We start from the raw sequence: 53230 nt of genomic DNA on the forward strand, positions 1-53230 counted from the left end.
CCCCCGGCGCCCCCGGCGCCCCCACCCCCGGTGCCACCACGACAACGCCGCTGCACCCCACCGACCCACCACGGGCCGGTCCGGTACAGCGGCGTCGTGGCATTTCCCGACCCGAAGAGGGACATTTCCCGGCCTGAAGAGGGGCATTCCCCGGTCCGAAGAGGGGTGGAGCGGGAAGTCGGACCCACCGACTTCCCGCTCCGCCGCCGCCCCGGTCCGGACGGCTCAGTCCCTGCAGACCACCACCGCCCGCAGTTCCGGATGTCCGGCCGACTCGTTCACGGCGCTCGCCAGCCACCCGTTGCCCCAGGGGCTGGACTGGTAGATCGACGTCCCGACCGCGAAGCCACCCCCACCGGTGACCGTGCCGGAAGGACAGGACTTCAGGCTGTCGGCCGTCCCGTGGAAGAGCGGGAGCGACGACGGGGGGTTCGCGAAGTCGTGGTGGTGGGACGTCGGCGAGCAGACCACGAAGGCCTCCACGTCGTGGGGCATCCCGGTCGGGTTGTTGATGTAGTAGGTCCAGCGGTCGTTCTGGGCGTTCCCGCCCGCGAAGGACTCCCAGACGCTGATGTCGCCGAGGTCGACGCGTCCGCCGCCGCCGGTCGCGTACTGACCGGCCGGGCAGTACGCCGTCGCGCCGCCCTCGCCCCGCGCCGCAACCGGCTTCGCCTCGTGAACACCCGGGTGTGCGGCTCCGTGGAGCAGATCGCCGTCGCCCAGAGGGTCCCGTCGTACGGGATTTCACCGACCGCGGTGACGATCCACGAGCTGCCGACGGCGTAGGAACCGATCATCGTCAGCGGGTTGTAGCTACGGGGAGACCTTGGGCCCTCCCCCCGTCGGGGTCTGGCCGGGTGGGCAGGTCGCCCTCGCCTCGTAGAACTCGATGACGTTGCTCGGGGGCACGGCCACCGGATCGCCGATGACCTGGGTCAGCACCTCCGCCGGGGCGGCGGCCGGGCCGGCCGCCGACGCGGCGTCGGGGTTCGCCGCGGGAGCGCCGCCTTCCCGGGCGACCGCCGGCGGCACGGTGAGGGAGAGGATCAGGGTGACCAGTACGACCAGGGCTCGCGTCCTTCTCAACGCTTCCTCCACGGGGACGGTGACGAGCAGGGATGCCTCCCGTACCCGCTCCGCTCGTGCCCCCAGTCGTCACACCCCGCGCACTCATTCCAACGAATCGAACAGATCGCTCCACCGCCCTCCACGGCCTCCGCGTCCGTGCCGCCGGCGTCATCGCGCCAGCGCCGGAGGGAAGCCGCCGGGTGGGCCGACGGCCTGCTCCCCGGACGCCCCGGCGAGGACCGGTCCGCCCCACACCTGCGGGCCGTCCGCTCCCGTCGGGCGCCGCACGGAAAACCCGTCGCGGGCGCGTTCCACGGTGTGACACGGTGCGGGCGGGTGCCGGTTCCGCTGTTCCGGCGGCCCGAAGCCGATCAGTGTCTACCGTGGGAGCGCCCGATGACGATGCCACAGCGCATGGTCCCCCTGCTGGAGCAGTACGACTTCGCCCGCAAGCGGCTCGCCGACCGCCTGGCCGGCCCGGTCGTGAACAGCGGGAACGGCACGGACGTCCCGGTCGGCCCGATGACGGACGACGAGTACCTGTGGGAGCCGGTCGCCGGGTGCTGGTCGGTCCGCCGCCACGCCGACGGACCCGGGTCCCGCGCGACCCTGCTCGTCGGCGCCGGCGACTGGGGCCGGGACACCGCCCCTGCGCCCCACCCGGTGCCCCCGCCGTTCACCACCCTCGCCTGGCGGCTCTGCCACCTCACCGAGATGCTCGCCCTCCGGGCCGACCACACCGGCGGCACCCGCTCGCTCACCCGGGACGACTTCGAAGTGGCCGGCGATGCGGCATCCGCGCTCGCGGCCTTCGAGGCGGCGGCCGACGCCTGGCGGAAGGTCCTGGTCGACACCGACGACGCGGCCCTCGACACCGTCGGCCACAGCGCCTACCCCTACGGCAGTGACCCGGAGAACCCGTTCATCGACATCGTCTGGTGGGTCAATCAGGAACTGCTCCACCACGGCGCCGAGATCGCCCTCCTGCGCGACCTCCACCACTACCGCGCGGGGTGGTCCTCGACGCCCTGACGGCGCGGACCGCCCCGGCCCCCACCGGCAGGTTTCAGGCCGGGCGGGGCGGGAGCGGCAGCGGAAGGGCGGGCAGACCGTCGATGCTGGTCCCGATGTACTGCTTGCCCTCGCAGTAGGTGTTGAACTCCTCGTCCGTCTTCCGGTCGAAGTACTGCTCGTGCAGGTCCCGGTCCGAGCGGTAGTCCATCAGCGGAACCGCGAACCCGCAGGAGTCGCTCACCCGCTCGGCCTTCACCAGGACGATCGCGCGCAGCGCCGATCCGTCCGCCTCCGCGTCGAAGTGACCCAGCAGGTCCCCGAACCGGGCGTCGTCCCGGAAGACGGGCTCGCCCTGTCCGTGCACCCGCACCACGGTCGGCGGTCCGTCGAAGGCGCACCACATCAGGGTGATCCGGCCGTTCTCCCGGAGGTGCGCGATGGTCTCGGCAGTCGATCCCCCGAAGTCCAGGTACGCGAGCGTGAGTTCGTCGATCACCGCGAGTGTGCCCGACCGCCCCTTGGGCGAGACGTTCACATGTCCGTCGGCGGCGAGCGGCGCGGTGGCGACGAAGTAGACGGGCTGGCGCTCGATGAACTCCCGCAGACGGCCGTCAATCTTTTCGTATGTCTTTCCCATGGTGGGATTCTCTCGCATCCCGGATAGCAAGAATATTTCTCTCGGATGTTGGGACACTCCTCTCGCGCAATGGGACGTCTTCGTCGGGCCCCGGACGGCCGCACCGCACCCACACCGGAGGGGGCACGGGCGCGGGCACCGGAACAGGCACGGGCGCGGGCACCGGAGCGGGCGCGGGCACCCGCACCGGCACGAGCCCCGGGTCAGAGCAGCCCGCGGGTGTGGGCGTAGAGGGCCGCCTGAGTGCGGTCGCGGAGGTTGAGACGGGTGAGGATCCGCGAGATGTGGTTCTTGACGGTGCCTTCGCTGACGTGGAGGTGAGCGGCGATCTCCCGGTTGGTGGAGCCGACCGCGATCAGGCGCAGGACTTCGGTCTCCCGGTCGGTCAGCGGCAGCGCCGGCGCGACCGCCGGCCCCGGCACCGGATCCGGTGCCGCAGGGACCGGAGCGGGCAGCGTACCGGCGAGGCGGGCCATGACCGTCACGTCGAGTTGGGCGACCCCGGCGTGGACGAGGTGGACGGCGCGGGCGAGCTCGGCGGACGGCAGGTTCTTCAGCAGGTAGCCGACGGCACCGGCACGGAGGGCCTGGGCGACGTACGCCTGGTCGTCGAAGGTGGTCAGCATGACGACCCGGCAGGCCGGAACCTGCGCGGCGAGCGTCTCCGCGGTCTCGATGCCGTCCATGACCGGCATCCGAACGTCGACCAGTGCGACGTCCGGCCGGTGGGCGACGGCCACCTCGACCGCCTGCCGGCCGTCGGAGGCGGTGCCGACCACCTCGATCCCGGGCTGGATGCCGAGCAGCGACGCGATGCCCTCCCTGACGAGGTCCTGGTCGTCCACGACGAGGACGCGGACGGGCTCCGCCGCGCTCACAGCGCCGCCACCGTCTCGGCCGGCACTCCGCACGGGAGCGTCACGGTGACGGTGACCCCGCCCTCGCGGCCGCCGCGAACGTCGACCTCGCCGCCGAGGAGCGCCACCCGCTCACGCATGCCCCGGATGCCGTGCCCGGGTATCCAACCGCCGCCGAGGCCCCGGCCGTTGTCCGAGACGGTGAGCCGGGCCGACGGCCCGGCCAGCGCCACCACGACCTCCACCCGGGTGGCGTGCCCGTGCCGCCGGGCGTTGGTGAGCGCCTCCTGGGCGGCGCGGTAGAGGGTGGTGAGCGTGGCGGCGTCGTGGGCGGCCTCGTCGCCGGTGACCGAGAGCGCCACGGTGAGCCGGTCGTCCCCCAGGTGGCGGACGAGGTCGGCGAGCGAGCGGGCGAGCGAGAACGGGCGGGTGTCGCGGAGCGCGCTGACCGACTCGCGGACCTCGGCGAGGGCGCGGCCGGCCGACCAGCGGGCGTCGGCGAGCGCCTGCGCGGAGGACGCCGGATCGAGGGTGCGGAAGGCCTCGGCCTTCTCCAACTGGACTCCGACGGCGGTGAGGTGGTGGCCGAGGCTGTCGTGGATCTCCCTGGCCACCCGGTTCCGCTCCTCGGCCGTGGACAGCTCCGCGACCCGGGCCGCGTAGTGGGCGAGCCGCTGGTGGGACTGCTCCAGCCGGGACCGCGCCTCCTGCTCGCCGACCGCGACGGCGGCCATGGAGAGGGCCAGTGCCAGCGCGAGGCCGAACATCAGCAGGTCGGAGACGTACGCCGGGTCGACCCACCAGTGCGGCACCCGGAGCGTGTACGCGGTGAGCAGCAGCCCGACGCAGCCGGCGGCGCAGCCGAGCGCGGCCCGCCGGCCGAAGGCGAAGAAGGCGGTGAACGGCACCAGGACGAACAGCGCCCGCGACACCCCCGACCCGTCCGCCGCGGCGACCAGCGTGAACAGCACCGCCCGCAGCGCGAGGAGGACGGCGGCGGAGGGCGGCCGCAGGCCGAGCCGCTCCGGGGCTTCGAGGGCGAGCAGCAGTGCGAGGCCCGCGACGAAGGCCGCCGTTCGGACGGGGTGGAACACCCCGGGCGCGACGGCGGAGTGGTAGATCCCGCCGGCCGCGACCACCGTGTACAGCACGGGCGGGATCCACGGCACCGGGCGGGCCGCCCGGCCCGCAACGACCACGGCGGATGGCACGGTCATCACTTCGGTCCTCCTTCCGACTCGCACGCTGCCAGGAACCATACGCCGTCCCACCGACAACTCCGCCACCTGGAAGAAAGGCAGGCCAAACGGCATAGGCCGGTCCTCCGGAAGACTGGCCGTTCGGCACTCCCGGAGGGCACCGGCCGCCGTCTAGCGTCGTCGACGTCCGCTCCGGGAACCCCACGGAGCTCACAAGAACCATGCCATGCATGGAACCTGAAGGAGCGTTTGCCCATGATCCGACGACGTTGGCACGCCAGGGCCCTCGCCGCTCTCGCGCCGGTCCTGGTCACCGCGGCCCTCGTGCCCGCCGCGGACACCGCGGCGGCCGCCGGCACGTCCTGCATGGCCCAGAAGCTGCGGGTGCCGGGTGCGGAGCGCCTGGTCTCCACCTGCCTCGACGACCTCACCACCAAGGGCCTGCCCGTCGGCCGGACCAGCCCGGCCGACTGGGCCGGGCTCCAGGCCTCCACCGCAACCGCTCCCCCCGCCGTGCCGGGCATCCAGCTCGACGGCTACTTCCCCGACACCTCCACCACCAACAGCAACAACGGGTGGAACCACGACAGCCAGTTCGTGATCCGGCTGCCCCGGAACTGGAACGGCGGACTGGTCGTCGCCGGGCCGCCCGGCATCCGCCGCCAGTACGCCAACGACCAGATCATCAGCGACCAGGTCCTCGCGAAGGGCTTCGCGTACGCCGCCACCGACAAGGGGAACACCGGCCCGCAGCTCTACCGGGACGGCACCGAGCCGGGCGACGCGATCCTGGAGTGGCACCAGCGGGTGGCCCAACTGACCGTCGCCGCCAAGGCCGTGGTCGCCCGGCAGTACGGGCGGGCGCCGTCGTCCACGTACGCCGCGGGGCTGTCGGCCGCCGGGTACCTGGTGCGGTGGCAGCTGGAGCACTACCCGCAGCTGTACACGGGCGGGATCGACTGGAACGGGCTGCTGCTCACGAAGGACGACCCCAACCTGCTGACCAACCTGCCGCCCGCGCTTCGCGCCTACCCCCGCGTCCGGGACGGGAAGCCCGGCGCCCTGGAGGAGATGTACGCGGCCGGCTACCCGGCGGGCTCCGAGAAGCTCTGGCCCGTCCACTACCAGACGCAGTGGGACTCCCTGCAGCGCGTCATCCGGGAGGAGTTGGATCCGGAGTACGACGGTGCCACGGAAGCCGGCACGCCCTTCTGCCCCGAGGGGACGGGCGCCGGCTGTGACACTGACTACGACTACGCGGCCCGGCCGTCCGCCGTCCACGAAGCGGTCGGGCGCGTCTCGCTCACCGGCCAGATCCGCCGGCCACTGATCACCGTCCAGGGCACGTTGGACGTGCTGCTGCCCATCAGCCGCAGCGGGGACGTCTACGACCGGATGATCGCGGACGCCGGCCGTGGCGGGATGCACCGCTACTACCGCATACCCGACGGCACCCACACCGACGGCCTCTACGACGCCGTGAAGGACGACACCGGGAAGCCCGTGGTCCGCCCGATGCACCCCTGCTTCATGTCGGCCTTCGACGCCCTGGTGGCCTGGACCCAGCACGGCACCGAACCGCCCGCGAGCGGCACCCCGGCCCAGACGAGCCCGACCGGCTGCACGATCTGAGGACGCGCGAGCCGGTCCGGCAACGGCGAGTGCCCTCGCGCCGTACGCGCGAGGGCACTCGCTGGCAGCCCGTGGATCACCGCATCATGTACACGCTGTCCATGAACTCGATGATCTGCTGGTCCGTCAGGCGCTGGCCGTTGCGGTGGCCCATGGCCAGGTCGGCCTCGCTGATCATGCCGACCAGCCGGTCGCCGTCGATGACCGGGATGCGGCGGATCTGGTGCTGCTCCATCTTCTTCAGCACCGTGTCCATGTTGTCCTCCGCACGGACGCAGTGCAGGTGGCCGGCCATTTCCATGGCCGTCATGTTCGCCGGGTCCCTGCCCTCGGCAAGACATCGGACGACGATGTCGCGGTCGGTGATGATGCCCTTCAGCTTCTGGTCGTCGCCACAGATCGGCAGAGCACCGACGTTCATGTCGCGCATCATCATGGCGGCTTCGGCGAGCGTCTGGTCGGCGCGGATGCACTGGGCGCCGGTGTGCATGATGTCTCGGGCAGTGGTCACTGGGACTCCTTGTCAGTTCTGCCCCCGAGTACCGGGTGTTCCGGTGCGATCACCATAAGCAACACTCCCGCCGACCGCGAGCCCACGCGAAGGCGGGGGCGCCGGGCCGCAGCCGCTCCCGGCGGCGGGATACTGGGGAGGTGACGCAGGAACTCGCCGACACGGTCGACGAAGCCGTCCGGAGCCGGCCCGCCACGGCCCTCCGGCCGTACGTCGCCTGGTACTCCGGCTACCGCCGGCGCGGCATCGCGCCCGCCGTGCACCGGGGGCTGCCCTCGCCGTACCTGACCTTCATCCTCACCCTGGACGAGCCGCTCACCGTCGCCGGGCACCCGGACCCGGACCAGCCGGCCGACAGCTACGCGACGCTGCTGGGCGGCCTGCACACCTCCCCCGCGCTGATCACCCACGACGGACGGCAGTCCGGCGTCCAGATCGCCGTGCACCCGCTGGCCGCCCGGGCCCTCTTCGGCCTGCCGGCCGGGGAGCTGGCCGGGGTGGACCTCCCGGCCGAGGCCGTCCTCGGACGGGCGAGCGCGCGGCTCCAGGAGGCGCTCCAGCTGGCCCGCGACTGGCCGGAACGGTTCGCCGCCCTCGACGGTGTGCTGCTGCGGGCCGCACGCCCCTCCGGGCGGGTGCCACCCGAGGTCGTCCGGGCCTGGCAGGCGCTGCCGGTGTCGGCGCTGGCCGCGGACACCGGGTGGAGCAGCCGGCACCTCCAGGACCGGTTCCGCCACGAGACCGGGCTGACCCCGAAGGCCGCCGCCCGGGTGATCCGGTTCGACCGGGCCCGGCGGCTGCTCTGCGCGCCCGGGCCGCCGCCCCGGCTGGCGGAGCTGGCCACACGCTGCGGCTACTTCGACCAGGCCCATCTGGCCCGGGAGTTCCGCACGCTGGCCGGCTGCCCACCGAGTGTGTGGCTGGCGGAGGAGGGGCCCGACGCGGCGAAGTTCCGAAACGTCCAAGGCGGGGCCGGGGCGGCGGCGCCAGAGTGGGAGCCGTGACAGCCCCCCGGTTGCCACTGTCCTTCCGAGGAGGAACACGCCATGGACACCCAGACTCCCGTCCCGCAGGTCTGGCCCAGCCTGCGCGCCCGTGACGCCCGGGCACTGATCCGGTTCCTGGTGGACGCCTTCGGCTTCCAGGAGGTGGTGGTGTACGGCGAGGGCGACCTCGTCGCGCACGCCGAACTGGCCTGGCCGGAGGGCGGGGGTGTGATGCTGGGCTCGGACCGGCCCGACCCCGAGGGCGCCGAGCCCTGGCCCGGCCGCCCGGGCGGCTTCACCGCGTACGTCGTCACGGCGGACCCGGATGCGGTCCACGCACGCGCCGTCGCCGCCGGGGCCCGGATCACCACGGAGCCGTTCGAGACCGACTACGGCTCCCGGGACTTCTCGGCCGCCGACCCGGAGGGCAACCGCTGGTACTTCGGCACCTACCCGGGCGCGCCCCGCCCTTCGGCCGGCTGAGTCCCGATGCCCCAGCACCCCCGCACCGCTCCGTCCACCACCGCAGGGCACCCGGCCGGAGGACCGTCGGCCTCGCCCCCACCCGTCCAGCCCTCACCTCGTAGGGCCCACGCGGCCCACGCGGCCCCCGGGACCGCCAACGCCCCCGGGGCCTCCGAGGCCGCCGTCGAGCGGCTTCGGGTGCTGCCTGGCGCTGCCGGAGGTCTCGGAGCGGGTCAGTCACGGGGAGCCGACCTGGTTCGCCGGGGCGGGGCACGCCCAGGTGTTCGTGATGCCGGTCGATGGGCCGCGCCGCTCACGCGGGCCGCGCTGTTCCTGCGGGCCGCGTGAGCGGCGCGGCCCACGCTGTTCCCGCAGGCGGCGCTGTTCCCGCACGGTGCCCCGGGCGCTGCTCACGCCGTGAGGAGCGCCCGGCGGGAAGGCCGGGCAGACTGGCTGCGCGGGCCCGGCGAACCGGCGCGGCGGCCCGGCGTAGCTCGGAGGCGGCCATGCCGCAGATGGTGGTGGACGGGCGCACGCTCGCCCTCTCGCACCTGGAGAAGGTGTACTACCCGGCCACGGGCACGCTCAAGGGCGAGGTGCTGCGCTACTACGCGGCCGTGCACACCGTGCTGCTGCCGCACCTGCGCGACCGTCCGGTCTCCTTCCTGCGCTGCCCGGACGGGGTGGACGGTGAGGTGTTCATCGCCAAGAACCCGCCCGCCGGGACGCCCCGCTGGGTGCGGACCGTGGAGGTGCCGAGCAGCAGCGGGGAGCTGCGGCAGGTGGTGCTGGACGACGGCGCGGCGCTGCTCTGGGCGGCCAACCTGGGCTGTCTGGAGCTGCACGTTCCGCAGTGGCACGCGGCCGCGGCCGCACTGGCGGACCGGCTGGTGCTGGATCTCGACCCGGGCGAGGGCGCATCCGTGCTGACCTGCCGGGCGGTGGCCCTCCTGCTGCGCGAGCGGCTGGCGGCGGACGGGCTCGACTGCTGGGTGAAGACCTCCGGTTCCAAGGGCCTGCATCTGCTGGTCCCGCTGGAGCCGACCCCGAGCGCCCGGGTCTCCGCGTACGCCAAGCAGCTCGCGGCCTCGCTGGAGACGGCGCACCCGGACCTCGTCGTGCACACCATGGCGAAGGCGCGGCGCACCGGGCGGGTGCTGGTGGACTGGTCGCAGAACAACGCCAAGAAGACCACCGCCGCGCCCTACACCCTGCGGGCGCGGGCCCGGCCCACGGTGTCCACGCCGCTCTCCTGGGCGGAGCTTGAGCGGGCCCGGTCGGAGGAGGAGCTGGTGTTCACGCTCGCCGAGCTCCCCGCGCGGCTCGCCGAGTTCGGCGACCTGTTCGCCCCGCTGCTGGCCGCGGACCGGGCCCGCCCGCTCCCGGCCGCACCGGCGCCACCCACGACCCCGGCGCCACCCACGAGCCCGACCACTGCCCCGGGTCCCGCCCCGACCCCCTCGCCGACCCCCACCCCCGCCCCAGCGCCCGCTCCCGCCTCCGCGCGCACGTCGTCGCGCTCTCCCCTGGTACTGGACCCGCCCGTCGAGGTGAGGTGCCCGGCCGCCGTCCCGGCCGTTCCCCCGCCGGACGGGCTGGGCGGCTCGGGCGTGCTGTACGAACTGAAGCTGGACGGCTTCCGCTGCGTGGCCTTCGCACGCGGCGAGCAGCCCCCGTACCTCCAGTCGCGGTCCGGGCGGGACCTCACCGCCGAGTTCCCGCCGGTGGCCGCGGCCGTCGCCCGGCTCCCGGCCGGGCTGGTGCTCGACGCCGAGCTGGTCGCCTGGCGCGGCGGCCGGTTCGCGTTCGAGGAGTTGCTGAGCACCCGGCAGGCACGGGCCGCCGACGACACCGCGCTCGGCCTGATCGCCTTCGACGTCCTGGCGCTTCCCGGGCGGGACGTCCGGCGGCTGCCGCTCGCGGACCGGCGCCGGCTGCTGCTCGCCGCCCTCGCCGACGTGCCCCCGCCGGTCCAGCCGGTGATGGCCACCACCGACCGGGCCGAGGCGTTGGCCTGGATGGAACAGCTGGCCGACACCGGGGTGGAGGGCCTGGTGTGCAAGGCGGCCGGCTCCTCCTACCGCCCGCGCGGCGCCGGCCGGGTCTGGGTGAAGTACCGGCGCTCCGACACCCTCGACGCAACCGTCCGCGCCGTCGTCGGTACGGCCGCCCGGCCACGGGCGCTGGTCCTGGAGCTGGCCGACGGCCGGGTGCTGCTCTCCACCCTGCAGCTCACACCGGTGCAGTCCCGGCAGGTCGCCGCAGGGGTACGGGGGCGGCTCGGCGATCCGGTCCGCGACCCGGACCACGGGACCCTGTCCCCGCTCACCGCCGTGCTCCGGGCCGAGGTGACGGTCACCGGCCGGCCCCCGACGGCGACCTTCGTCCGCCTGCGCGGGGACTGAAACCTCCGTCCAGCGCACTGCGTGACTCGGCGTCAGTTCACCCGCGCCCCAAGCCGGCCGTTCAGGCCCCCTCGGATCCCCTTCAGATCCCCATCAGGTCGCCGTCCGGTCCCCTCGGATCCCCGTCATCTGGTCCGCTTCACGTCCGCATCAGGTTCTGTACCAGCCCGGTCATCTTCGCCGAGGGTGCGACGTTGAGTTCCCGTTGCAGCAACGAGCGGTAGTGCTTGCCTCCCGGCCCCGCCACCCCCCATCGGCTACCGCTGACCCGGCGGCCTCATCCCCACCCCGTGCGCCCCCCGTGCGCCCGGCCCTGCCGGCACACGGGTTCGCGTGGTGCCGACGGCCCGCACCGACCGCGCCACCTCACCGGGACGGAGCCCCACACCGAGGAGCCCGGCGCGTCGCGTCACCACGTCGCGTCACCACGTCGTGTCACCGCGCGTGGCGGGAGGGTTCGGGTGCGTGGGCCGTGGGCCAGGGCGGGCTGGTCTCCGCGCGCGGCCCGCGGGCGAACTCGGTCACCAGCGTGTCGTTGAAGACCGGGAGGTCGGCCGGTTTGCGGCTGGAGACCAGGACGCCGGGGCCGTCCCGGCAGACGTGGACCTCCTCGTCCACCCAGAGGGCGCCCGCGTTGACCAGGTCGGTGCGGATGCTGGGCCAGGAGGTCAGGGTGCGCCCGCGCACCGCGTCCGCCTCCACCAGCGTCCACGGGCCGTGGCAGATCACGGCGACCGGTCGGCCGGAGGTGCAGAAGGCGCGGACGAAGGCCACGGCGTGCTGGTCCAGCCGCAGGTGGTCGGGGTTGGCGACGCCGCCCGGCAGGACGAGGGCGTCGTACCGGGCGGCGTCCGCCTCGGCGACGACGTCGTCCACGGCGAAGGTGTCGGCCCGGTCCAGGTGCCGGTAGGCCTGGACCCGACCGGGCCTGGTGGAGACCAGCCGCGGGGTGCCGCCCGCCTCGGCCACCGCCTGCCAGGACGAGGTCAGTTCAACCTGCTCGACCCCCTTCGGCGCGACCAGGAAGGCGACCGTCCGTCCGGTCAGGGTCACCAGCGGCACCGGCGATCACCCCGAGAAGTGCTGGTCCAGCACCGTCCGACCGTAGGCGGTCAGGTCGCCGGGGGTCAGCTCGACGGCGGCGGGCGGCGGGGCCGAGCGGACGCGGGCACGCGGGCAGTCCAGGTGGACCACCAGCTCCAGGTGGTCGATCCGGGCCACCAGGCCGACCGGGACCAGCAGCCGGGTGCCCTGGACCCAGGGCCCGGCGTCGACCAGCAGGTGGTCGCCGGCGTCCTGCTCGACCCGGCCGAGCGGGCCGTCCGTCGCCTCCACCTCGTAGCCGACCAGGTTCAGATCGGCGGCATGGTGGGAGCCCGGACGGTACTCCCACAGGTCGGTCGTCATGGCACTCACGCCTCCGGTTGGTCCCAGGGACGGCGCTCCCCGTGTTCACCGCGCTCGCGACGGTCACCCCGTTCTCCGCGGTCGCGGCCCTCGCCACCCAGGAGGTCCGTGCCGTCCGCGTCCGGCGGGCGGCCAGGTTGCCGACGGCGCAGCAGGGCCGCGACCCCGACCGCGACACCCACGCTGACCGCCCAGACCAGCGCGACCGCGACCAGGACCGGCACGGTCGGGGTGCGCGCGCCGATGCTGAGGCAGATCGCGCCCATCACCAGCGCGGTCATCAGGGCACCGGGCGGCACCTTCTGCGCCACGCGGCGCTGCAGCAGCCGGATCCGGCCCGGCTGTTTGGCCCCCATCGTGCTCAACCGCCGGTCCAGGCGCGTGTCCTGGCGCAGATCGGACTCGATCTCCTCCAGGAGCCGCCGTTCCCGGCCGCTCAACCCGGGTCCGTCCATCTCGGTCACCTCCGAGCCGTCCGGTGACGTCGTTCTCACGTCCGGGCGGTTGCCCGGTTCGACTGTGCCTCAACCGCTCCGGCCGGCCGGTACGGCGGGAGGGGTCGGACGGCAGGCTCCGAAGGCCCTGGGGCGGGCCAACAGGCTGTCGTCCAGCACGTGCAGCAGGGCGGCGGCGTCGCGGTGCACCTCGACCGCGCCCGCCGCCCGAAGTTCGGGACCGGTCGTGCCGCCGGTCTCCAGGGCGACGCAGGGCACGGCGGCCCGGCACGCCGCCAGTACCTCGGGCACGCTCCCGGCGACGAACACCGCGTGCGGCGGCGAGCCGTCCACGAGGTCGAGGGCGGTACGAACGGGGTCGCCGCCCGGGGTGTTCACGGTCAGCACCGGTGCACCGGCCGGGCCGGGCCCGGTGAGCACCACCGTCCAGCCGCGCGCGTCGCACTCGCGCAGCAGCTCGGCGTCGTCCGGCACGGGGGCGGGCCCGCTACCGGGCAGCGCGGCGCGCCAGTCGGTACCGAAGAGTGCCGCCGAGATGACCGTCATGGCCCACCGCTTCCCGTTCCGTGCCACGCACGGGCGCGCCCTTCCAGACTAGGCCCCCACCCCCGCCCCGCGCCTGGCCAGAGCACCTCCGCAGGCCCCGGCACGGGAAGTCGTCCGCCACCGGCCTCCCGTTCACGCTCCGCTCACGCCGGCGGGAAGCCCGGGGTGCGGTGGTGGGTGCCGTCCGGGGTGACGGCGAGGGCTTCGACGGCGGGGTGCCGGGTGGCCCAGGCGAGGGCGCGGGCAGGGCCCATGGCGAAGGCGGCGGTGGCCCAGGCGTCGGTGCGGGCGAGGCCACGGCCGACCAGGGTGAGGGAGGCGAGCCCGGTGGCCGGCAGGCCGGTGTGGGGGTCGATGATGTGCGGGCCGCGTTCGGCGGTGCCGGAGGTGGCGACGGCGAGGTCGTGTCCGGTCACCGTGGCGGCCAGGGCGCCGGGGTTCAGCGGGTCGGCGATGCCCACCCGCCAGGGACCGCCCGCCGTCTGGACGTCGCCGCCGCCGCTGACGACGTGATCGGCCGTTCCGGCGGCGCGCAGCAGCCGGGACGCCTCCTCCACCGCCCAGCCCTTGACCCAGCCACTGGGGTCGAGCCGCCCGGCGGGGCGGTCGGTGAACCAGCCGTCCGTCTCGGCGGCCACCTCGCGGCAGCGGACGAGCACCTCCGCGACGTCGGGGTGACAACCGTCCAGGGCGAGTTCGCCCCGGTCGAGGCGGCTGACGTCGCTGTCGGACCGGTACGGGGAGAAGACCGCGTCGATCTCGTGCAGCCGTCCGGCGATCCGGCGCAGGGCGGCCTCCGTCCCGGGTGCGGGGTCGCGGACGGCGAACGAGAACACCGTGCCCATGACGTGCTCGGTGTGCCGGAGCAGCGGCCGCGGCAGGGCGCTCACCGGCCGGCCTGGTCGAGGGCGCTCTGCAGCGAGCGGGTGTAGCCGTCGCTGGTGTAGGTGGCGCCGGAGACCACGTCGACGTCGGCGCTCTGGGCGGCGAGTGCCTCCTGGTTGAGCACGGGTATGGCGCTCGCGTTGATCTCCCGGTCGCGGCGGTCGCTGGTGGGGTACTTCACGACGTCGACCTTGGTGATCTTCGTTCCGTCGAGCGTGACCTTCACCTGGACCGGCCCGTACCGGGTGGGGACGGCGTCCCCGGTGACCGTCCGCACGGAGGATGACCCGGACGAGGACGCGGAGGAGGAGCCGGACGAGCCGGAGGAGGGCACGGAGGCACCCGAGGAGGCCTGCGCCGGCCCGGCGGCGGACAGCACCGTCGGGGTCGAGCCGCCCCCGCCGTCGTGGGGTTTGAGGGAGAGTAGCAGGATCACGCCGGCGGCGGTGGCGGTGCAGGTGACGACGGCTCTTCGCATCGGTCGCTCCTCTGGACAGCGGGAAGGCGGGAAGACGGAGAAGGGAATGGCGGGAAGGACAGCAGGGAGACGGAGAGACGGAGAGACGGGAGGCGGAGAGACGGGAGGCGGAGAGACGGGAGGCGGAGAGACGGGAGGCGGAGAGGCGCGAGGTGGCCCGGTCAGAGCTCGAAGGACTCGTGGTGGATGCGCCCGCGACGTACCCCGGCCGCCCGCAGCGCGCGGACCGCGTCCTCGCTGAACCGGGCCGGGCCGCACAGGTAGACCTCGTGCCGGGCGAGGTCGGGGACGAGACGGGCGAGCGCGGTACCGAGGTCCCCGGTCTGGGCGCGGCTGCCGAGCACTTCGTGCACGCGGGCGCCGCGCCGGGCAGCGACCTGGGCGAGTTCGGCACGGAACAGCACGTCGTCGGCGGTGCGGGCCCGTTGGACCAGCGTCACCTCGCCGGGCAGGGTCTCGAACAGCGCCCGCAGCGGCGTGATGCCGACACCCGCGCCGAGCAGCAGCACCTTGCGCGTCCGGTGCCGCCGGGCGGTGAACGCCCCGTACGGTCCTTCGGCGCGGACCTTCGTGCCGGGGCGCAACGCGGCCACGGCGGCGCTGTGCGCGCCGAGGTCCTTGACGGTGAAGCGGAGGAACTGCGGGTGTGCGGGCGCGGAGAGCGAGTAGGGGTTGGCGGCCCAGCGCAGTGCCCGGGTCTGGAACTGGAGGCGGAAGAACTGGCCCGGTTCGGCGCGCAGTTCGGGCAGCCGGCGGCCGGTGAGGAAGACCGAGACGACGCCCGGGCCCTCCGGCCGGACCTCGGCGACGGTGAGCCGGTGACGGCGGTCGCGCAGCCAGGGGACGGCCAGCCGGTACCAGCCGACGAGCAGCGCGGTGCCGAGGTAGAGCGCGGTCCAGGCGAGGCGGGCGGGGCCCGGGCCGAGATCGGCGCCGGTGGCGAGTTGGTGGCCGAACCCGAGGGCGACCGCGAGGTAGGTGCCGAGGTGCAGGTAGTACCAGGTCTCGTGGCTGAGGCGGCGGCGGGCGGCGCGGGCGGAGACCAGGCCCGTGCCGAGCATCAGCAGGGTGGCCAGCCCGGCCTTCAGCATCTCGGGCCAGTGCAGGACGATGTCCACGCCCTCGCCGATCGGGCCGCGGCCGTCGGTGAGCGCGTAGCCCCAGACCACGGTGAGCACGTGGACGGCGACCAGCCCGACCAGGTAGCGGCCGCCCCAGGCGTGCCAGCGGGCGAGGCGGTCGGCGCCGACTCCGCGTTCCAGGAACGGCAGCCGGGCCATCAGGAGCAGCAGGACGGGGGCCGCGTATCCGGCGAGCAGTCCGGTGATCCGGCCGGCGCCGGTGAGCCACTGCGCGGGACCCGCGATCCGCTCGGTGTCCTGCCACCAGAGCGCCAGCACGGCCACGGCGCCCGCCGCGATCACCGACCGGACGACCAGGGCCGTGGTGCCGGGGGGAAGCGGTCGGCGGGCCGGGCGGCGGGCCGGACCGGCCGGACGGGCTCGGTGTGTGAGCGGTACGGTCACGGTGCCCTCCTCGGCTGCCGGTTCTGCCTGGGAGGCCAACCATGCCAGCGGAGCCGACCGGGCGCGCGCCCCCAAGAGACCCCTCACGTTCCACCGGGGAGGATGTTTCCGCAGGTCAGAGAGGGTCCGCAGGACGGCGGCAGCCCCAGTGGATCTCACCGCTTTCTCACCTGCCGACGCCCGCCTGCGCCTTCCCACGCCCGCTGACGCCCGCCTGCGCCCGCGGACGGCTTCCGGCGCCTACTGGCCGCTGCGACCGGCGCTCACCACCGGGCGCCCGCCACCGGCTACGCGGGCTCGGGGTCGCCGGCGAGCCGGGCGTGCAGGTGCTCGTCGTGGTACTTGCCGTCACCGAAGAGGTACGAGGCGCGCAAGGTGCCCTCGTAGGGGAAGCCGCAGCGTTCGGCGACGCGGCAGGAGGCGTCGTTCCCGGCCGCGTGTGCGATCTCGATGCGGCGGGTCTCGGCCGTGGCGATGCCCCAGCTGGTGACCGCCCTGACCGCCCGGGTGGCGGCGCCGCGGCCGCGGGCGGCCGGTGCCAGCCAGTAGCCGATCATCGCGAGGCCGTCCTCCCGGTTCACCCAGCGCAGGGCGGTGTTTCCCAGCAGTGTCCGGTCGGCGCCGTCGAGGATGGCGAAGGCGGCGCTGTTGCCGCTCTCCCAACCGGCGTCGCAGCGGTCGAGGTACGCCCCGGCACTGGCCTCGTCGGTGGTGCGCAACGGGTTCCACAGGGCGATCGCCGGATCGGCCGCGGCGGCGATCAGGGCGGGCACGGCGCCGTCGCGGACATCGGTCTTCCGCCCCCAGGGGCACAGGACGACGTCTCCCAGGTCGAGCGTGACCGGGATGAACGAGCGCTGGTCGGCGGCGGTTTCGATGGTACTCATCCGCCCTTCCTACCCGGCTCCGGGTGAGCGCGCCAGCGAATTCCGCCAGGCCGGGAGGGGACCGGTGCGGCGCGCGGGACCGGCGGACGACGTCCGGCGCTCCGGGTGAGGCCGGTCCGGGCGGAGAGGGCCGGTGCGCCGGGGACGGCAGCCCCCGGCGCACCGGGCCCGCAGCAACCGGCCCGGGCGCATCAACCGGCCCGGGCGGGCGTCAGATCCGGGCGAGGTAGCCGTTGTCGACGAGCCAGAGCACGTTCAGCCGGGCCGGGCCGTTCGGCACGAGGGCGGCGTCGAGCTGGTACTGGAAGCCGTAGCCGGGCTGGCCGAACCAGGGCGCGATCGGGCCGGCGTGCACCTTGAACGGCTTCAGCACCTTGTAGTCGTGGTAGTTGCAGGGGGCCGCGGGGTTGCTGTCGAGGCTCTGCGGCGGGATCGAACGGCTGGCGTAGGGCAGGCCCTCGGGGGCGAGGAAGGAGCCGTACTCGCTGCCGTAACGGTCGATGTTCTGGTTCGGGTAGAGGGTGAGCTCGAACTCGATCGGGGTGCCGTCGGGCAGCGTGACGTAGCCGTTCGCCGGCGGGTAGATCCAGCCCGGGCTTCCGTTGTTGGCGGTGGGGCTGTAGTAGGTGGCCAGGAACTTGTCCTCGGAGAGGCCGCCGGTGCGCTTGTAGCCGATCAGTTCGCGGCCGACCGGGCCGGTGGTCGGCAGGTCCTCGGGGCCGAGGCGCGGGTCGCCGTGGTAGTCGGCGGCCGAGCACTCGTCGGAGGGGGTCGCGGTGGCCGCATCGGCGGTGGCCGTGTCCGCGGCGGAGGCCGGCAGGGCGGGGGCGAGCAGCGCTACGACCGCGGTGAGCGGTGCGACGAACAGGCGAAGGCGAAGGCGCACGGTGTCTCCGTCGTATCAAGGTCATAGGGACCGGAGGATGATCCGTCACCCTCCGTGTCCAGGTCGCCACCCAGGCAAGCGGATCACCTGACTCCACGTCAACAGGACGGGTCCGGAACGCCGGTGTTTTCTCCTGTTTCGACCAACCCGCCCACACCGAACCAAGGGCGTGCAGGATGGAGGGTCACGCCCCCGGGGAACGGTCGCGCCCCCGGCACGCCCGCCTGCATCGTCCGCGCCGCCTGCACCGCCTGCACCGTCCGCGCCGCCGCTCCGCCCCGCGTCCCCTGCCCGCCCGCACCGTCGGCCCGGACCCCACCCACCCCCTGGATCACACCCGGATCCACGCCCGGGGCCGCCCCCGCAGCCGCGCCCGGACCAACGTCGTAACGAAGCTGTTCCGGGCGCCATCAAATGCGTTGACACTCCGTCAAGCCGCCCCGACCATCTCGGATACGGCCCGGCCGTCAGGCCGTCGTCGCACCGACAATCGGGGGTGGACAGCGATGTCGTACCAGGCACAGCAGTGGGGGCCCGAGAAGATGCCGGGCTCGGTCCGGTGGGCGGTCGCAGGGGTGTGGGTGCATGCCGTCCTGAACGGCCTCGCCGGGCTCTTCCTGTTCGCACTGACGAGCGACGAGACCGGTGACGGCGTCGGGCTGGTCCGGCTCGTCGCCGTCCTGTCGCTCCTCATCTCCGTCATCCTCGGCACCTGCGCCGCACTGGCCCCGCGCCGGGCCGGCTGGACCAGGATCACCGTACTGGTGATCGAGTGGCTCTCGATCATCTCCGGCCTGCTCCAGCTCTTCTCCGGCGCCTTCATCGCGCTCGCCGGGCTCGCCATCGCCCTGCTGATCGTCACGGCCTTCATGTCGAACGACGGCAAGCGGTGGTTCAACGCCTGACGGAACGCGGCGCGCGGCGGCGAGGCGTCGCAACGAGGAGGTGTCGTCCGGCGGAGAGGTACCCTCCGGCGAGGACGCCCCGCGGCGACGGATCCTCGCCGCCACGCGGACGCCTCGCCCGATGTCGTTCCGCGTCAGGACCGGCTGCTCGGCGCCATCTTGCCGAGGACGTGGAGCAGCCGGTCGAGCGCGTCGCGGGAGTTCGGCTCGGTCAGGTTGACCATCAGCCGGAAGGCCACCTTCAGCAGGGCGGGGTGGCCGAGGCCGAGCGCGCCGGCCGTTCCGAGCAGCCGGGGGCGGCCCAGCACGTCGGCGACCAGCCGGCCGAGCGCGAAGTACCCGTCGTAGGCGGCGCGCAACGCCTGCGGGTAGGCGCGCAGGGCGAGTTCGCGACCGCGGTCGGTGCGCCGGGCCAGCGCCTGGACGATCGTCTCGGCGGCGTACCGGCCGGACTCCATCGCGTAGGCGATGCCCTCGCCGGTCGCCGGGCTGACCGTGCCGCCCGCGTCGCCGATCAGCAGCAGGCCGTCGGCGTAGTGCGGCTGGCGGTTGAGCCCCATCGGGAGGGCCGAGCCGCGGACGGGCTCGGTGATGCCCTCGGGCGTGAAGCCGTACTCGGGCGGCAGGAGGGCGCACCAGCGGCGGAGCAGGTCCCGCCAGTCCACCTCGCGGGCCACAGCGGCGGTGTCCAGCACGCCGAGACCGACGTTGGCGGTGCCGTCGCCCATCCCGAACACCCAGGCGTATCCGGGCAGCAGGCGCCTGGCCGGGTCCCGCGGGTCGCGCAGGTCGAGCCAGGCCTCCAGGTAGCGGTCGTCGTGCCGCGGGGTGGTGAAGTACGTCCGGTAGGCGACGCCCATCGCCCGGTCGGTGCGGCGGTAGCGCTGCATGGCGAGCGACAGCCGGGTGGAGTTCCCGTCCGCGGCGACGACCAGCGGCGCGTGGTAGCTGACCGGTTGCCGGTCCTCGCCGAGGCGGGCCGTCACCCCGGTGATCCGGCCGGTCCGCTCGTCGACCAACGGGCCTGCCACGTTGGCCCGTTCGACCAGTCTCGCGCCGGCGGAGGCGGCCCGGCGGGCGAGCAGTTCGTCGAAGTCGGCGCGCCGCCGGACCAGTCCGAACGAGGGGAAGGCCGAGAGCTGGGGCCAGTCGAACTCCAGCCGTCGTTCCCCGGCGACCACGCGCAACCCCCGGTTGTGCAGCCAGCCGGCCTCCTCGGAGACGTCGATGCCGAGGTCGACCAGCTGCTTGACGGCGCGCGGCGTCAGACCGTCGCCGCAGACCTTCTCGCGGGGGAAGGCCGACTTCTCCAGCAGCAGCACGTCGAGGCCGGTCCGGGCGAGGTGGTAGGCGGCGGTGGAGCCCGCCGGTCCCGCGCCCACCACGATCACGTCGGCGTGCTCCGGCCCGCGGCCGGGCGCGAGATCGGTGGACAACTGCTGCTCTGGGCCGGGCATCAGGCACTCCCACGGGTCGGATCGGCTGCGGACTCGCGGTCACCGACGATAGGGACAGCGACCGCCGTGCCGCGCCCCGACACGCGGACCCCGCCCCGATGACCGGTCGTTACCGGCCATCAGGGCGGGGCGTCGGCACCCGCGACGGCGTTCGGGGCACCCTCGGGCACGTGCGGCACGGATCGCCGGACGCGCCCCCGGCGGTCAGAGACCGCCGTTGACGACGGCGCTGGAGACCGCGCCACGGTGCAGGTTCCACTTGGCGAGGATCTTGTCGTACTCGCCGCTGTGGATCACCTCGTCGAGCGCCTTGGCGATGACGTCGCGCAGGGCGGTGTTGCCCTTGGCGACGGTGATGCCGTACGGACCGGCCTGCAGGAAGTTGGAACTGGCCAGCTCGAAGGTGCCGACGCGGCCCGGCTGGGTGGTGTTGTACTGGGCCACCGGGTAGTCGTTCAGGTCGGCGGCCGCCGCGCCGGCGGCGACCTCGGCGAGCGCCTGGTCGTCGCTCTCGAAGCGGTGGATCTGCAGCTGCTTGCCGGTCCGCAGGCAGGCCGCGGTCTGCCGGGTGGCCAGCTCGTCCTGGACGGTGCCGCGCTGGACGGCCACGGTCCGGCCGCAGAGGCTCTCCAGGGAGGAGAGGTTCAGCGGGTTGCCGGCCTTGACCACCATCGACGTCCCGGAGCCGAAGTAGTCGACGAAGTCCACGCCCGCGTCGGCCTGGTGGCCGTCGTCGGCGGCGCCCAGCTGGCGCTGCTTGGTGTCGATCACCGCCGACATCGCCAGGTCGATCTGCTTGGCCTGGACGGCCGGAATCAGCTTCTCGAACGGCATGTCGGTGAACTCGACCTTCAGCCCGATCGCGGAGCCGACCGCCTTGGCGAGCTCCGGGTCGAGCCCGGCGGGCGCACCGCCGGAGTCCTTGAATTCCACCGGCGGGTAGTTGAGGTAGGAGCCGATCTTGAGCACCCCTGCGGCCTTGACCGCCCTGGGGAGCCGGGCCTGGAGGTCGTCCTGGCTGTCGGGAGCCGGAGCGGGGCTGCCGCAGCCGGTGAGCAGCAGGCCGCCGGCGCCGAGGGCGGCGGCGGCACGCAGCGGTGCTCGGGAGCGCCCTGCGGCGGACAGGAGGGCGGGAGCGGGTCTGGGTGCGGGGGTGGATCCGGGTGTGGGGGTGGTGAGGGTTCGGTGCATCGCGATGCGTCTTCTTCGCAGGTGAGGGAGTGCGTTCAGGGAGACGCCGCGCCGGAGGGCTGCCGGGGTACGCAGGGCGGACCACATCGCCGTGTGCCCAGATGGGGCCGCCCCGGGGTGTGGGGGCGGCCGGTCGGCGGAGGTCCGCCTTCAGGGGCGGTCGGGGCCATCCTCGCACCCCTCGCCACGGGCGGAGGAGGCGGGGCGACCGAGGGCACGGTGCCGTCGGCGCAGAGGCGGCGGCTTCGGCGGGCCTCCTCGGCGTCCACGGCGACACGGAACGGGTCGCGGCGCCGCGCTGCGCGGGTCACGGCGCGGGCCAGGGCGCGGGCCAGGGCGCGGTGCCGCCACGGGTGGGAGGCGCGGCCCGGGCGCGGCGTCGTGCGCCACCCCTTCCGGCGTGGTGGCCCCCAGAAGCACGGCGCCCCGGGCGGTACACGTATCTCTCACAATCGGGTGATCGGATCGTTGCACGGGACTAAATCGGACAATTGGCCTGCCTGCATGGCAATCCGGCCAAATCTGCCTTGCATCGCCGCAGCGGCTGCGCGACGTTAGGGCCTCTCGTTCACCGTCACCCACCGTCACCGGTCGGGTTTCCGGCTGCCGAGGGCTCTCCCACCTGCCTCGCGGGCCTCACCCGGCCCGCCGATCCACCATGGACACCAGCATGCGCATCCGCTCCACTGCAGCGCGATCCCTCGTCGCCGTTCCCACCGCCGCCGCCCTGCTGCTGCTCGCACCGACCGCGCACGCGGTCGCCGGAGGCAAGCCCCCGAAGGGCAACAACGGGACCGTCAAGATCCACGACACGGCGACGGGGCAGGAGGACACCCGCAACGAGCCCAAGGTCTGCACCTTCTACCTGGACTCCTTCGGCTTCGACCCCGGCCAGGACGTCATCTGGCTGATCGCCGAGGTCCACGACAAGACCGAGAAGGCCGTCGCGTTCGGCGACCTGCCGGTGGACGGCAAGGGCCACGTCCGCACCGAGGACATCAACCTGCCGGACGGCCAGTACAAGCTGTACTGGGCCTCCGTCGAGCTGGTCGACGGGAAGCTGCCGGCCGAGCCGGAGCTCAACAACCCCAAGCACAAGGTCTTCAAGGTCGACTGCGGCGGCAAGACCCCGGCCCCGACCGGGAAGCCCTCGCCGAGCGCCACCCCGTCCAAGACCCCGTCCAAGACCCCGCCCGCCTCTCCGAGCACCTCGACGTCGCCCTCGCAGTCCCCCTCGGCGACGCCGTCGCAGACGCCCTCGCAGACGCCTTCGCAGACGCCGTCGCAGACGCCGTCGGCGACCAGCACGCCGACCACGACGCCGAGCACGCCGGCCTCGCCGACCGCGACCACCGCGCCGACGGCCAGCCCGTCGGCGACCACCCCGGAGAAGCCGTCCGCGACCCCGTCCGCGACGCCGTCGGCCACCACCCCGGCCACCACCGAGCCGAGCACCGAGGCCCCGGCCCCGACCACCGGCCCGACCACCGCCCCGACCGCGACCGTCCCGGTGCAGACCCCGCCGGCCAACACCGTGGTCAACCCGGACAAGCCGCTGATCATGCCCGCCGCGGTCAGCGTCCCGACCCCGATCCCGGGCGCCGCGCAGGCCGGCAAGAACCTCGCCTCCACCGGTAGCGACGGCACCCTGCTCTACGCCGGCGCCGGCACCGCGCTGCTGCTGGCCGGCGCGGGCGCCGTGGTCTACACCCGCCGCACCCGCAAGTCCTCCTGACCCCGGGAAGCAGAACGGGCGGGCCGGTGACCGAACGGTCGCCGGCCCGCCCGCCGGTTCCGGAACGCTCCGGCGAGGAACCGGGACCGGACCCGTCCGGGTGAAGAACGAGGCCGGCCCGGTGGAGGACCGGAACCGGCCCGGCCAGGGGGCGGGACCGGCCTCGCGACCGGCCCGGCCGGGGCACGGGCCCGCTCCGGTCAGGGGTTGATCGCGGGCACCACGAACGCCGCCATCACCGCCAGGTGCACCGCGCCCTGGAGCGGGGTGGCCCGCCGGGGAATGACCGTCAGCGTGCCGACCACGATGGTCAGCGAGAGCAGCACCAGGTACGACGGGCCGAGCCCGAGCACCAGCGGGCCGGGCAGCCAGACCGAGGCGACCCACCGCCGGGATGGTCAGCCCGATGCTCGCCAGCGCCGAGCCGAGTGCCAGGTTGAGGCTGGTCTGCACCCGGTTGCGCAGGGCCGCGCGCAGCGCCGCGATGGTCTCCGGCAGCAGCACCAGCAGCGCGATGACCACGCCGACCACCGAGGACGGCAGCCCGGCCGACTCGACCGCCGACTCGATGGTGGGCGAGACTCCCTTGGCCAGGCCCACCACCGAGACCAGCGAGACGCCGAGCAGCGACAGGCTGGCGAGCGCCGCCCGGTTGGTCGGCGGCTCGGCGTGGTCCTCCTCGGTGAGGACCTTGCCCTCCGGCGTGACCGGCAGGAAGTAATCCCGGTGCCGGATGGTCTGGGTGGCCACGAACAGCCCGTACAGCATGATCGAGGCGGCCGCCGCGAAGACCAGCTGGGTGGAGGAGAACTGCGGGCCCGGCGAGCTGGTGGTGAAGGTCGGCAGTACCAGGCTGAGCGTGGCGAGTGTGCCGATGCAGGCCAGCGCCGCGCCCGTGCCCTCGGCATTGAAGACCGCCACCCGGTACTTGAGCGCGCCGATCAGGATGGACAGTCCGAAGATGCCGTTGCAGGTGATCATCACGGCGGCGAACACGGTGTCCCGGGCCAGCGTGGAGGCCTTGTCCCCACCGTCGGCCATCAGCGTCACGATCAGTGCCACCTCGATGACGGTCACCGCCACGGCGAGCACCAGCGAACCCATCGGCTCGCCGACCCGGTGGGCGATCACCTCGGCGTGGTGCACGGCGGCGAGCACCGCGGCGCCCAGGAAGCAGGCGACCAGGGCCACCACCCAACCGGGCACGTCACGGTGCCAGGTCAGGACGAGAAGGACGAGGGACACCACCGGGACGACCACGGTCCACTGCGCGATGACCGCGTGGAGCTTTCTGATCATGCGGCCGAGCATCGCATCCGTCACCGCGTTGGCCGGGCAACGGCGCCGGCCCCCCTGCCGATGTGACCGGGCCCGGTGCCGCGAGCGCCGTCCGCGCTGGTCAGCCACCGTACTCGGCGAGGTAGCCGAGCACCTTGGCGACATGCGCACTCACCCGGTCGGGGACGCCGCCGGTGTCGGCGACGGTCTTGTCGCTGGTCCGGTAGCCGGCCGTGACGAGGGCCGGCAGACTGTCCGTCATCCCCCGGTGCTTGAACTGCTGGTCGAGCCAGCAGACGTAGTTGCCCATCGACGCGATCGCGTCGACCGGGTCGAAGTAGTCCTTCACCCCGTCGTGGTCGGCGTCCTGCGCCCAGGCGTTGAAGACGGCGGGCGTCCACATCGCGATGCCGTACTCGCCGGACTCGGGGTGCGCGGCCTTCGGGTCGAAGCCGCTCTCGGCCTTGAGCATCGCGGCCAGCAGCGCCGGGGTGATCTCCGGCTCGGGGCACCGGCGGGCCGCGTCCTCGATCGGGCCACGCAGTTCGACGGGCACATCGGCACCGGGCGGGAGTGCACCGGGCGGAACCGCCGCGGGCGGCCTCGCACCGGACGGAACCGCCGCGGGCGCCTTCGCACCGGGCGGGAGCAGGCCGGCCGGGGAGGACGGCGGTGACGCACCGAGCGCCGGCCCGGCCGCGGTGACGGTCTCCGGGGAACCGACGGGCTCCGGGGCGCCGGTGAGGGCGAGCACCACGGCGGCCGCCGCAACCGTCCCCGCCAGCCCCACCAGCCTGCCCGCGCCCGTGACCGCACCCGCGCCGCCCGCGGCCGCACTGCCCGGACCCGCACCCGGACTGCCCGGACCCGCTCCCGCACGGCCCGGCCCGGACCGCCGCCGGCGTCCGCGTTCCCGGCCCGCGGCGGCGCCCTGCCGCCCGCCCGCCGCGGCCGCGGTGAGCAGGGCGGTGAGGTCCACCCGCCCCCGCACCTCCCGGTCCACGGCCAGGCAGGCCGTCACCACCTCCCGCCAGCAGGCGGGCAGCGCATCGTCCAGCCGCAGCGGCGCCGCGCCGCGCGCATACGCCTGCGCGGCGAGCGAACGGGCGCGGGCGGTCGCACCCAGGAAGGGGTGCAGCCCGCCGGTGAGCAGCTGGTGGGCGAGGACGCCGAAGGCCCAGATGTCGGCGCTGGGGCGCAGGGCGACGCCGCGGGCACCGGTCCGCTCCGACCACCACTCGGGCGGGACGTGGTCGGGCGAACCGAGCGGCGGCGCATAGGCGTGGGTGCCCTCCAGCTCGGCGGTGAGGCCGAAGTCGGCGAGTTTGGCGGTGCCGTCGGCCATCAGCAGGATGTTGCCGGGCTTGAGGTCGCCGTGCACCCAGCCGGCGCCGTGCATGTGGGTGAGGCCGGCGCCGACCTCGGCGAGGATCCGTTCGGCGCCGGGGACGGGCGCATGCGGACGGGCGGCGGCCAGGACGTCCTGGAGGCTGCGGGCGGCGCGTTCCATCACCAGGGCCACCGCCCCGTCGAGCCCGGGGTGGGCGGGGTCGTCGACGGTGACGACGGCGAGGGTGCGGATCAGGTGCGGGTGGTCGGCGAGACGACTGAACCGCATCTCACTCCGGGCGACCTGCGCCATCGTCCGCCGCTGCCCTGGGCTGAGCCGCGCCGGGCTGAGGAACTTCACCGCCGCGTCCGGGAGTTCACCCGTCCCGTGGGCGGCGTGAACGGTGCCCCAGGCGCCGGCGCCGATCGGCTCGCCGGTGCGGTAGCCGGCCACGGGGTAACCGGGCGGCACCGCGACCGGCGGCTCCTCGGGCCGGTCCGGCCGCGGGGCGGCGGGCTGCGTGGGCGGCGGCACGGCGCCGTCAGCCGCCACGCCGGGGCGGGAGCAGCGCCAGGTGTTCCTCCCGGACGAGGTCGAACCTCAGTGCCAGGGCCACGAGTTCCTCCCGCTTGCCCCCGCTGCGGCCGGCCCCGTCCGCCGCCTCCTCGGGCGTGTCGCGCAGCCGCAGCTTGGTCGCCACCAGGTAGTCGATGTGGTAGTTGACGGCGGATCGGGTGAGGTCCCGGCAGGCGGGCAGGGCGCGTAGCCGGGCCACCACGTCGGTGGCGCCGGGGACGGAGGCGGCGGAGGGCGCGCGCAACCGGGGTTCGCAGAGGGCGAGCAGGACCAGGAAATACTTGGAGGTCGGGTCGAGGGCGAACGGGCTGACCGTCCGCTCGCCGTCACGGGCTTCGGACTCGCCCTCCAGGTAGGCGTGTTGGGGTGCGAAGACCTTGAACGCGGCCGGTTCGCCGAGGGCCGGCAGCAGGACCCGGGAGAACTCGAACGGGACCGGCGCGCCGAGTCGGCCGGGCGCGACCTTGACGTGCTCGCCGGCGCCCTCCAGGTTCTCCACCACGTAGGTGGCGGAGGCACTGAAGTTGGAGAGCCGCCAGTAGTCCTCGGCGGCGGTGATCTCGCCCGCCCGGCGCGAGACGCCCTGGTCGGCGAGCGGGATGGCGACGGGGCGGCCGGGCTCGCCACGCCCGAACTCGGCCGCCTCGCCCGGGCCCAGGTGCAGCAGCACCGGCCGGGCGGGGCCGGCGGGCCGGGCAGAGCCCGGATGCCTGCCGAGGCTCGCGGGCCGGATCGACGATCCGCCGGGCGCGAGCCCTCCGGGGGACTCGCTGCGGGCTTCCGGGCGGGGTTCGGGCAGTTGCACGATGACCGTGTCCATGCAGGCCACCTCCGTGGGTCGGGTCGATCGTAGCCGTCCGAACCGCCTCGCGCCGGTCCGCCACTCGAACGAGTGAACGCCGTGGCGTGGCGGCACCGGCCCCTCGCCACCGGGCGTCGATTCCGCCTGCCCATCACCGAGTTGGCGGCCGGTCGGACGGACCGGACGTCCTCCGGGAGGCGGAGGCCGCTCCTCCTCCCGGTCGGCGGGTCGGGCCGGTCGGCCGGGAGACACACCCGCCGCCGGCTGCCAGGGTTTCGGCCATGGACACCACCAACCCCCTTGCCCCCAGCACCGTTTCACCGGCCGCCACCCCCGCGCGACGGTCCCTGCTGGGCGCCTCCGCACTCGGGCTGGCCGCCGCGGCGGCCACGGCCGGCCCACTGGGCGCCGCCGGACGCGCCGAGGCCGCCCCGCAGGAGCGGCGCACACCACGCCGGTTCGAGGGCCGGACCGTGCTGATCACCGGCGCCACCTCGGGCATAGGGCGGGCGGCCGCGACCGCGTTCGCCGCAGAGGGTGCCCGGGTCGGGTTCTGCGGCCGCCGGGCCGAACTCGGCCGCCAGGTCGAGCAGGAGATCCGCCGCGGCGGCGGCGAGGCCTCCTACTTCCCGGCGGACGTGCGCGACCCGGCCCAGGTCGAGCGGTTCACCGAGCAGGTGGCGGCCCGGTACGGCGGTATCGACATCGCGGTCAACAACGCCGGGATCGGCAGCGGCCGGCTGCTCCACGAACTGACCGTCGCCGAGTGGGACGACGTCATGAACACCAACGCCCGCGGGGTCTTCCTCGCCGTCAAGTACCAGGTCCCGCACATGCTGAAGGCCGGGCGCGGGGTGATCGTCTGCACGGCGTCCTCGGCCGCCGAGCAGGCCCGGCCGAACGGCGGAGCCTACGCGGCGAGCAAGCGGGCGATCCAGGGCATCGTCAAGGCGGCGGCCCTGGCCTACGGGCCGCGGGGCATCCGGGTCAACGCGATCCTGCCGGGCACCACCGACACCGCGTTCGTCCGCCCGCCGGGCGTGCCGGACGCGGACTGGGCGCGGTTCAAGCAGGCGTTCGGCCCGCTGAACGTCGAGGGGCTGGAGCGGATGGCCGAGCCCGCGGAGATCGCCCGGGCGATCCTGGCGCTCGCCTCGGACGACTTCGCCTACCAGAGCGGCGCGTCCGTCCCGGTGGACGGCGGGGCGACGGCCGGACGGCGGCTGGTGATGCCGCCGGCCCGCTGAGTCGTCACCGACGCCCCCCCGGGGGGGCGGCCGGGACGCCCGGGGCGAATGGCCACCATGGTTGCAGCACGTAGTTGAACCGTCACCTTGAGTGTGATGCAGCGCACATGTGGCATGTCCACGAAATGTGCAAGACTCATCCCACCCAGTGAGATTCCCTTGATTTCCAAGGAGGTTCCTATCATGCACGCTCGGATCGCAGCTCTGATGGTCACCGTGGCAGGGATCACGGCCGCAACGGCCCTTCCGGCCTCGGCGGCAACGGTCGCCGACACGTCGGACAAGGTGGCGTGCGTCGCCGCGGTCAACCTGCCGTGCGCCTGGCAGGAGACGACCGACGGAGGCTTCGTCGGGGTGGCGCAGGTCTCGGCCGCCGACCCGGCTCAGCTGACGCTCGTCCGGGTCGAGGTCAAGACGCAGCGGGCCTGGGGCAGCCCGTGGGTCACCGTGGCGTCCGCGACCACCGTCACCCACGGGTCCGCCAAGGCCGTCACGCCCCGCGTGGTCACCGGCGACCTCCGGATGATCTGCGCCACCGGCGGCCCGGCACTGGATGCCGCGCAGCGGGTCACCACCTGTACCAACCCGTTCTGATCCCGGCAGGGTTGGTGAGGCCTCCGGGGACCGTGGGGGTTCCGTAGGCCGGAAACGGTTCGGGGGGCACGGCTGTGCCCTGCCCCCCGAACACCACCAACTCCACCGGCAGCCACTCAGGAAGCTCCCAGTCCGCACTCAGGCCAAGGGCGCGCCGACAATGCGCCAACCTCCCGCCGGAACCCGCCCGGCGCGTGCAACCCTCTTCGGAGCATGGGATTTTGCACTATCTTGGCAATGCGTGGAGCGGGGCGGGCCGCCCACCCGGAAGGCGTACCCCGAGCGACGAGGCCCGCCCGCGCACCGTGCTCCACCCCGCCACGGCGACACCTACGGGGACGGAGGGGGAGCGTGTCGATGCCCGAGGGGACCACGCGTTCGGCCGGGGCCGGCGTCGGCCCGAGCACCAGCACCAGCACCAGCACCAGCACCAGCACCAGCACCAGCACCAGCACCAGCACCAGCGAACCGGAAGCCGACACGGCCGGCCCGGACGGCCCTGGCGGCCCGGTCCGCACCGCGGCCGACGTCGCCCCGGTCGCCGCACCACCGCGCGGGCGGCTGGCCAGTCGGCGCAGCACCGTCGACGCCGTCCTGCGCCGCTCCCCCGCACAGCCGCTGTTCCGGCTCGCCGCCACCCGCCGGCTCGCCGTCCTCGCCTACCACGGCATCGACGACCCCCCGACGTTCGCGCTCCAGATGGACCGCCTCGTCCGGGTCGCCCGTCCGGTCTCGCTGGCCCGGGTGGAGCAGGCCGTCACCTCCGGACGGCCGCTGCCGCACCGCAGCGTGCTGGTCACCTTCGACGACGGCCACCGCACCGTGCTCACCCAGGGCCTGCCCGTCCTCGCCCGCCTCGGCGTCCCGGCGGCCGCCTTCGTGGTCACCGAACTCATCGACGGCGACCAGCCGTTCTGGTGGTCCGAGGCCGCCTTCCTGGCGGCCCACGGCGGCACCGCCCGCGCACTGGCCGGCACGGCACCCGGCGAGGTGGTGCGCAGCATGAAGCGGCTTCCCGACACCGACCGCCGGACCGCCCTCGCCGAACTGCGCGAGAGCGCCCGCGCCGGCGCCCCCCGCCAGGAACAGCTCACCCGGCACGACCTGTTGACGCTGCGCCGGTCCGGAATCGCGATCGGCAACCACACCGTCGGCCACCCCTGCCTCGACCACTGCGACGACGACACCGTCCGGGACGAGATCACCCGCGCCCACCGCGACCTGACCGGCTGGCTCGAAGGTGAGGAACCCACCGCCTTCGCCTACCCGAACGGCAACGTCGACCACCGCGCCGACCCCGTGCTGCGCCGTCTCGGCTACCGCACCGGCTTCCTGTTCGACCACCGGCACGACCGGCTGCTGCCGCGCCGGCCGCTGCGGATCAGCCGTCTTCGGGTGAACTCCACCACCGGCCGGGACAGGTTCGACACCATTCTCTCCGGGCTCCATCCGGCCGTGCACCGGCTGCGCGGCGGGGCCTGACGAGCGCTGGGGGTTCTGGATGGCACCTGCCGAAACCACGGAGACCGCGCCCGGGAGCGGGGCGGCGACCCGGGCCACCGCGCCCGTCCGGTACCGGACCGCCGCACTGCCGGCGGATGTGCTGGACGGCTGGCGGCAGTTGGCGGCCGCCGATCCCGGCGGCTCCTGGTTCACCACGCCCGAGTGGGCGCTCGCCTGGTGGGAGACGCTCGGCGCCGGGCAGGGCGCCGGTGAGATCACGGTCTGGCGCGAGCCGGACGGGCGGGTCTCGGCCGTCGTCCCGCTGCTGCGTACCCGGCGCCGCCTGCACCCGCGCGCACCGCTGGCCGTCCCCTGCCTGACCGTGCTCGGCTCCGGTCCCGGCGCCGCCGACCATTGCGGCTTCACCGCCGCGCCGGAGCGCCGCGCCGAGGTCGCCGGCTGGCTCGCACGGCGGGCACGCCGCACGACACTGCTGCTCGGCGACCTCGACCCCGCCCAGCACGGACTGCTGCCGCCCGGCGCGGTGGAGACCGGCCGCACCCCGTGCCCGCGCGCCGACCTCGCGGCGGGCCCGGACGCGCTCGGCTCCCGCCAGTTCCGCGCCGACCTGCGCCGCTACGGCCGCAAGCTCGCCGCCGAGGGGATCACCTTCCGCTGGGTGGCTCCGGCCGTCGGCGAGGGCGAACTCGCCGAGCGGACCGAGCTGTTGCACACCGTGATCCGGCTGCACGGCGAGCGGCGCGCCGCCCTCGGCCTGCCGACCACCTTCGACACGGCCCGCGCGCCGCTGCACCTGCGGCTGATCGAACGCGCCGCCGCCACCGGGCGCGGCGAGGGCCCGGCCTTCCTGGTCGCCGAGCGGGCCGACGCGGTGGCCGGCGTGCTCTACGGATTCCGGTGGCGGGACACCTTCGCCTACTACCAGATCGGCTGGGACCAGAGCTGGGCGCCGCTGCGGCTCGGCACCGCGGTGATCGCCGAGGCGATCCGGGCCGCCGCCGACCAGGGCCTGGCCACCTTCGACTTCCTGCGCGGCACCGAGCCGTACAAGTACCGGTTCGACGCCGTGGACCGCGAGGACGTCTCCTGGCTGGTGCCGCGCGGGCTGTCCGGCGCACTGCTCGGCCTCAAGTACCGGGCGAAGGCCGCGCGCCGGGGCTGAGCAGCGGGTGCGTCAGGAACCGGCCGTCCCGGCGACCAGGGCCACCGCCTCGTCGAGCCTGCCGACCTCGTCCGGACTGAGCGTCGGGTTGGCGGCCCGCCGCGTCCTGGCCTCCGCGAGGTGTTCCTCCCCGATGCCGTCGAGATGCCGCAGCAGCGAGGAGAGCACGGCCCGGGCCACCACGGAGACGGCGGGCACGGTGACGGCGGCCTGCGCCAGGATCAGCGCGGCCATCGCCGAGTCCAGGCCGGGCGGTCCCTCCTCGGCGGTGGCCCAGTCGATCACCATCGGTCCCGCCGGTGTCAGCACGACGTTCTCGGGATGGAAGTCCAGGTGCAGGACCCGGTGCCCGGGGTCTGCGGAGAGGCGTGCCGGGATCGCGTGCAGACGCCGCAGCAGCTCCGCCATCATCCCGCCCGCCCGTTCGGCCGTGATCGCGCCGCTGACCAGGGCCTCCACCATCGTCGTCCCGGAGAGCCGCTGCATCACCAGCTCACCGGCGGCCGGCCCCGGCCAGACCGCGGGAACCGGAAAGCCGCGCTCCGCCAGGTACGCCATCACGTCGGCCTCACCCGTGGCGTCCTCACCGCCCCGATAACGACGCAGCACCCGGCCGTCGTCCAGCGCGAACACGTCCGCCGTCCGGCCCGCTCCCACCAACTCGCCGATCCTCATGGCGGAGAACCTAGTTGGGGCGGGCCGGGTGGTGCCAGATCAGCGCCCTGTCGAGCAGCGCCCACGCACGTGCTCGGCTGCCGGGAAAGCCGCTAGCGACCCCATCCCCGGGAACCGGTCGGCCGGTGGTCTGCGGTCTCGGAGCCAGCCGTCTCGGAGCCGGCGGTCGCAGGGCCGGCGGTCGCAGGGCCGGCGGTCTCGGGGCCGGAGCTGGTGCGGATCGACTGCGTCGCCGCCGGCACGCCCGTCCCGCTGCCTGTCCCGCTGCCCGTCCTGCTACCCGTCGGCGCCCTCATCGGGGCTCGGGCGGGGACTCCCGGTGACGCCGGTACGCCGCCCGGGACGGCCCCCGCCACCACTGCACGTGCAGGGGCACCCTCGGCGGCGCCCGTCCTGGCGGCGCCCGCGCCGGCGGCGTCCGGCCTGGAGTCGGCAGCCTCCAGCGAGACCAGCCGCAGCACGAAGTTGGGGTGTTCCGGATGGCCGCCGGTCCAGTCGGCGTCCTTGCTGCGGATCACCCGGGTGCGGGCCCCGGAGCCGAGGCTCTGCACCGGGCCGGGCAGCACCCGGACGTTGGGCCACCAGCGCCCGTCCCAGCTGTGCTCCAGCTCCAGCTCCCACTCGTCGTCCTCGCGGACGTCCAGGGACTCCCCCACACGCCCCGCGAGGATGCTGGTGCCGTACGAGGCCCGGACCACCGCCCGCTGTTCGAAGGCGGCGTCCTTGCCGATGACCGTGATCCGCCACGGCCCGTCCATCCGCAGCACGGCCGCCCTCCCGAGGTCCTCCGGTGCGCGGGGCCACCCGGCCCCGTACCTCCCTCAACGGGCCGGTGGAGCCGTTCGGTTCACCCGGTGGGGACGGTCAGCGGCGGCCCTTCAGCCAGCCGGCGAAGGCGTCGAGCGCAGGCTCCGTGCCGAGGCGGCCGAGGCCGATCCGGAACCGGTCGGTGGGCGTGGGGGTGAGCTCGGACCGGTAGATGCTCGCGGGCAGCAGCAGGACGCCGGCCTCCTCGACCAGTCGGGTGCAGAACTCCTCCACCCCGTCCGGGCCGAGGTAGCGGGGGTAGGCGACGCAGCCGCCGTCCGGGGCCCGCCACTCGAAGAGGTCGGCGAACTCGGCGAAGAACGCGTCGAAGAGCGGCAGGTTGGCGGCGATGACCGCCCGGTTCCGGGCCAGGATCGACTCCCGGTTGCCGAGCGCGATCCGGGCCAGGATCTCGCTGGGCGCGGAGTTGCAGATCGTGGTGTAGTGCTTGGCGCGCTCCAGACGGCTGCGCAACTCCCGGTCGCGGCAGGCGATCCAGCCGATCCGCAGGCCCGGCAGGCCGAGCGACTTGGAGGTCGCGTCGAGGGAGAGGGCGCGCTCGGAGAGGTCGGCGGCCTGCGGCAGTGTGCGGGCCGGGTCGCGCTCCAGGCCGCGGTAGACCTCGTCACTGAAGAGGTGGATGCCGCGCTCGTCGCAGATTCGGGCGAGCCGGCGGAAGTCGGCGGCGTCGATCACCTTGCCGGTGGGATTGTTGGGAAAGTTGACGGAGACCACCCGGGTGTTGGGGCGCAGCGCGGCGGTCAGCTCGTCCAGGTCGAGCGCCCAGTCCCGGCCGGCGTCCAGGGCGACGCCGGTGACCTCGCAGAGGGAGAGCGGAACGGTCTCCGCGGACTGGTAGTTGGGGGTCACGACGACGGCGTGGTCGGCGGGGCCGAGCAGCACCTGCATGGCGAGGTTGAGCGCCTCCTGCGCGCCGCCGAAGCAGACCACGTCGTCGGCGTCGACGTGCTCGTACAGGCCGGCGACGGCCTGCCGCAGCGCCGGGTCGCCGAAGGTCTCGGTGTAGCCGAGGGTGAGTGTCTCCCAGGCGTGCCGGTCCTCGGGGCCCGCCAGGGCGAGCAGTTCGGACATCGCCATGGTCTGCGCGTCGGAGGCGGTGAGGTGGTGGCGGGCGGTGAACTCCCAGCGGGAGAAGTGGGTTTCCAGCCGGAAGTCGGGGAGCTGGGTCATCTTTCGTTCCTCTGTGGTGCGTCGGCCGCCGGCCCGGCCTCGGGTCCGGCGTGGCTCTCGGGTCCGGTGTCGGTGCCGATGTCGGTGCCGGTACCGGTTTCGAGGCCGGTTTCGGTGCCGGTGTCGGTCTCGGCCCTGAGGTCGGCGAGCAGGGCGTACACGGTGGAGCGCGACACCCTGAGCGCGGTGGCGACGGCCGGTACGGCGCGGCGCACGGCGAGCACCCCGGCCCGGTCGAGTTCGCGCAGTACGGCGAGCCGGTCCTCCCGGCCGAGGCGCTCCGGCGGCCGGCCGTGGGCACGGACGTAGCCGCCGATGACGTCGTTCATCCGCTCGGTCCAGTCGTGCTCGAAGAGCGGTTCGGGTCGTGGCGCGGTGGGGGCGGCGAAGCCGGCCAGCAGGGCGGCGGCGTGTTCGAGCGGTCCGCGGTCGAGGTTGACGCAGAGCACCGCCGAGGGCCGCCCGTCGGTGTCGCGCAGGATGGCACTGACCGAGGAGAGCCGCCGCCCGTCGGGGAGCAGCTTCTCGTAGGGCCCGTAGACGTCGGGCGCGGTCGGCGCCAGCCCGTCGAGCTCGCCGAGCAGGGACGGGTCTCCGGGGGCCCGGCTGCTCATCGGGTTCCAGAGCGCGAGCACCTCGTCCCGGGCGACGTCGTGCAGCACCACCTCGGCGTACGGGCCGAGCAGCAGCGCCACCGCCTGGCAGACGGGCGACCAGGTCCGGACGCGCGGGTCGGGGGTCTCGGCAGTCATATCTGGACTGTACGTCCAACCTGGACGTTCCGTCCAGCGATTCACGCGGTGCGCCCCCGCCGGACGGGGCGGGGGCACACGAGCTCAGCTGCAGCTGATCAGCAGCGCGAGGGTGGCGGAGCAGGTGCGGGACGCACGGTCATTGGCCGGCACCGGGTCGACGGGCGCACTCGCGGTGCGCGCGGCGGTGACGGTGAAGGTCCGGCCGAGGTTGAGCAGGCCGACCTGCAACGAGAGGTGGCGGGTCGTGGTGGCCCCGACGGCGAGCGGCGTGGCGAGGGTGCAGGTCAGCTTGCCGGCCACGACGGTGCAGTCGGTGGAGGAGGCGGTGAACCCGCCGGGCAGGTCGGCGCTGACGGTGGCCGAGTCCACCCTGCCGGGACCCTGGTTGGTGAGGGTGAGCGTGTAGTCGACCCGGCCGGAGAGCAGCCCGCCCACCGGGGTGGCGCCGAGCGAGACGGCGAGGTCCGCGGTGGGTGCGGTGTAGGTGAAGCGGTCGGCGGGGCTCGTCGCGCTGGTCCCGCCCGGGGTGGTGACCCGGACGTCGACGGCGCCGGCGGCGGAGGCCGCGGGCGCGGTGGCGGTGCAGCCGGTCGCGGTGCAGGAGAACGTGGTGGCGTTCCCGGCGGCGCCGAAGCTCACCGCGGTGGCACCGGCCAGGTCGGTCCCGGTGAGGGTGACGACCGTGCCGCCGGCCTGCGGCCCGGACGCCGGGCTGATCCCGGTGACCACCGGCACCGGCAGCGGGAAGCCGAGAACGGTCACGGTGTTGCCGGTGAAGTCTGCCAGGTACCCGCGCCGGCCGTCGGGCGTCAGCGCAAGGGTGTACGGGCTGGCGCCGACCGGCACCGTCGCGGTCACCGTCCGGTCGGCGGTGGCGATCACGCTCAGCGTGTCGTCGGCGTAGTTGGACGCGTACGCGTGGCGGCCGTCGGGTGAGAGGGCGACGGCGAACGGGTTGGCGCCCACCGTCGCGCTGCCGACGACGCTGCCGGCCGCCGTATCCAGCACGCTCACCGTGTTGTCGCCGCCGTTGGCGCTCCAGAGGCGGGAGCCGTCGGCGCTGAGCGCCAGGCCGAACACGCCGTGCCCGACCGGGACGGTGGCGCTCACGGTGTTGGTCGCGGTGTCGATGACGTCCACCGCCTGGGCGGCCGAGGCGGCGACGTAGACGTGCGCGCCGTCGGGGGCGACGGCCATCCCGTGCGGCTCTGCGCCGACCGGGACGGTGGCGGTGACGGTGTTGGCCGCCGTGTCCAACACGCTCACCGTGTTGTCGCCCGGGTTGCTGACGTAGGCGTGCGCGCCGTCGGGCGCGACCACGACCCCGAAGGCCCCCGCACCGACCTGGACGGTGGCGGCGACGGTGTTGGCCGCCGTGTCCAACACGCTCACCGTACCGTCGAGGTGGTGGGTCAGGTAGGCGTGCCGCCCGTCCGGCGCCCAGGCGACGGCGTACGAGCCGGTACCGGCCGTGAAGGTGCCGGTCACCGCGCCGGTGGCGGGGTCCAGCACGGTGACGACTCCGCTGCTCTGGCTGGTCACGTACGCCCGGCTCGCGTCCGGGGCCAGCGCGACGCCCGCCGGGTAGGCCGCGACCGGGACGGTGCCGGTGACGGCGGGCGGCGGCGCGACCGGCGCCGCCGCCACCGCGGTGGCGGGCTGGGACAACAGCGCGGCCGTGGCCGCACCGGTGGCAACCACGGCCGTCCAGGAGCGGCGCGGGGAACGTCGTATTCTCACGGAGGTCTTCTCCAGACTCGTCAGGCCATCGGGAACGCGCTTCGGGAACGCGGCGGCCCCGGCGCCTGCCGGGGCCGCACGAAGCGTAGGAGACCGGTTGACTGACCGACATGGCTTGATCGGGATTGTCGCCAAGTGTTCAGAACCGTTCGCCGGCCGGGCCGGCCCCCGAGGCCGTCACGGCGATGCGGAGACCGATACGGACACGGACGCCGACGCCGATGCAGACGCCGACGCGGAGACGGATCCGGACGCGGTGGCCGATCCGGACGCGGCCGGCGTGCCGCTCCCGGACGGCGAACCGGTCCCGGACGGCGTGCCGGTCCCCGATGCCGAACCGGTCCCGGACGAGGCCGGTGAGGGCGAGGGTGACGCCGGCTTCGGCGCGACCTGGAGGCCGATCACGTGCCCGTCGGCCGTGAGGAAGTACTGCAGACCCGCGTAGCCGGGCGTCACCAGGATCCCCTGGGTCATCTTCGGCAGCTGGCTCGACCGGGCCAGCTCGGCGCCGCTCCCGGCGTCGCGCCACACCACCTGCTCGGTGCTGTACGTCTTGAGCCCCTGGAAGAACTTCACCGGGATGTCCGTCCCGATCAGGACGCGCTGGTCCTTGGGCCCGAGCAGGGTCGTGAAGCTGAGCGTCGTCTGGTCCTGGGACCAGGCCACCGACAGGGCGCCGTTGGCCAGGTCGATCCCGGCGAGCTTGCCCGCCCCCGCGTCCATCGCGTAGACGCGGTTGTTCTCCGGGTCCACCGAGACCATCGACGGGATGAAGCTCTGCTTGGCGCCGCTGTTGGCGAACGGCTGGACCGTCGCCACCTTGGTCGAGTCGGCCTGGGACACCGCGACGACGCTCATCGGGGTCGGGGTCGGCTTCCCGCCGTTGGTCATGGCGACCACGTAGTCGTTGATGACGGCCATCGCGGACGCCGCCGTCTGGCCGTTCTGGAGGTAGGACACCGGCCCCCAGGTCGGGTCGGGGGCGAACGCGCCGTTCGGGTAGGAGTACCGGTAGAGCTTGGTGGCGCCCGGGAGGTAGATCTGCCCGGTGCCGTTGAAGACGGTCGTGGTGATCCGGCCACCCATCATCTCGGGCAGCGTCACCTGGGAGAGCACCCGGAGGCTCTTCGGGTCGATCGCCACCAGGATGGAGGGCGGCACGGCCGTCGGGTCGGGGCAGTCGAGGAAGGCGCTGAACCCCTGCTCGGTGCAGCCGGGCTGGCGGTTCACGGTCTTGGCCACGATCGTGCCGTCGGGCAGCGCGTCGTAGCCGTTGTAGGCGGTGTCGCGCGGCGCCGACTGCCCCGTGGGCAACGTGGTCTGCGCCAGGACGTTCCCGTTCGCGGGGTCGATCCTGGCGATGTGGTAGCCGTAGATCACCACCAGACTGCCGTCCGCGAGGGTGTTCAGGACGCCGGGGTAGTTCCACTCGTCGGTCGCGTTGGTGTTGATGAGCACCCGCCGCCAGACCTCGTTGAAGGTGCCGGGCTCCACCCGCGAAACGAACGAGCCGGACGCCGCCGGATTGTCGCCGTAGCCGCCGCCGTAGACGTAGAGCTCGTTCGGACCGCGGTCCACGATGTTGTACGGCGTGACGTAGACCTGGTCCGAACTGTGGGCGAACACCTGGTTGTTCGACTGTGCGCCCGGGAAGTGCGCGCATGCGTAGAGGTGCGTCCGGTTCGAGTCGTGCACCTCGAACGCGGCGATGGTCGGGAACCACGGGGCGTTTCCCTCGGCGGCGGCGCACGACTGCTCGCCCGCGACGAGGGACGGGGTCCCGACCAGCGGACCGTTGGCGGCCGTCTCGTCGGCGGGCGGCGAGGAGGTCGCCCGCGGGCCGTTCCCGCCCTTGCCGGAGTCCGAACCGGAGCACCCGGAGAGCCCGACGAGCACGGCCATCACCACGGCCGCCATCACGGCCGTCAAACGGAGAACGGACAACCGGGTCGTCATCGGCGGCTCCTCAGCACGCTCGCGGCGGCGGTGTGCGGGACCGGCCGCCACCTGATCGACGGTCAGACTGTCAGCGCCCCGGCGACCGGCCATGGCTGGCACGCCGAACACTGCGCCCAACACGCCGACGGTCACCCAGGTGGGCGGTCCGCGTGGCCCTCGCCGGGCCGCCCGCGGCCGGAGCGACCGTCACGGGGCCCGGCGAGGGAACGGCCGTCGCGGGGAGGCTCGTCGCCGGGAGGCCGGTCTCACGGAGGCCCGTCACCCGGAGACCCGTCGCAGGGCAGCCGTCGCGGGGTCACGGCTGCTGCGGCGGGCCGATCAGCGGGGCGCAGACCGGGGCGGCGAGGCCGACGAACACGACCAGTTCCCGGCCGCCCGGGTTGGTCTGCAGCGGGACGGTCTGCCAGTTGTTGGCGAGCCAGACGTTGCCCGAGGGGTCGATCTGCACGGCGGTGTTCCGGGACAGGCCGTCGAAGGTGTAGCCGGTGTCGGGCGGCGAGATCGGCTGCCCGGTCCGGTGCCCGGGCGGGCAGGCGGAGAGCCGGGTGCCGCAGAGCCTGGCGACCCGGTGGCCGCCGAAGTTGGCGACCCAGACGGTGTCGTCACCGTCAACGGCGATGCCCCACGGCAGGAAGAGCCCGTCGTTGACGAACGGCTGGTCGGGGGTGGTCCCGTCCGGGCCGACCACGGTCACCGAGGCACCCGGCACCCGCTGCGTCACGTCCCGGACGGCGTCGGCCAGGCCGGTCGGGGTGCCGTCCTCGCACGGGAGCGGGACGACACCGCTGTTGGCCACCCAGGCGTTGCCCCGGCTGTCGGTGGCGACGCCCAGCGGGTTCCTGATGCCGCCGCCGGTGACGGTGCGGACCGGCTCGCCCTCCGGTGACAGTTGCAGGACGCTGTCGCTGCCGTTGCCCGTCACCCACACCTGGCCGTTCCCGTCGACGACGAGGTCGAAGGGCTTGACCAGGGCGCCGTCCGGCGGCGCGATCCGGCGCGCGGCCTGCGGGTCGCCGTGCGGCAGGACGGTGACGCTCCGGCCGCCGCAGTCGGCGATCCAGATGCTGCCGTCCCGGTCCGAGACCGTGCCCTGCGGCTGGACGATGCCACCGGAACGCCAGCCCTCCGCGGGGGACTTGGCCGCGCCGTCGGGGCCGAACTGCGAGACGCTGCGGTACAGCCTGCTCGGATCGAGCGGGCACCCGGAGCCCTGGAAACCGAAGTTGCCGACCCAGACGTCCCCCTTCGGATCGAGCGTGATGCCGTAGCCCGCGCCGTAGAGGCCGCCGCCCCGGTAGGGCGCGCCCGGCACGTCCTCGCCGGTCGGCGAGAGCCGCAGCACGCTCCGGCTTCCGCAGACGGAGGTCCGGGGGTCCGCGGCGTACTGGTAGTTGTTGGTGACCCAGGCGTTGCCGTCCGCGTCGAAGGCGATGTTGCCCGGACCGTTGATCTCGTGGCCGTTGCCGGTGTACCGCAGCGCCAGCGTCCAGGCGTCGGGGGCGGCGGGCAGCGCCGGCCGGTAGAGCGACCGCACCGCGGCCAGGGCGAACAGCTCGCCGACGTGCTCGCCGGGCCCGTGGGCGATCGCGACGGCGGCCTCGAAGGTGTTGGCCGGCTCCGGCTGCCCGGGCTGCCCGGCCAACCGGAACAGCTCCGCGCAGGTCTGCCCGTCCACGCAGCCGGCCAGGATGTCGGCCAGCGTGTTGAAGGCGGGCAGCGTGGACGTCTCCGCCCCGTTGGGTGCGGTCGCGAGCACCCGGGCGACGCCCCCGTCGGCGACGTCGGCGAGGTTGTGCGAGATCGCGGCGGCGTTCTGCAACCCCGGGTAGCCGCCGGAGATGCCCCCCGGGCCGGCGAACCGGGCCAGCGCGTAGGCCGCCGCCACCGTCGTCCGCTCGTTGACCACCACCTCGTCGACCCGGGCGGCGTTGACCGCCGCCACGCCCGCGTGCTCGCGCGCGGAGCCGAGCACGGCGGCCAGTCCGACCGGACCACCACGGCCGCGTTCGGCGAACAGGTACAGCACCGCCCGGGGGTCGGCCGGCCGGTGGTAGCCGAGGTGGAAGCGGCCCGCACCGTCGGTCCGGCCCCGGGCGAGGGCCTCTGCCGGCGCGCCCGGACGGTCACCCGCCCGGTACAGCGTCACCTCGGCCGCCCCGATCGGGGTGTCCCCGCTGCGGACGACGCCCTGTTGGACGTCCGGGCCGGTGCCCGGCACGTGGTCGGCCGAGGCGGTCCAGGTCGTGGTGACCGTGAGGGCCAGGAGAGTGGCTGCGAGCGGTAGCAGGCTCCTGCGTCGGCGCATGGGACGGCTCCGGTGGGGACGGTGGCGGAGGAGGGCTCGGACTGCCGGCAGGTCGACGGACCCGGCCGGACAGCAGCGCCAAGGTGGCACGCGGACCCGCCCACGCGGTTCACGACGGGTGCCGGACCGTCCGAGTCGCACCCATCGGGTGAGGGCGTACCGCCTCCTGGGCCCGGGCCGCGCGGCCACCGCCCGCGCGCGCGTGCGCCCGTGCGCCCGGGCGCCCGGGGGGACTCCCGGTGCGGCGGCCCCTACCGGTGGCGGCCCCGAGAGGTGGCGGCCCCGAGCAGGTCGGGCGCAGCCTGGGAGGAGGCCGTCGCGCACGTCCGGGAAGCGGTCGGACACCGTCGAGGAGCAGCCATGGACGAGATCGACGTACTGGTCGTGGGCGCGGGCCCGGTGGGCCTGACCGCGGCCGCCGAGCTGCGCCGCCATGGGGTCGGCTGCCGGATCGTGGACAGGCTGGCCGCTCCGCAGCACTTCGCCAAGGCCGTCGGGGTGCAGCCGCGCACGATGGAGCTGTGGGACCTGATGGGCCTGGTGCGCGCGGCGCTCGACGAGGCCGTCCCGATGCGCGGCCAGCTCCTCTTCGCCGACGGGCGGCCCGGCCCGCGGATCGACCTGGTCCTGCCGACCGACATCCCCTACGGCTTCGCCGCGCTGCCGCAGTACACGACGGAACGCCTGCTCACCGACCACCTCGCCGGGTACGGCACCCGGGTCGAGCGCGGCACCGAACTGCTCTCCGTCCAGCAGGACGCGGACGGCGTCCGGGCGGTGCTCGGCACCGCGTCCGGACCACAGGAGGTGCGCGCACGGTACGTGATCGGCTGCGACGGCGCGCACAGCCTGGTCCGGAAGGCGGCCGGCCTGCGGTTCGAGGGCGACGCCTTCCCCGAGCAGTACATGCTCGGCGACGTCGAAGTCGACTGGGACCTCCCGGACGGGTACGGCGTCCGGGCGATGCACCACGACGCCGAAGGCCGGGTGGACGACGTGCTGGTCTGCATCCCGCTCCCGGGGCGAGGGCGGTACCGGATGTCGATGACGGTGCCGGACGAACTCTCCACCGACGGCGGCCCGGCGGGAGGCGCCTCCGAGGACGGCGTCGCGCACGGGTTGGAGGGCGGCCGGGCACCCGAGCTGCGGCACATCCAGGCCGTACTCGACCGGCTGTCGCCCCGGCAGCCGGTGCACGCCTCGGCGCTGCGCTGGTCGTCCACCTTCCGGATCAGCCACCGCCTGGTGAACAGCTACCGCGCGGGCCGGCTCTTCCTCGCCGGCGACGCCGCCCACATCCACCCGCCGACCGGGGCCCAGGGTATGAACACGGGTATCCAGGACGCCTTCAACCTGGCCTGGAAGCTGGCGCTCGCCGTGCGGGGCACCGGCACGGCCGGGCTGCTCGACAGTTACGACGCCGAGCGGCGTCCGGTCGGCGAGGAGGTCGTAGGCCGGACGGTGCGGCACGCGCGGGAAGGCGTCCCCACCGACACCGGGGACCTCGACGCCGTGCTGCGGCGCGAGGCCCAGCTGCTGGTCGGGTATCCGGACAGTCCGCTGGTCGAGCCGGCCGCCGGTGCGCCGGACGGGCCCGGGCCGCACGGGCCCGGGCCGGGCGAGCGGGCGCCGGACTGCCGGGGGCTGGAACGGGAGCTCGCGAACTACCCCGTCCGCCTCTTCGACCTGCTGCGCGGCCCGCGCCACACGCTCCTGTTCCACCTCGGTTCCGGAACCCCCGACGAGCACGTGACCACCTGCACGGTGGCCGCCCTGTCCGCCGCCCACGGACTGCTGGACGTGTACGCGGTGCTCGCCCCGGACGCGCCGTCGCCGCAGTGGCGCCTGCCGTCCGTGCGGGACGGCGCCGGCGGGTTCGCCGCGGCGTACGCGACCCGCCCCGGCGAGGCCTTCCTCGTCCGCCCCGACGGCTACCTCGCCGGCCGCTTCCACCCGCCCACTCCGGAGGGGGTGGTGGACGCCCTGCGCCGGACGTTCAGGGTGGGGTGAGGAGGCAGGGCCTGGCCACACCGCGCTGATACTGACCATCCGTCACATCACTGTTGTCGGAAGGCGGGAGACGGATTGCAGTTCTGTCTCCGTCCCTTCAAAGGTCTCGCCCGTTGGCGGATCCGCCGTCACTGTGGACGGCGAGCCGACATCTGGGGGGAACAATGAGCGACGGACTCGACCTGGCCGCAACGGCGGTCGGAATCATCTCGGCCGCGGCGGGCAGCGCCGCGGCCGGCATCGGAACCGCCGCCGGGCGGCTGGTCACCGACCTCGTACGCTCCAGACTCCAGTCCGTCCCGGACGGCCCGGACGCCGTGACCGCCGTCGAGGACAATCCCCAGGACCCGTCCGCCCAGGCACGTCTGACCGACGTCCTTGCCCAGGCACTGGCCGCCGACCCGGACTTCCGCGCCGCCCTCGCGCAGAACGTCTCCCTCTCCCGAACGGTGCCGCCACCACCGCCGCCCGGCAGCATCAACATCGGCGCGGGCGCCACGGTGAAGAACAGCAACTTCGCCTTGCGCGACGTCGTGGTCAACCACATCCGCCACACCAACAACAGCACCCTGGCCATCTACGCGATCGGCCTGGTCGTGCTGCTCGCGCTCGCGGCCTACGGTGGCGCGAACCTCCTCGCCGACACCGATTCCCCCTCTCCCGGCCGCGCGGCGGCGTCACAGGGCCAGGCGGCCTCACCGCCGACCGCGGCAGACCCGGGGCAACCAAGTGCGACGACTGCTCCGAGCCCCCCGCACGGCGCCGCCACGCTCGCCGATCCCGCACTGGGCCATCCTGCCGGACCAGGCCGCCATGCCACCGGGGTGGACGCTCGACGGCGCCGCGCACGTCGATCCCAGCTGCCCCGGGTGCGTGGCCGGGGTCAGGTACACCGGGCCGGCTTCGCTCTCGTTCGCGGTCAGCTCCTACAGCAGCACCGCCAAGGCGAAGGAGGACTTCGAGGCCCACGGGTTCGGAGCGGCCCCCAACATCCAGCTGGACATGCCCGGCGTCGGTGACCAGCGCGTCGGGACCAGGGGCTTCTCGCTCACTCAGGTCCCGGGCAGCGTCATCACGGTGGTGCGCGTGGGCTCCCTTGAGCTGACCGTGCAGGCGTTCAAGAGCTCCTCCCCCGCCGATGACGACGATGTCGCGACCGTCGAGGCCGTCACCCGGATGTTCGCCGAGCGGGCCCGGCAGGCGCAGAACGGCCAGACGCCGACCGCGCGGACCCAGCAGTAGGAACCGCCTGACGGCGTTTCAGTGTCAGTCCCTGCGAGCACAATGAAGTACGCCGCCGACGTGGGGACGTCCTGGCGCGGCTGATCCCGTATCTCGCGAACTCGTCGCGTGCGGCTCGCGGAGGCCGATCGGCCACACTTTACGGCGCACCTCGCGCGGCACGAAACGGGGGGAGCACTCGGATGAGCCTCAACAACTTCATCGGCTTCGTTGTCATCGTTGGAATCGTCGTGGTCGGCTTCAAAATCGTCGGTTGGATCGTGGGCGGGGACGACGCGAGCAGGCAGTCGCGCTACAAGAGCGGAAGCGGGGACAGCAGCGGAGGCGGGGACGGGGGCGCCGGCGGCGGAGGTTGTGGCGGCGGAGGCCACGGGGGCTGCGGAGGCGGGGGCGGATGTGGCGGAGGCTGCGGCGGGGGTTGCGGGGGCGGCAGCTGAGGAGGGACACAACGTGCTCGCACGACAATTCGCACGACGCATCGACCGCGTACAGGCGGCGGTCGACGCGCTCGAACTCCCCGACGCCGTCTACAAGACGTGCCCGTTCAAGCCGCGGGAGCTGGTCGCGACCGGGCTGCGGCAGTGGCTGCGGTGCTGCGGAGCGGCGATGCTGGACCGGCAGATCATCGGCATGCCCTCGTTCGCCGTGGACGAGGCGTGGCACGGGCTGATCCTGTGCACCGAGCGCTACGCGGCCTTCTGCGAGGCCGCCTACGGCCGGTTCCTGCATCACCACCCCCAGGGCGGCGAGCTGCCCGGGAGCGCGAAGCAGGCGGGGTCGATGCACGAACAGTTGCACCGGACCGAGGTGGCCTGGTCGTTCGTGGCCCGCCCCGGGGAGAAGTGCGTCCTGTGGGACCTGGACGTGCAGGTGGGCGTACCCGAGCCGTGGGGCGCCGGCGCGCACGGATAGCCACGCGAAGGGGCCCCCGACCACTCAAGATGGCGGTCGGGGGCCTCGCGATGACTGGCCGGTCAGAGCGAGCCGAACTCCCCGGCCCGGACCGCGGTGACGAATGACTGCCAGGCACCGGCGGGGAAGACCAGCGCCGGGCCCTCGGGATCCTTGGAGTCACGGACGGGGACAGCTCCACTGAATCCATCCGCAACCTCAATGCACCCGCCCCCTCCGTTGCTGTAGGAGCTCTTGCGCCACTTGGCGCCCAACAGGTCAACGTGCATGGCGTTCGAGTTCCTTCCGTACCGCACGGATCATGGCCAGGCTGTCCGCCCTGGAAAGCGCGTCCACCTGGAGCCGATCGTACTTTCCAGCCCATCCGGCGACCGTCTCGGCATCCTGCTCCAGGTAGCCTCGCTGGAGCGTCTCCGTGTATCCGACCATCGTCCGATTGGGCAGGGTGAGGAGCGTCACCGGATGTGACAACGGGCGATCCTCGGCAAGAGCGTACGGGGCTACCTGAATGACGATGTTCGGCCGACAGGACAAGAACTCAAGGTGAGAGAGCTGTTTAGCCATGACAGTTGAGCCGCCGATCGGACGCAGCAGCACTCCCTCATCCACGACGGCATGGATGGCCGGCGTCCGGTCAAGCAACCTCTGCCGCGCGGACAAGAGATTCAACCGCTCATCAGCTTGCACCCGGGTGGCTTCACCTCTCCGCACGATGGCGGCCTCGTAGGCAGCGGAGTAGTCATGGTCCTGCAGGATGCCGGGGACCATGCCAGTCTCGAACAGTCGCACAGCGATGGCTTCGCGCTCTTTGGCGGTGTACTCGGGGAAGCCTGGGATCAGAGCGCCGTTCTTCCAGCTCCACCAGAGCAGCTCAAGCGATCCGCCGGCAGCCAAGACCTCTTCGGCTCGCTGAACAAACTTTAAGCTCGGAGCCTGCTTTGCCGTCTCCACATTGGAGATGTAGACGCTGGAGTACCGGACCAGCGCGCCAAATTCGACTTGCGTCAACTCCTTGTCCTGCCGTGACCTGCGAAGCTGTACGGCAAAAGCCGCGAGCGGAGATGACGTTGGATCAAGTGTCCGACGATTCATGACCGTTCCAACTTAAAGTCGGGTGAACTAGAGAGTTGAAATGCTTCCGATGGTAGCCCCACCCACGCCACCATGAACACAGGTCGTAACGGCCTCACTCCACACCGCTACCCCCTGGAGCCACCATGTCCAGCTGCCCCCGCATGCCCATCTCCACGCCCAAGGTCGGCGAGATCGTCCGCGACCTCGCCCACCGGACCGCCGACGGGGAGCCCACCGAGGGCGCCTACATGGAAACCCTCGCCGGCCTCGCCTACCTCCGGCCCGCCGGCGGCGGCTGCGAGTGGACCACCAAGCCCGAACACGTCCAGCGGCTCGACCACCCCTGAGACCTCACCGCCCAGCACCCCGGCAGGCCCCACGCGCACGACGTCGTGTAAACCCAACTCCCGTCATCCTGGCGGGAATCACTGCCGCGACAGGCCCCTCGGCCCACGCCTCCTGAACTTCGGCCTGCACCTCACCACGTGCGTCATCGACGGCCTTCCCGTCCCCTTCACCCCCCCTGCCGGCAGCAACCACATCCGACTGATCAGCACCCCCGACCCCCGACCGGCTCGCGGCCCCGCGCGAGCCGGGCGGGCGACCACACCCAAACGCCCTCACTGGAGCCCGACTTGCTGCATTCGCTCCCCGACATCCTCACCAACCCGCCCCGCCGTCGGCTCACCCATCAGGCCCTCGTCCTCAACTCCGACGGCGCCGTCCTCCTCCTCGAAACCACCCACTGCAACGGCCACACCCTCCCCGGCGGCAGCGCCGAACGCAACGAACTCCCCCACCTCGCCGCCCGCCGCCACACCGAGACCCAGACCGGCCTCGTCCTCCCCCTGCGCACCCTCCTCGCCGCCGACCACACCGACGAACAACTCCTCCCCGAGGCTGTCCACTTCGTCTACTGGGGCGGCCGCCTCACCCGCGCCCAGGAGACCACCCTCACCCGCCACCGACCGCCCCACCACGTCCTCGGCCTGCACTGGGTCCCCGACACCCGCCTCGCCGACGTCATGACCACCGGCCACCACCGCCGCGTCACCCAGGCCCTCACCGCCCTCGCCCGCGGCGCCCACCTCCCCTTCCTCCTCCGCGGCATCCCCGCCGAATAGGGCCTGTTGTGAACGTGGATCGCGCCTCGTGGAAGCGGATCCTGGTCGCGGCGGTCAACGAGTGGTTGCGACTACGCTGTCCGGATGCAGCCACTGGTGCTGTTCGACCTCGACGGCACGCTTCTTGATCGCGATGCCGCGTTCGCTGTCTGAGTCCGGGAGTTCGTCAGCGACCGCATCGCCCTGGTCTGGGCGACGGCGGCTACACCGGCTGGCTGGTCGCCTTCGCCGCCGCCGTCCTCACACGAATCACCCCTGCTGGGCCCGTAGGATCAGGACTGTCAGGCGGGCAAGTGGGGGGACTGTGATGGACACGACCGAGCGGTGGATACCGCCGCTGAGTGCCGGCCGCCGTCCGGCTGGGCAAGCACTGATGGCCCTGCTGGAAGACCCTCGGGCGCCCCGGGTATGCCAGGTATCCGGCCCCTGCGGCATCGGTAAGACCCATCTGCTCACCTGGCTGGCCACCGCCTGCTCTGACCCTGCTACGCCGCACCGGCAACGGCCCGATATGGCGGTGTCGTTGGCCGGAACGACCGTCGACAGTGCAACGTGGACCATCGCCGCCGGACTGGGCCTTTCTGCACGCACGGCCAAGGAGCTCGTTGCCGAGTTGCGTGCAGCGGGCCGCCCTCGGCTCCTGTTCCTGTGGGATCTCAACCGGTCGGTCGAGCCGGAAGCGGTGGCAAGCCTCTTGCTGGGCCCGCTCTTGGACGTGCCCGGCATCCGGGCGGTCATCGAGTCGGCCTGTGATGTGCCTGTGGTTGGGCAGTCGGCGGTGCTGGCGTTGGATGAGCCCCGGTGGACGGAGGTCGGGCGCTTCGCGTCCTGGTACGACCGGCAACGCACAGGCTCTCCTTTCAACGCTGAACAGGTGTATCCGAATCCTGGTCTCGCGCTACTCGCGGCCAAGGTCCCGGCCGAGGCCGCCGTGTCGGCGGACGACCCGGACGTTCCCGCGACCTGGTGGGCCTCGGTGCCGGGCGAGGTACGTCCGGCCATGGGCGCGCTGGCGGCCGCGGTCCGGCCGCTCACCCTGCAAGAGTGGTCCGTCCTGGCCGATCCCGAAGTCGTCGAGCACGCCGCGGATCTGCTGCCTCCGGATTCCCCTGCCGGCGACACTTGGTGGCTGCCCCCGGGTCCGCTCCGGCAGATCGTGACAGCCGGCACCGATCCGGTCGACCTGACCAGTGTCGCCCGGGCCCTTGCTGCGACCGTCCCCCGCGCGGCCGACCGCACTCCGGATCTCCTGAACGCGGACTCCGATCGACTCGGCCTTCTCCTGGGCCAGTGCGTTCGGGCCGAGATGGCACAGCAACTCCTCGAAGATCCCCTCTTTACCGCCTGCGCAGACCCACTCGCCACCGCGGCGGCCTTCGACTCCCGCACCGAAAACCATCTTTACGCTGCGTGGCATGCGGCCGGCCCCGCCTTGCTGGGAGAGAGCGATACCGCCACGCGAGCCGAGATCCTGAGGGTCCGCCTGCTGGACGGCCGTACAGACCACGGCCTTCCGCCCGTGCCTGGTGCGCCCTGGCATGCCGAGTGGTCCTGCTGGCCGATGCAGGAGCACGCCCCGCTGGTCGCAGCCGCCCTCGGCCGAGGCTCGTTCGACGGGCGGATCCTGGCAGCGGATGCGACCGGCAACGTCCAACTGATCGACCTGGCCTCGGGGCGACTTCTCGATCGCAAGGTGCTTGTCGGGCCGGAAGGCATGACGGCGCTCACCTGTTACCCCGACGGGACGGTTACCGCGATCGGCCACGACGGCGAGATGCATCTACTCGCAGGTGATCTGCGGCTCCCGCCCCCCGCGATCGGCCGCCCGACGGCCCTGGCACACCTGCCGGCGATCGGCGACGACACCGGAACGGTGCACTGGTTCGGACCCGAGGGAACCAGCGCGGAGCGCCTCCATCAGGGGCCGGTCACCGCCCTCAGCGCCACGCTGCTGCCCAGGGCCGGCGACGCCGCCAGATCCCCGCTCCTCGTCAGCGGAAGCATCGACGGACGCGTACGCGCCTGGCGGCCAGGCTTGCCGGCCATGGAGCGCGTAGTAACAGAGCACGGTCACCGGGTGACTGCGGTAAGCGTGGCCATGGGTTCTGCAGGCCTTTTCCTGGCCACAGCGTGGGCCGACGGCTTGTTGCGCTTCGGCCCGGTCGACCCGGCCGGCCACGCGGTCGAGGTCGCTCTCGGGACAGCCGTCCACGCCCTCCTGATCGCCGACCCGAACCACGTCGTCTGCCTCTTCCCGGAGGGGCTCACCCGGCTCAGCCTCTCACCTGCCGATCCGATGTGAGAACCGGCCGTAGGCCAGGCGCAACAGTCTCGTTTCTGCGAGTGCTCCTGGACCGGCGACACCGGCGGCATCATGGCTCGATGCCGCCGGCATGTGGCTCGAATGCGTGACAAGTTCCTGTTGAAGTAGATCGCCTACCCGAAAGGTAACCCTCGACTGCAGGTCGATCTCAGCCCCCATACCGGTCCGCATACGCGTCGGCGTACAGCGAGGCGGGGAATTCGGGATGTGTCACCCATGCAGAGATGCTCTCGATGACGACGGCCCATGAGCGCGCTGCCTCATCGAATTCACCCTTCTTCAAGGCGATCGAGGTTCGTGCGAGTCTCCTGTCCACAAGTTGAGACCATGCCTCAAATGCCGTAGCAATGTCCGGATCGCATGATGCGAGCTTGGCGCGACTGCGCCGCTGGCGGGTGATGACGAACTCCCGCGCTGCGTCGTACTGCTCCTTGGTCGGAATGCCTTTGGGTGTAGTCATTTCCATCCCTCGTCGCTCGTTTCCGGACTTGCGGCAATCGCCTGATAGAGATCCTCGAACGGAATGGTTACGGTCACCCGACTTCCAGGGTTTATTCGCAGATCCACACCCCCCGGGATTTTTGCCAGGACACGCACCGGCATCGGTACGGCGCCGGGCCAGTCTTGCGGGAGATAGTCGGGCGAGGTGCAACCCTCCAGAACTCCTCGGTCGTTCTCTCCCGAAATCACGAAGGGCCTCTGCCGCTCCGGAGTGGAATATACGAGGATCTCCGCTCTCAGAAGCTCGTCCAGAAAAACCTGCTCACTGCAGTACCCGGTGGCTGTCAACTGGAGCTTGTTCTCCAGGTCGTTGACCGGAGGGGTCAGCCCGAGTGCCATGGGTGAGGGCTTGTAATTCGGGTTGTGCATGAACCGCACAACATTCCCTGTCTGATCGATCTGCCAGGCCCCCACCACGCCATGCGCGGGCACCTCTCCCTCAGGATCGAAACCCGGATCTATCGAATAGAGCCACTGGCCCGGCCGCTGCTTCGCTGCTGCACGCATGGAGTTGGTCAGTTCAGGCTCCCGGCGTCCAGCCGTCATCTTGATCCTGTCCTTTCGGGCTTTTGCTGTCTCGAATCTTCCACAATGCCCGGCCCTAGGGTGCGTGACTGCCCGAATTTCTTCCCAGCTCCGGCCTGTAGTACGGATTCTCAACATAGCGGACCGGCACGCCGTCCTTCATCTCCCAGGCGCCCTTGATGTTCTCGACACGCACTCCGCCCGGAAATACGACTTCACGCTCTTCTTCGTAAGGGGTGTGCTTCCCCAGGGTGGCGTTGACGTCGATACCACCCTCTGCATCGATATCATAGCGCCAGGGCTTTGAGCCACCAACCTCGGCCAGCGGATCTCGCGTCGTGCCGACGAATATCGAGTTCTCGTTCTTGTTCGCATAAGTGTAGAGATTGTTGAAATCTTCGACCCAGGGTTTAAATCCGGTATCTGGCTTGAAGATCTCGTCCGGCGCCCTGCGCTCGAAGCGGAAAAGGTCCTCGTCCGTGGTCCGCCACTTTGGAGCGTGCTCCATGCCGCTGAGATCGACATTCTTGTTGGCCGCCGACTTCAAAGGGTCGGTCGGCCATGCGCTGACGCTCTGGTCTTCAAGCTCCAAAAGCTTCCGAAGCTCTTCCGGAAGACCTGCTCTTTCGGCTTCCTTTGCCGCCTTCTCCGCAGCCTCCTTGGCAGCCTTGTCCGCCGCTTCCTGAGCTGCCTTGGCGGCGGCCTGCTCGGCGGCTTCATTCGCCGCCTTCTCCGCGGCCTTCTTGGCGGCGTTCTCGGCGACGGCGGCGGCTTCGCGTTCGGCGAGGGTGGCGGCGGTGCCACCGCCTCCGGTGCCGGCGCCGATGAGGAAGTTGCCGACGAGTTTGCCGCTCGCCTCGGACGGGTCGTTGCCCCAGCCGCTGCCGACCAGGCCCTTGAGGAGGTCGACGGGGTGGTCGCCGGCCTGGATCAGGCCGGCGGTGGTGGTGGACAGGCCGTCGAGGTACTGGGCCGGGTGGGACAGGTTGTACGGGTCCATCGGGTTCAGCGAGCGGCCGAGCTTGATCATGTCGGTACCGCTCTTGACCAGACCGCCGTAGAAATGCTCGTACGCCACCGGGACGCCCATCAGGCCGTCCTTGACGTCGGCCTTGAGGATCTGCATCTTGCTCGGCATGGCGGGCGCCGCCGCGACCGCGGCGCCGATCGCCCCGGCGGCGGTGCGTGCGGCGGAGTCCCGCTGGGCGCGGGCCGCGTCCAGCTTCTCCGCGGCGTGCTGGAAGTCCGCCTCGGCCGGGTTCTTGAAGTCGACCGGCCGGTCGTGGACCATCGCGTCCTCGATCGCGGCCTTCGCGGCCGCGTCGGCCTTCTTCTTCGCCGCCTTCCACAACCTGGCCGCCTCCGCGGCCTCGCCCTGTGCCCAGGTGACGGTGTGCGCGTACGCCTCCAGGGCGGCGGCGGCCTTGCCGCAGGCGTCCGCGGCGGTCAGCCACTGCCTGGGCTGCGGGTCGAACGCCTTCTGGAAGGCCTCCGCGGCGGCGCCGGTCCAGTGCTCGTGGTCCAGCCTGGCCAGGCCGGTGCCGGTCTTCTCGAACGCGTCGTGGAACCTCTTCAGGTGCCCGGCGGCCTCGTTGAGCTTCTTCGCGTCCCCGTGGACCAGTTCCTTCGGGTCATCGGTCTGGTCGAGCCCGCGCTCGCCGACCTTCAGCCCGGCCCCGTCGGCGACGTCGTCGCCCCACCCGTTGACCTTCTGGGCCGCGCCGTGCAGCCCGGCCTCGTCCAGGGCGCCGCCCACCAGGTGGGAGCCCTTCTGGACGACCTTCCCGCCGGCCTTCACACCCGAGTCGACGACGGCATCGGTCGCGTCGACGAGGTCGGTGAGGCTGAAGTGCAGGCCCATCAGTGGTCACCCGCCGCGGCCTCGGCGATCTGCTGGTAGATCCCGAACGGCCCCTCCAGCTTCTCCTTGCCGACGTCCTTCCACGTCTTCCCGATGTTGTCGAAGGCCTTGTCCGCGGACTCCTGCGAGAAGTCGGGGTTGGTGAGCTGGGTGTACGGGTTGTCGCCCAGGACCGCGTCCCAGGACTTGCCCTCGATCTGCTCCTCGCTCTGGTGCGGGTTGCCGATGCCCGCCGCGACGACGTCCTTCAGCAGGCCGCTGCCGTACTTCTCCTGCTCGTGGTAGAAACCCGCCGACAGGCCGAGCTTCACGGCGATGTCGGTGCCCTCCTGCACCAGCGACCGCACCCCCCACGACCAGCGCTCGCAGAAGTCGGTGAACACCGCCTGCAGGTCCGGGTGGCCGGCCTCCATGCCGGTCAGCTCCAGCCCCGAGAACCCCCGCCCGGACTCCGCCAGACCCGCGATCCCCAGCCCCTGCAACTCGGCGATCGCCCCGTTGATGCCCTCCTCCGCCAGCTTCAGCGCCTGCGGATCAACCCCGAACCCCGAACCCGCCATTGCCCCCACCCGTCGTCGTCAGTGGCCCGTCCAGGGCCACGTCGTCCGGCACGATCCCCCGCATCGGCGGGAACAGCATCG

Annotated in this window: 50 protein-coding genes and 2 pseudogenes; 19 read left to right on the forward strand and 33 right to left on the reverse strand. The window is 73.1% G+C overall.

Annotated features, from left to right (window positions below):
• Positions 1-225: 225 nt before the first annotated feature.
• The gene (locus C2142_RS02795; RefSeq protein WP_148640911.1) at positions 226-495 is read right to left on the reverse strand and encodes a hypothetical protein; all 270 of its coding nucleotides are present in this window, start codon (positions 493-495) and stop codon (positions 226-228) included.
• Positions 496-813: 318 nt separating this feature from the next.
• Positions 814-1086, reverse strand: coding sequence for a hypothetical protein (locus C2142_RS02800; protein WP_148640912.1), 273 nt, complete (start codon positions 1084-1086; stop codon positions 814-816).
• A gap of 378 nt (positions 1087-1464) precedes the next feature.
• On the opposite strand from C2142_RS02800, the gene C2142_RS02805 reads away from it, so the two are divergent.
• A complete protein-coding gene (locus C2142_RS02805; RefSeq protein WP_148640913.1) occupies positions 1465-2100 on the forward strand; it encodes a DinB family protein in 636 nt (211 codons plus the stop codon).
• Positions 2101-2134: 34 nt separating this feature from the next.
• Here C2142_RS02805 and C2142_RS02810 read toward each other — a convergent pair whose 3' ends face one another.
• The 3 genes from C2142_RS02810 to C2142_RS02820 all read right to left on the reverse strand — a co-directional run bounded on the left by C2142_RS02810 (position 2135) and on the right by C2142_RS02820 (position 4793).
• Positions 2135-2719, reverse strand: coding sequence for a pyridoxamine 5'-phosphate oxidase family protein (locus tag C2142_RS02810; RefSeq protein WP_148640914.1), 585 nt, complete (start codon positions 2717-2719; stop codon positions 2135-2137).
• 203 nt (positions 2720-2922) lie between these two features.
• Positions 2923-3597 (reverse strand): response regulator transcription factor, encoded by a 675-nt coding sequence (locus tag C2142_RS02815; RefSeq protein ID WP_148640915.1) that lies wholly within the window; start codon positions 3595-3597, stop codon positions 2923-2925.
• Complete coding sequence (locus tag C2142_RS02820; protein ID WP_148640916.1) at positions 3594-4793, reverse strand: sensor histidine kinase; 1200 nt, start codon at positions 4791-4793, stop codon at positions 3594-3596. Before C2142_RS02820 ends, C2142_RS02815 begins: the two co-directional genes overlap by 4 nt.
• 237 nt (positions 4794-5030) lie before the next feature.
• Here C2142_RS02820 and C2142_RS02825 point away from each other — a divergent pair, with 237 nt between their 5' ends.
• On the forward strand, positions 5031-6407 hold the full coding sequence (locus C2142_RS02825) for a tannase/feruloyl esterase family alpha/beta hydrolase (protein WP_148640917.1): 1377 nt from the start codon (positions 5031-5033) through the stop codon (positions 6405-6407).
• A gap of 76 nt (positions 6408-6483) precedes the next feature.
• On the opposite strand, the gene C2142_RS02830 is transcribed toward C2142_RS02825, so the two are convergent.
• Positions 6484-6918: a CBS domain-containing protein gene (locus C2142_RS02830; protein WP_148640918.1), complete on the reverse strand. Its 435-nt coding sequence runs from the start codon at positions 6916-6918 to the stop codon at positions 6484-6486.
• Between the two features lie 140 nt (positions 6919-7058).
• On the opposite strand from C2142_RS02830, the gene C2142_RS02835 reads away from it, so the two are divergent.
• From C2142_RS02835 to C2142_RS39175, 4 genes and pseudogenes are all read left to right on the forward strand, one after another.
• Positions 7059-7922, forward strand: coding sequence for a helix-turn-helix domain-containing protein (locus tag C2142_RS02835; RefSeq protein ID WP_148640919.1), 864 nt, complete (start codon positions 7059-7061; stop codon positions 7920-7922).
• A gap of 42 nt (positions 7923-7964) precedes the next feature.
• On the forward strand, positions 7965-8387 hold the full coding sequence (locus C2142_RS02840; RefSeq protein ID WP_148640920.1) for a VOC family protein: 423 nt from the start codon (positions 7965-7967) through the stop codon (positions 8385-8387).
• 488 nt (positions 8388-8875) lie between these two features.
• Positions 8876-9757: pseudogene (ligD, locus tag C2142_RS39170) on the forward strand (non-homologous end-joining DNA ligase); the annotation flags it as partial.
• Between the two features lie 222 nt (positions 9758-9979).
• Positions 9980-10774: a DNA ligase gene (locus C2142_RS39175; RefSeq protein ID WP_277347318.1), complete on the forward strand. Its 795-nt coding sequence runs from the start codon at positions 9980-9982 to the stop codon at positions 10772-10774.
• 435 nt (positions 10775-11209) lie between these two features.
• Here C2142_RS39175 and C2142_RS02850 read toward each other — a convergent pair whose 3' ends face one another.
• The 9 genes from C2142_RS02850 to C2142_RS02890 form a co-directional block, all read right to left on the reverse strand.
• The gene (locus C2142_RS02850; protein WP_241002338.1) at positions 11210-11836 is read right to left on the reverse strand and encodes a type 1 glutamine amidotransferase domain-containing protein; all 627 of its coding nucleotides are present in this window, start codon (positions 11834-11836) and stop codon (positions 11210-11212) included.
• Positions 11837-11842: 6 nt separating this feature from the next.
• Positions 11843-12181: a PRC-barrel domain containing protein gene (locus C2142_RS02855; protein WP_148640922.1), complete on the reverse strand. Its 339-nt coding sequence runs from the start codon at positions 12179-12181 to the stop codon at positions 11843-11845.
• A gap of 5 nt (positions 12182-12186) precedes the next feature.
• Entirely contained in the window at positions 12187-12636 is a 450-nt protein-coding gene (locus C2142_RS02860; RefSeq protein ID WP_148640923.1) for a DUF3040 domain-containing protein, read from the reverse strand.
• Positions 12637-12705: 69 nt separating this feature from the next.
• The gene (locus tag C2142_RS02865) at positions 12706-13182 is read right to left on the reverse strand and encodes a hypothetical protein (RefSeq protein ID WP_148640924.1); all 477 of its coding nucleotides are present in this window, start codon (positions 13180-13182) and stop codon (positions 12706-12708) included.
• Positions 13183-13325: 143 nt separating this feature from the next.
• Positions 13326-14027: an FAD:protein FMN transferase gene (locus C2142_RS02870; protein WP_148642144.1), complete on the reverse strand. Its 702-nt coding sequence runs from the start codon at positions 14025-14027 to the stop codon at positions 13326-13328.
• Positions 14028-14068: 41 nt separating this feature from the next.
• On the reverse strand, positions 14069-14545 hold the full coding sequence (locus C2142_RS02875) for an FMN-binding protein (protein WP_148640925.1): 477 nt from the start codon (positions 14543-14545) through the stop codon (positions 14069-14071).
• Positions 14546-14706: 161 nt separating this feature from the next.
• Complete coding sequence (locus C2142_RS02880; RefSeq protein ID WP_148640926.1) at positions 14707-16071, reverse strand: ferredoxin reductase family protein; 1365 nt, start codon at positions 16069-16071, stop codon at positions 14707-14709.
• 287 nt (positions 16072-16358) lie between these two features.
• Positions 16359-16958: a GNAT family protein gene (locus C2142_RS02885; protein WP_148640927.1), complete on the reverse strand. Its 600-nt coding sequence runs from the start codon at positions 16956-16958 to the stop codon at positions 16359-16361.
• 211 nt (positions 16959-17169) lie between these two features.
• Positions 17170-17844, reverse strand: coding sequence for a TNT domain-containing protein (locus C2142_RS02890; protein WP_241002339.1), 675 nt, complete (start codon positions 17842-17844; stop codon positions 17170-17172).
• Positions 17845-18350: 506 nt separating this feature from the next.
• On the opposite strand from C2142_RS02890, the gene C2142_RS02895 reads away from it, so the two are divergent.
• Positions 18351-18749 carry a hypothetical protein gene (locus tag C2142_RS02895; RefSeq protein ID WP_148640928.1) on the forward strand — a complete coding sequence of 133 codons (399 nt, stop codon included), beginning with the start codon at positions 18351-18353 and terminating at the stop codon, positions 18747-18749.
• A 134-nt stretch (positions 18750-18883) separates the two neighbouring features.
• On the opposite strand, the gene C2142_RS02900 is transcribed toward C2142_RS02895, so the two are convergent.
• Both C2142_RS02900 and C2142_RS02905 read right to left on the reverse strand, forming a co-directional pair.
• Positions 18884-20206 carry a geranylgeranyl reductase family protein gene (locus tag C2142_RS02900; protein ID WP_148640929.1) on the reverse strand — a complete coding sequence of 441 codons (1323 nt, stop codon included), beginning with the start codon at positions 20204-20206 and terminating at the stop codon, positions 18884-18886.
• A gap of 204 nt (positions 20207-20410) precedes the next feature.
• Positions 20411-21397 (reverse strand): ABC transporter substrate-binding protein, encoded by a 987-nt coding sequence (locus C2142_RS02905; RefSeq protein WP_148640930.1) that lies wholly within the window; start codon positions 21395-21397, stop codon positions 20411-20413.
• Positions 21398-22067: 670 nt separating this feature from the next.
• Here C2142_RS02905 and C2142_RS02910 point away from each other — a divergent pair.
• Positions 22068-23132, forward strand: coding sequence for an LPXTG cell wall anchor domain-containing protein (locus C2142_RS02910; protein ID WP_148640931.1), 1065 nt, complete (start codon positions 22068-22070; stop codon positions 23130-23132).
• Positions 23133-23332: 200 nt separating this feature from the next.
• Here the strand turns inward: C2142_RS02910 and C2142_RS02915 are convergent.
• The 3 genes and pseudogenes from C2142_RS02915 to C2142_RS02925 form a co-directional block, all read right to left on the reverse strand.
• Positions 23333-24431, reverse strand: a pseudogene (locus tag C2142_RS02915) (ionic transporter y4hA).
• 100 nt (positions 24432-24531) lie between these two features.
• Entirely contained in the window at positions 24532-26292 is a 1761-nt protein-coding gene (locus C2142_RS02920; RefSeq protein WP_241002340.1) for a serine/threonine-protein kinase, read from the reverse strand.
• Positions 26282-27136 (reverse strand): serine/threonine protein kinase, encoded by an 855-nt coding sequence (locus tag C2142_RS02925; RefSeq protein WP_241002341.1) that lies wholly within the window; start codon positions 27134-27136, stop codon positions 26282-26284. Before C2142_RS02925 ends, C2142_RS02920 begins: the two co-directional genes overlap by 11 nt.
• Before the next feature lie 263 nt (positions 27137-27399).
• Between C2142_RS02925 and C2142_RS02930 the strand changes: the two genes are divergently transcribed.
• From C2142_RS02930 to C2142_RS02945, 4 genes are all read left to right on the forward strand, one after another.
• Positions 27400-28365 carry an SDR family NAD(P)-dependent oxidoreductase gene (locus C2142_RS02930; RefSeq protein WP_148640932.1) on the forward strand — a complete coding sequence of 322 codons (966 nt, stop codon included), beginning with the start codon at positions 27400-27402 and terminating at the stop codon, positions 28363-28365.
• A 183-nt stretch (positions 28366-28548) separates the two neighbouring features.
• The gene (locus tag C2142_RS02935; protein WP_148640933.1) at positions 28549-28959 is read left to right on the forward strand and encodes a hypothetical protein; all 411 of its coding nucleotides are present in this window, start codon (positions 28549-28551) and stop codon (positions 28957-28959) included.
• 357 nt (positions 28960-29316) lie between these two features.
• A complete protein-coding gene (locus tag C2142_RS02940) occupies positions 29317-30441 on the forward strand; it encodes a polysaccharide deacetylase family protein (RefSeq protein WP_148640934.1) in 1125 nt (374 codons plus the stop codon).
• Between the two features lie 19 nt (positions 30442-30460).
• Positions 30461-31585, forward strand: coding sequence for a GNAT family N-acetyltransferase (locus C2142_RS02945; RefSeq protein WP_148640935.1), 1125 nt, complete (start codon positions 30461-30463; stop codon positions 31583-31585).
• Between the two features lie 12 nt (positions 31586-31597).
• Here C2142_RS02945 and C2142_RS02950 read toward each other — a convergent pair whose 3' ends face one another.
• The 7 genes from C2142_RS02950 to C2142_RS02980 form a co-directional block, all read right to left on the reverse strand.
• Entirely contained in the window at positions 31598-32260 is a 663-nt protein-coding gene (locus C2142_RS02950) for an aminoglycoside phosphotransferase family protein (protein WP_148640936.1), read from the reverse strand.
• 92 nt (positions 32261-32352) lie between these two features.
• The gene (locus C2142_RS02955) at positions 32353-33027 is read right to left on the reverse strand and encodes a hypothetical protein (RefSeq protein WP_148640937.1); all 675 of its coding nucleotides are present in this window, start codon (positions 33025-33027) and stop codon (positions 32353-32355) included.
• A gap of 97 nt (positions 33028-33124) precedes the next feature.
• Positions 33125-34258 (reverse strand): aminotransferase class I/II-fold pyridoxal phosphate-dependent enzyme, encoded by a 1134-nt coding sequence (locus C2142_RS02960; RefSeq protein ID WP_148640938.1) that lies wholly within the window; start codon positions 34256-34258, stop codon positions 33125-33127.
• Complete coding sequence (locus C2142_RS02965) at positions 34255-35010, reverse strand: PAS domain-containing protein (RefSeq protein ID WP_148640939.1); 756 nt, start codon at positions 35008-35010, stop codon at positions 34255-34257. The genes C2142_RS02960 and C2142_RS02965 overlap by 4 nt, the downstream gene beginning before the upstream one ends.
• Positions 35011-35094: 84 nt before the next feature.
• Positions 35095-36753, reverse strand: a complete 1659-nt coding sequence (locus C2142_RS02970; RefSeq protein ID WP_162002392.1) for a beta-propeller fold lactonase family protein — start codon at positions 36751-36753, stop codon at positions 35095-35097.
• Between the two features lie 177 nt (positions 36754-36930).
• The gene (locus C2142_RS02975) at positions 36931-38709 is read right to left on the reverse strand and encodes a hypothetical protein (RefSeq protein WP_148640941.1); all 1779 of its coding nucleotides are present in this window, start codon (positions 38707-38709) and stop codon (positions 36931-36933) included.
• 298 nt (positions 38710-39007) lie between these two features.
• Positions 39008-41017, reverse strand: a complete 2010-nt coding sequence (locus tag C2142_RS02980; protein ID WP_148640942.1) for a hypothetical protein — start codon at positions 41015-41017, stop codon at positions 39008-39010.
• A 360-nt stretch (positions 41018-41377) separates the two neighbouring features.
• Between C2142_RS02980 and C2142_RS02985 the strand changes: the two genes are divergently transcribed.
• The 4 genes from C2142_RS02985 (at position 41378) to C2142_RS03000 (ending at position 45181) form a co-directional block, all read left to right on the forward strand.
• Entirely contained in the window at positions 41378-43027 is a 1650-nt protein-coding gene (locus tag C2142_RS02985) for an FAD-dependent monooxygenase (protein ID WP_148640943.1), read from the forward strand.
• Between the two features lie 164 nt (positions 43028-43191).
• Positions 43192-44046, forward strand: coding sequence for a hypothetical protein (locus C2142_RS02990; RefSeq protein ID WP_148640944.1), 855 nt, complete (start codon positions 43192-43194; stop codon positions 44044-44046).
• Complete coding sequence (locus tag C2142_RS02995; RefSeq protein WP_148640945.1) at positions 44030-44269, forward strand: hypothetical protein; 240 nt, start codon at positions 44030-44032, stop codon at positions 44267-44269. Before C2142_RS02990 ends, C2142_RS02995 begins: the two co-directional genes overlap by 17 nt.
• 450 nt (positions 44270-44719) lie before the next feature.
• Positions 44720-45181, forward strand: coding sequence for a hypothetical protein (locus C2142_RS03000; RefSeq protein WP_148640946.1), 462 nt, complete (start codon positions 44720-44722; stop codon positions 45179-45181).
• 62 nt (positions 45182-45243) lie between these two features.
• Here the strand turns inward: C2142_RS03000 and C2142_RS03005 are convergent, their stop codons facing one another.
• Positions 45244-45450 (reverse strand): DUF397 domain-containing protein, encoded by a 207-nt coding sequence (locus C2142_RS03005; protein WP_148640947.1) that lies wholly within the window; start codon positions 45448-45450, stop codon positions 45244-45246.
• The gene (locus C2142_RS03010; protein ID WP_148640948.1) at positions 45440-46273 is read right to left on the reverse strand and encodes a helix-turn-helix transcriptional regulator; all 834 of its coding nucleotides are present in this window, start codon (positions 46271-46273) and stop codon (positions 45440-45442) included. Before C2142_RS03010 ends, C2142_RS03005 begins: the two co-directional genes overlap by 11 nt.
• A 125-nt stretch (positions 46274-46398) precedes the next feature.
• Here C2142_RS03010 and C2142_RS03015 point away from each other — a divergent pair, with 125 nt between their 5' ends.
• From C2142_RS03015 to C2142_RS03025, 3 genes are all read left to right on the forward strand, one after another.
• Complete coding sequence (locus C2142_RS03015; protein WP_148640949.1) at positions 46399-46602, forward strand: hypothetical protein; 204 nt, start codon at positions 46399-46401, stop codon at positions 46600-46602.
• Between the two features lie 288 nt (positions 46603-46890).
• Entirely contained in the window at positions 46891-47379 is a 489-nt protein-coding gene (locus tag C2142_RS03020; protein ID WP_162002393.1) for an NUDIX domain-containing protein, read from the forward strand.
• A 307-nt stretch (positions 47380-47686) separates the two neighbouring features.
• Positions 47687-49681, forward strand: coding sequence for a hypothetical protein (locus C2142_RS03025; protein WP_148640951.1), 1995 nt, complete (start codon positions 47687-47689; stop codon positions 49679-49681).
• 169 nt (positions 49682-49850) lie between these two features.
• Here C2142_RS03025 and C2142_RS03030 read toward each other — a convergent pair whose 3' ends face one another.
• The 4 genes from C2142_RS03030 to C2142_RS03045 are packed head-to-tail and all read right to left on the reverse strand — an operon-like array spanning position 49851 to position 53149.
• Complete coding sequence (locus C2142_RS03030) at positions 49851-50162, reverse strand: hypothetical protein (protein WP_148640952.1); 312 nt, start codon at positions 50160-50162, stop codon at positions 49851-49853.
• A complete protein-coding gene (locus tag C2142_RS03035; RefSeq protein WP_162002394.1) occupies positions 50159-50749 on the reverse strand; it encodes a type VII secretion system-associated protein in 591 nt (196 codons plus the stop codon). The genes C2142_RS03030 and C2142_RS03035 overlap by 4 nt, the downstream gene beginning before the upstream one ends.
• A gap of 55 nt (positions 50750-50804) precedes the next feature.
• On the reverse strand, positions 50805-52589 hold the full coding sequence (locus C2142_RS03040) for a putative T7SS-secreted protein (protein ID WP_148640954.1): 1785 nt from the start codon (positions 52587-52589) through the stop codon (positions 50805-50807).
• A complete protein-coding gene (locus C2142_RS03045; protein WP_148640955.1) occupies positions 52589-53149 on the reverse strand; it encodes a hypothetical protein in 561 nt (186 codons plus the stop codon). Before C2142_RS03045 ends, C2142_RS03040 begins: the two co-directional genes overlap by 1 nt.
• Positions 53150-53230 lie beyond the last annotated feature (81 nt).

This window comes from Streptomyces sp. CB01881 (genome assembly GCF_002953255.1).
Lineage (GTDB): Bacteria > Actinomycetota > Actinomycetes > Streptomycetales > Streptomycetaceae > Kitasatospora.

Excerpts from the sequence above, each read along its gene's own strand:
- C2142_RS02795 (WP_148640911.1), bottom strand. The coding sequence starts at position 495 with ATGCCCCACGACGTGGAGGCCTTCGTGGTCTGCTCGCCGACGTCCCAC.
- C2142_RS02805 (WP_148640913.1), top strand. The coding sequence starts at position 1,465 with ATGACGATGCCACAGCGCATGGTCCCCCTGCTGGAGCAGTACGACTTC.
- C2142_RS02810 (WP_148640914.1), bottom strand. The coding sequence starts at position 2,719 with ATGGGAAAGACATACGAAAAGATTGACGGCCGTCTGCGGGAGTTCATC.
- C2142_RS02820 (WP_148640916.1), bottom strand. The coding sequence starts at position 4,793 with ATGACCGTGCCATCCGCCGTGGTCGTTGCGGGCCGGGCGGCCCGCCCG.
- C2142_RS02825 (WP_148640917.1), top strand. The coding sequence starts at position 5,031 with ATGATCCGACGACGTTGGCACGCCAGGGCCCTCGCCGCTCTCGCGCCG.
- C2142_RS02840 (WP_148640920.1), top strand. The coding sequence starts at position 7,965 with ATGGACACCCAGACTCCCGTCCCGCAGGTCTGGCCCAGCCTGCGCGCC.
- C2142_RS02855 (WP_148640922.1), bottom strand. The coding sequence starts at position 12,181 with ATGACGACCGACCTGTGGGAGTACCGTCCGGGCTCCCACCATGCCGCC.
- C2142_RS02860 (WP_148640923.1), bottom strand. The coding sequence starts at position 12,636 with ATGGACGGACCCGGGTTGAGCGGCCGGGAACGGCGGCTCCTGGAGGAG.
- C2142_RS02865 (WP_148640924.1), bottom strand. The coding sequence starts at position 13,182 with ATGACGGTCATCTCGGCGGCACTCTTCGGTACCGACTGGCGCGCCGCG.
- C2142_RS02870 (WP_148642144.1), bottom strand. The coding sequence starts at position 14,027 with ATGGGCACGGTGTTCTCGTTCGCCGTCCGCGACCCCGCACCCGGGACG.
- C2142_RS02875 (WP_148640925.1), bottom strand. The coding sequence starts at position 14,545 with ATGCGAAGAGCCGTCGTCACCTGCACCGCCACCGCCGCCGGCGTGATC.
- C2142_RS02885 (WP_148640927.1), bottom strand. The coding sequence starts at position 16,958 with ATGAGTACCATCGAAACCGCCGCCGACCAGCGCTCGTTCATCCCGGTC.
- C2142_RS02895 (WP_148640928.1), top strand. The coding sequence starts at position 18,351 with ATGTCGTACCAGGCACAGCAGTGGGGGCCCGAGAAGATGCCGGGCTCG.
- C2142_RS02900 (WP_148640929.1), bottom strand. The coding sequence starts at position 20,206 with ATGCCCGGCCCAGAGCAGCAGTTGTCCACCGATCTCGCGCCCGGCCGC.
- C2142_RS02905 (WP_148640930.1), bottom strand. The coding sequence starts at position 21,397 with ATGCACCGAACCCTCACCACCCCCACACCCGGATCCACCCCCGCACCC.
- C2142_RS02910 (WP_148640931.1), top strand. The coding sequence starts at position 22,068 with ATGCGCATCCGCTCCACTGCAGCGCGATCCCTCGTCGCCGTTCCCACC.
- C2142_RS02925 (WP_241002341.1), bottom strand. The coding sequence starts at position 27,136 with ATGGACACGGTCATCGTGCAACTGCCCGAACCCCGCCCGGAAGCCCGC.
- C2142_RS02930 (WP_148640932.1), top strand. The coding sequence starts at position 27,400 with ATGGACACCACCAACCCCCTTGCCCCCAGCACCGTTTCACCGGCCGCC.
- C2142_RS02935 (WP_148640933.1), top strand. The coding sequence starts at position 28,549 with ATGCACGCTCGGATCGCAGCTCTGATGGTCACCGTGGCAGGGATCACG.
- C2142_RS02940 (WP_148640934.1), top strand. The coding sequence starts at position 29,317 with ATGCCCGAGGGGACCACGCGTTCGGCCGGGGCCGGCGTCGGCCCGAGC.
- C2142_RS02945 (WP_148640935.1), top strand. The coding sequence starts at position 30,461 with ATGGCACCTGCCGAAACCACGGAGACCGCGCCCGGGAGCGGGGCGGCG.
- C2142_RS02950 (WP_148640936.1), bottom strand. The coding sequence starts at position 32,260 with ATGAGGATCGGCGAGTTGGTGGGAGCGGGCCGGACGGCGGACGTGTTC.
- C2142_RS02960 (WP_148640938.1), bottom strand. The coding sequence starts at position 34,258 with ATGACCCAGCTCCCCGACTTCCGGCTGGAAACCCACTTCTCCCGCTGG.
- C2142_RS02965 (WP_148640939.1), bottom strand. The coding sequence starts at position 35,010 with ATGACTGCCGAGACCCCCGACCCGCGCGTCCGGACCTGGTCGCCCGTC.
- C2142_RS02975 (WP_148640941.1), bottom strand. The coding sequence starts at position 38,709 with ATGACGACCCGGTTGTCCGTTCTCCGTTTGACGGCCGTGATGGCGGCC.
- C2142_RS02980 (WP_148640942.1), bottom strand. The coding sequence starts at position 41,017 with ATGCGCCGACGCAGGAGCCTGCTACCGCTCGCAGCCACTCTCCTGGCC.
- C2142_RS02985 (WP_148640943.1), top strand. The coding sequence starts at position 41,378 with ATGGACGAGATCGACGTACTGGTCGTGGGCGCGGGCCCGGTGGGCCTG.
- C2142_RS02990 (WP_148640944.1), top strand. The coding sequence starts at position 43,192 with ATGAGCGACGGACTCGACCTGGCCGCAACGGCGGTCGGAATCATCTCG.
- C2142_RS02995 (WP_148640945.1), top strand. The coding sequence starts at position 44,030 with ATGCCCGGCGTCGGTGACCAGCGCGTCGGGACCAGGGGCTTCTCGCTC.
- C2142_RS03005 (WP_148640947.1), bottom strand. The coding sequence starts at position 45,450 with ATGCACGTTGACCTGTTGGGCGCCAAGTGGCGCAAGAGCTCCTACAGC.
- C2142_RS03010 (WP_148640948.1), bottom strand. The coding sequence starts at position 46,273 with ATGAATCGTCGGACACTTGATCCAACGTCATCTCCGCTCGCGGCTTTT.
- C2142_RS03015 (WP_148640949.1), top strand. The coding sequence starts at position 46,399 with ATGTCCAGCTGCCCCCGCATGCCCATCTCCACGCCCAAGGTCGGCGAG.
- C2142_RS03025 (WP_148640951.1), top strand. The coding sequence starts at position 47,687 with ATGGACACGACCGAGCGGTGGATACCGCCGCTGAGTGCCGGCCGCCGT.
- C2142_RS03030 (WP_148640952.1), bottom strand. The coding sequence starts at position 50,162 with ATGACTACACCCAAAGGCATTCCGACCAAGGAGCAGTACGACGCAGCG.
- C2142_RS03035 (WP_162002394.1), bottom strand. The coding sequence starts at position 50,749 with ATGACGGCTGGACGCCGGGAGCCTGAACTGACCAACTCCATGCGTGCA.
- C2142_RS03040 (WP_148640954.1), bottom strand. The coding sequence starts at position 52,589 with ATGGGCCTGCACTTCAGCCTCACCGACCTCGTCGACGCGACCGATGCC.
- C2142_RS03045 (WP_148640955.1), bottom strand. The coding sequence starts at position 53,149 with ATGGCGGGTTCGGGGTTCGGGGTTGATCCGCAGGCGCTGAAGCTGGCG.